58 protein-coding genes, 1 tRNA gene and 1 other RNA gene (1 of these 60 only partly in view) are annotated in these 57,671 nt (G+C 40.2%); 55 read left to right on the top strand and 5 right to left on the bottom strand.

Annotation, left to right across the window (positions count from 1 at the left end):
- Positions 1–76 precede the first annotated feature (76 nt).
- The 8 genes from BMX26_RS05930 to BMX26_RS05900 all read left to right on the top strand — a co-directional run bounded on the left by BMX26_RS05930 (position 77) and on the right by BMX26_RS05900 (position 6,633).
- Complete coding sequence (locus BMX26_RS05930) at positions 77–1,018, top strand: NAD(P)H-binding protein (protein ID WP_075530539.1); 942 nt, start codon at positions 77–79, stop codon at positions 1,016–1,018.
- 12 nt (positions 1,019–1,030) lie between these two features.
- A complete protein-coding gene (locus tag BMX26_RS05925; protein ID WP_075530538.1) occupies positions 1,031–1,969 on the top strand; it encodes an NAD(P)H-binding protein in 939 nt (312 codons plus the stop codon).
- A gap of 201 nt (positions 1,970–2,170) precedes the next feature.
- Positions 2,171–3,661: a glycerol kinase GlpK gene (gene glpK, locus BMX26_RS05920; RefSeq protein WP_075530537.1), complete on the top strand. Its 1,491-nt coding sequence runs from the start codon at positions 2,171–2,173 to the stop codon at positions 3,659–3,661.
- 107 nt (positions 3,662–3,768) lie between these two features.
- Positions 3,769–5,091 (top strand): MATE family efflux transporter, encoded by a 1,323-nt coding sequence (locus tag BMX26_RS05915; protein WP_075530536.1) that lies wholly within the window; start codon positions 3,769–3,771, stop codon positions 5,089–5,091.
- Positions 5,092–5,095: 4 nt separating this feature from the next.
- Complete coding sequence (locus BMX26_RS09755; protein WP_225355214.1) at positions 5,096–5,272, top strand: hypothetical protein; 177 nt, start codon at positions 5,096–5,098, stop codon at positions 5,270–5,272.
- 88 nt (positions 5,273–5,360) lie between these two features.
- A complete protein-coding gene (locus tag BMX26_RS09750; RefSeq protein ID WP_225355213.1) occupies positions 5,361–5,591 on the top strand; it encodes a hypothetical protein in 231 nt (76 codons plus the stop codon).
- A gap of 82 nt (positions 5,592–5,673) precedes the next feature.
- Positions 5,674–6,147, top strand: coding sequence for a glutathione peroxidase (locus BMX26_RS05905; protein ID WP_082272496.1), 474 nt, complete (start codon positions 5,674–5,676; stop codon positions 6,145–6,147).
- A gap of 135 nt (positions 6,148–6,282) precedes the next feature.
- Entirely contained in the window at positions 6,283–6,633 is a 351-nt protein-coding gene (locus tag BMX26_RS05900; protein ID WP_075530534.1) for an MmcQ/YjbR family DNA-binding protein, read from the top strand.
- Positions 6,634–6,668: 35 nt separating this feature from the next.
- Here BMX26_RS05900 and BMX26_RS05895 read toward each other — a convergent pair whose 3' ends face one another.
- On the bottom strand, positions 6,669–8,099 hold the full coding sequence (locus tag BMX26_RS05895; protein ID WP_082272495.1) for a DHA2 family efflux MFS transporter permease subunit: 1,431 nt from the start codon (positions 8,097–8,099) through the stop codon (positions 6,669–6,671).
- A 241-nt stretch (positions 8,100–8,340) separates the two neighbouring features.
- On the opposite strand from BMX26_RS05895, the gene BMX26_RS09890 reads away from it, so the two are divergent.
- The 3 genes from BMX26_RS09890 to BMX26_RS05880 all read left to right on the top strand — a co-directional run bounded on the left by BMX26_RS09890 (position 8,341) and on the right by BMX26_RS05880 (position 11,939).
- The gene (locus tag BMX26_RS09890; RefSeq protein ID WP_412771404.1) at positions 8,341–10,977 is read left to right on the top strand and encodes a macro domain-containing protein; all 2,637 of its coding nucleotides are present in this window, start codon (positions 8,341–8,343) and stop codon (positions 10,975–10,977) included.
- Between the two features lie 68 nt (positions 10,978–11,045).
- Positions 11,046–11,348: a CHY zinc finger protein gene (locus BMX26_RS05885; RefSeq protein WP_173647852.1), complete on the top strand. Its 303-nt coding sequence runs from the start codon at positions 11,046–11,048 to the stop codon at positions 11,346–11,348.
- Positions 11,349–11,414: 66 nt separating this feature from the next.
- Positions 11,415–11,939, top strand: a complete 525-nt coding sequence (locus tag BMX26_RS05880) for a biotin transporter BioY (protein ID WP_412771405.1) — start codon at positions 11,415–11,417, stop codon at positions 11,937–11,939.
- Positions 11,940–11,967: 28 nt separating this feature from the next.
- Here the strand turns inward: BMX26_RS05880 and BMX26_RS05875 are convergent, their stop codons facing one another.
- Positions 11,968–12,342 carry a DUF4828 domain-containing protein gene (locus BMX26_RS05875; protein ID WP_075530532.1) on the bottom strand — a complete coding sequence of 125 codons (375 nt, stop codon included), beginning with the start codon at positions 12,340–12,342 and terminating at the stop codon, positions 11,968–11,970.
- A gap of 215 nt (positions 12,343–12,557) precedes the next feature.
- Between BMX26_RS05875 and BMX26_RS05870 the strand changes: the two genes are divergently transcribed.
- From BMX26_RS05870 to tsaD, 19 genes are all read left to right on the top strand, one after another.
- On the top strand, positions 12,558–13,811 hold the full coding sequence (locus tag BMX26_RS05870) for a DEAD/DEAH box helicase (RefSeq protein WP_075530531.1): 1,254 nt from the start codon (positions 12,558–12,560) through the stop codon (positions 13,809–13,811).
- 91 nt (positions 13,812–13,902) lie between these two features.
- Entirely contained in the window at positions 13,903–14,316 is a 414-nt protein-coding gene (locus BMX26_RS05865) for a DUF3284 domain-containing protein (protein ID WP_075530530.1), read from the top strand.
- 71 nt (positions 14,317–14,387) lie between these two features.
- Positions 14,388–14,461, top strand: a tRNA-Arg gene (locus BMX26_RS05860).
- A 53-nt stretch (positions 14,462–14,514) separates the two neighbouring features.
- Entirely contained in the window at positions 14,515–15,117 is a 603-nt protein-coding gene (locus tag BMX26_RS05855) for a class I SAM-dependent methyltransferase (protein WP_075530529.1), read from the top strand.
- Positions 15,117–15,563 carry a tRNA adenosine(34) deaminase TadA gene (tadA, locus tag BMX26_RS05850; protein ID WP_075530528.1) on the top strand — a complete coding sequence of 149 codons (447 nt, stop codon included), beginning with the start codon at positions 15,117–15,119 and terminating at the stop codon, positions 15,561–15,563. The genes BMX26_RS05855 and tadA overlap by 1 nt, the downstream gene beginning before the upstream one ends.
- A gap of 77 nt (positions 15,564–15,640) precedes the next feature.
- Positions 15,641–15,723: signal recognition particle sRNA small type (gene ffs, locus BMX26_RS05845), an RNA gene on the top strand.
- A gap of 71 nt (positions 15,724–15,794) precedes the next feature.
- Complete coding sequence (dnaX, locus tag BMX26_RS05840; protein ID WP_075530527.1) at positions 15,795–17,540, top strand: DNA polymerase III subunit gamma/tau; 1,746 nt, start codon at positions 15,795–15,797, stop codon at positions 17,538–17,540.
- Between the two features lie 14 nt (positions 17,541–17,554).
- The gene (locus tag BMX26_RS05835; protein WP_075530526.1) at positions 17,555–17,866 is read left to right on the top strand and encodes a YbaB/EbfC family nucleoid-associated protein; all 312 of its coding nucleotides are present in this window, start codon (positions 17,555–17,557) and stop codon (positions 17,864–17,866) included.
- A gap of 13 nt (positions 17,867–17,879) precedes the next feature.
- Complete coding sequence (gene recR, locus BMX26_RS05830; protein ID WP_075530525.1) at positions 17,880–18,479, top strand: recombination mediator RecR; 600 nt, start codon at positions 17,880–17,882, stop codon at positions 18,477–18,479.
- A 12-nt stretch (positions 18,480–18,491) separates the two neighbouring features.
- Positions 18,492–18,731: a YaaL family protein gene (locus BMX26_RS05825; RefSeq protein ID WP_075530524.1), complete on the top strand. Its 240-nt coding sequence runs from the start codon at positions 18,492–18,494 to the stop codon at positions 18,729–18,731.
- 84 nt (positions 18,732–18,815) lie between these two features.
- Entirely contained in the window at positions 18,816–19,457 is a 642-nt protein-coding gene (gene tmk, locus BMX26_RS05820; RefSeq protein WP_143454868.1) for a dTMP kinase, read from the top strand.
- Between the two features lie 16 nt (positions 19,458–19,473).
- Entirely contained in the window at positions 19,474–19,803 is a 330-nt protein-coding gene (locus BMX26_RS05815) for a cyclic-di-AMP receptor (protein ID WP_075530523.1), read from the top strand.
- 9 nt (positions 19,804–19,812) lie between these two features.
- Positions 19,813–20,796, top strand: coding sequence for a DNA polymerase III subunit delta' (gene holB, locus BMX26_RS05810; protein ID WP_225355212.1), 984 nt, complete (start codon positions 19,813–19,815; stop codon positions 20,794–20,796).
- Positions 20,797–20,809: 13 nt separating this feature from the next.
- Positions 20,810–21,163 carry a DNA replication initiation control protein YabA gene (locus BMX26_RS05805; RefSeq protein ID WP_075530546.1) on the top strand — a complete coding sequence of 118 codons (354 nt, stop codon included), beginning with the start codon at positions 20,810–20,812 and terminating at the stop codon, positions 21,161–21,163.
- A complete protein-coding gene (rsmI, locus tag BMX26_RS05800) occupies positions 21,163–22,041 on the top strand; it encodes a 16S rRNA (cytidine(1402)-2'-O)-methyltransferase (protein ID WP_075530521.1) in 879 nt (292 codons plus the stop codon). Before BMX26_RS05805 ends, rsmI begins: the two co-directional genes overlap by 1 nt.
- Before the next feature lie 11 nt (positions 22,042–22,052).
- Complete coding sequence (locus tag BMX26_RS05795) at positions 22,053–22,817, top strand: acyl-[acyl-carrier-protein] thioesterase (protein ID WP_075530520.1); 765 nt, start codon at positions 22,053–22,055, stop codon at positions 22,815–22,817.
- A gap of 136 nt (positions 22,818–22,953) precedes the next feature.
- Positions 22,954–23,676, top strand: coding sequence for a tRNA (adenosine(37)-N6)-threonylcarbamoyltransferase complex dimerization subunit type 1 TsaB (gene tsaB, locus BMX26_RS05790; protein ID WP_075530519.1), 723 nt, complete (start codon positions 22,954–22,956; stop codon positions 23,674–23,676).
- Positions 23,651–24,253, top strand: a complete 603-nt coding sequence (rimI, locus tag BMX26_RS05785; RefSeq protein ID WP_225355211.1) for a ribosomal protein S18-alanine N-acetyltransferase — start codon at positions 23,651–23,653, stop codon at positions 24,251–24,253. Before tsaB ends, rimI begins: the two co-directional genes overlap by 26 nt.
- Positions 24,240–25,268 carry a tRNA (adenosine(37)-N6)-threonylcarbamoyltransferase complex transferase subunit TsaD gene (gene tsaD / locus BMX26_RS05780; protein ID WP_075530518.1) on the top strand — a complete coding sequence of 343 codons (1,029 nt, stop codon included), beginning with the start codon at positions 24,240–24,242 and terminating at the stop codon, positions 25,266–25,268. Before rimI ends, tsaD begins: the two co-directional genes overlap by 14 nt.
- A 38-nt stretch (positions 25,269–25,306) precedes the next feature.
- On the opposite strand, the gene BMX26_RS05775 is transcribed toward tsaD, so the two are convergent.
- Positions 25,307–27,247, bottom strand: coding sequence for an ABC-F family ATP-binding cassette domain-containing protein (locus BMX26_RS05775; RefSeq protein WP_075530517.1), 1,941 nt, complete (start codon positions 27,245–27,247; stop codon positions 25,307–25,309).
- Positions 27,248–27,428: 181 nt separating this feature from the next.
- On the opposite strand from BMX26_RS05775, the gene BMX26_RS05770 reads away from it, so the two are divergent.
- The gene (locus BMX26_RS05770; RefSeq protein WP_075530516.1) at positions 27,429–28,064 is read left to right on the top strand and encodes a redox-sensing transcriptional repressor Rex; all 636 of its coding nucleotides are present in this window, start codon (positions 27,429–27,431) and stop codon (positions 28,062–28,064) included.
- Between the two features lie 26 nt (positions 28,065–28,090).
- Here BMX26_RS05770 and BMX26_RS05765 read toward each other — a convergent pair whose 3' ends face one another.
- Complete coding sequence (locus tag BMX26_RS05765) at positions 28,091–28,726, bottom strand: CPBP family intramembrane glutamic endopeptidase (RefSeq protein WP_225355210.1); 636 nt, start codon at positions 28,724–28,726, stop codon at positions 28,091–28,093.
- Between the two features lie 254 nt (positions 28,727–28,980).
- Here BMX26_RS05765 and groES point away from each other — a divergent pair, with 254 nt between their 5' ends.
- The 4 genes from groES to BMX26_RS05745 all read left to right on the top strand — a co-directional run bounded on the left by groES (position 28,981) and on the right by BMX26_RS05745 (position 34,182).
- Positions 28,981–29,265, top strand: coding sequence for a co-chaperone GroES (gene groES / locus BMX26_RS05760; protein ID WP_075530515.1), 285 nt, complete (start codon positions 28,981–28,983; stop codon positions 29,263–29,265).
- Between the two features lie 42 nt (positions 29,266–29,307).
- The gene (gene groL / locus BMX26_RS05755; protein WP_075530514.1) at positions 29,308–30,918 is read left to right on the top strand and encodes a chaperonin GroEL; all 1,611 of its coding nucleotides are present in this window, start codon (positions 29,308–29,310) and stop codon (positions 30,916–30,918) included.
- Between the two features lie 189 nt (positions 30,919–31,107).
- On the top strand, positions 31,108–32,937 hold the full coding sequence (locus BMX26_RS05750) for an APC family permease (protein WP_075530513.1): 1,830 nt from the start codon (positions 31,108–31,110) through the stop codon (positions 32,935–32,937).
- A gap of 156 nt (positions 32,938–33,093) precedes the next feature.
- Positions 33,094–34,182 carry a glycosyltransferase family 4 protein gene (locus tag BMX26_RS05745; protein ID WP_075530512.1) on the top strand — a complete coding sequence of 363 codons (1,089 nt, stop codon included), beginning with the start codon at positions 33,094–33,096 and terminating at the stop codon, positions 34,180–34,182.
- Positions 34,183–34,207: 25 nt separating this feature from the next.
- Here the strand turns inward: BMX26_RS05745 and BMX26_RS05740 are convergent, their stop codons facing one another.
- Entirely contained in the window at positions 34,208–34,831 is a 624-nt protein-coding gene (locus BMX26_RS05740) for a YigZ family protein (RefSeq protein ID WP_075530511.1), read from the bottom strand.
- A 60-nt stretch (positions 34,832–34,891) separates the two neighbouring features.
- Between BMX26_RS05740 and BMX26_RS05735 the strand changes: the two genes are divergently transcribed.
- The 20 genes from BMX26_RS05735 to BMX26_RS05640 form a co-directional block, all read left to right on the top strand.
- A complete protein-coding gene (locus BMX26_RS05735) occupies positions 34,892–36,244 on the top strand; it encodes a DEAD/DEAH box helicase (protein ID WP_075530510.1) in 1,353 nt (450 codons plus the stop codon).
- Positions 36,237–36,923 (top strand): ComF family protein, encoded by a 687-nt coding sequence (locus BMX26_RS05730; protein WP_075530509.1) that lies wholly within the window; start codon positions 36,237–36,239, stop codon positions 36,921–36,923. The genes BMX26_RS05735 and BMX26_RS05730 overlap by 8 nt, the downstream gene beginning before the upstream one ends.
- Before the next feature lie 148 nt (positions 36,924–37,071).
- Positions 37,072–37,617 carry a ribosome hibernation-promoting factor, HPF/YfiA family gene (gene hpf / locus BMX26_RS05725; protein ID WP_075530508.1) on the top strand — a complete coding sequence of 182 codons (546 nt, stop codon included), beginning with the start codon at positions 37,072–37,074 and terminating at the stop codon, positions 37,615–37,617.
- Positions 37,618–37,785: 168 nt separating this feature from the next.
- Positions 37,786–40,149 (top strand): preprotein translocase subunit SecA, encoded by a 2,364-nt coding sequence (gene secA, locus BMX26_RS05720; RefSeq protein WP_075530507.1) that lies wholly within the window; start codon positions 37,786–37,788, stop codon positions 40,147–40,149.
- 74 nt (positions 40,150–40,223) lie between these two features.
- Positions 40,224–41,340 (top strand): peptide chain release factor 2 gene (gene prfB / locus BMX26_RS05715; protein ID WP_225355209.1). Its coding sequence is split into 2 segments (ribosomal slippage): positions 40,224–40,295 and positions 40,297–41,340, totalling 1,116 coding nucleotides; the frame shifts between segments, so codons are not numbered across the junction.
- 104 nt (positions 41,341–41,444) lie between these two features.
- A complete protein-coding gene (gene ftsE, locus BMX26_RS05710; protein ID WP_075530505.1) occupies positions 41,445–42,140 on the top strand; it encodes a cell division ATP-binding protein FtsE in 696 nt (231 codons plus the stop codon).
- Positions 42,121–43,008, top strand: coding sequence for a permease-like cell division protein FtsX (gene ftsX, locus BMX26_RS05705; RefSeq protein ID WP_075530504.1), 888 nt, complete (start codon positions 42,121–42,123; stop codon positions 43,006–43,008). Before ftsE ends, ftsX begins: the two co-directional genes overlap by 20 nt.
- A 114-nt stretch (positions 43,009–43,122) precedes the next feature.
- Positions 43,123–44,244: a PDZ domain-containing protein gene (locus BMX26_RS05700; RefSeq protein WP_075530503.1), complete on the top strand. Its 1,122-nt coding sequence runs from the start codon at positions 43,123–43,125 to the stop codon at positions 44,242–44,244.
- A gap of 11 nt (positions 44,245–44,255) precedes the next feature.
- A complete protein-coding gene (locus BMX26_RS05695) occupies positions 44,256–44,600 on the top strand; it encodes a PspC domain-containing protein (protein WP_075530502.1) in 345 nt (114 codons plus the stop codon).
- Positions 44,600–44,941, top strand: coding sequence for a phage holin family protein (locus BMX26_RS05690; protein ID WP_075530501.1), 342 nt, complete (start codon positions 44,600–44,602; stop codon positions 44,939–44,941). Before BMX26_RS05695 ends, BMX26_RS05690 begins: the two co-directional genes overlap by 1 nt.
- Positions 44,942–45,014: 73 nt before the next feature.
- Complete coding sequence (gene hprK, locus BMX26_RS05685; RefSeq protein WP_075530500.1) at positions 45,015–45,947, top strand: HPr(Ser) kinase/phosphatase; 933 nt, start codon at positions 45,015–45,017, stop codon at positions 45,945–45,947.
- 15 nt (positions 45,948–45,962) lie between these two features.
- On the top strand, positions 45,963–46,784 hold the full coding sequence (gene lgt, locus BMX26_RS05680) for a prolipoprotein diacylglyceryl transferase (protein ID WP_075530499.1): 822 nt from the start codon (positions 45,963–45,965) through the stop codon (positions 46,782–46,784).
- A gap of 110 nt (positions 46,785–46,894) precedes the next feature.
- Positions 46,895–48,619: a phospho-sugar mutase gene (locus BMX26_RS05675; RefSeq protein WP_075530498.1), complete on the top strand. Its 1,725-nt coding sequence runs from the start codon at positions 46,895–46,897 to the stop codon at positions 48,617–48,619.
- Between the two features lie 110 nt (positions 48,620–48,729).
- Positions 48,730–50,724, top strand: a complete 1,995-nt coding sequence (gene uvrB, locus BMX26_RS05670) for an excinuclease ABC subunit UvrB (protein WP_075530497.1) — start codon at positions 48,730–48,732, stop codon at positions 50,722–50,724.
- 15 nt (positions 50,725–50,739) lie between these two features.
- Positions 50,740–53,571: an excinuclease ABC subunit UvrA gene (gene uvrA / locus BMX26_RS05665; protein ID WP_075530496.1), complete on the top strand. Its 2,832-nt coding sequence runs from the start codon at positions 50,740–50,742 to the stop codon at positions 53,569–53,571.
- A 66-nt stretch (positions 53,572–53,637) separates the two neighbouring features.
- On the top strand, positions 53,638–54,111 hold the full coding sequence (locus BMX26_RS05660; protein WP_075530495.1) for an S-ribosylhomocysteine lyase: 474 nt from the start codon (positions 53,638–53,640) through the stop codon (positions 54,109–54,111).
- 144 nt (positions 54,112–54,255) lie between these two features.
- Positions 54,256–54,912, top strand: coding sequence for a serine dehydratase beta chain (locus tag BMX26_RS05655; protein ID WP_075530494.1), 657 nt, complete (start codon positions 54,256–54,258; stop codon positions 54,910–54,912).
- A 10-nt stretch (positions 54,913–54,922) separates the two neighbouring features.
- The gene (sdaAA, locus tag BMX26_RS05650) at positions 54,923–55,804 is read left to right on the top strand and encodes an L-serine ammonia-lyase, iron-sulfur-dependent, subunit alpha (RefSeq protein WP_075530493.1); all 882 of its coding nucleotides are present in this window, start codon (positions 54,923–54,925) and stop codon (positions 55,802–55,804) included.
- A 103-nt stretch (positions 55,805–55,907) separates the two neighbouring features.
- Positions 55,908–56,795 carry an RNase adapter RapZ gene (gene rapZ / locus BMX26_RS05645; protein WP_075530492.1) on the top strand — a complete coding sequence of 296 codons (888 nt, stop codon included), beginning with the start codon at positions 55,908–55,910 and terminating at the stop codon, positions 56,793–56,795.
- On the top strand, positions 56,792–57,671 hold the 5' portion of the coding sequence (locus BMX26_RS05640) for a gluconeogenesis factor YvcK family protein (RefSeq protein WP_075530491.1). 137 nt of this gene lie beyond the right edge of the window; 880 of the gene's 1,017 nt are visible here — the first part of the coding sequence; its start codon is at positions 56,792–56,794; the stop codon falls past the right edge of the window. Before rapZ ends, BMX26_RS05640 begins: the two co-directional genes overlap by 4 nt.

The following is a 57,671-nucleotide window of genomic DNA, read 5'->3' as shown; positions in this document are numbered from 1 at the left end:
ATATAAATTAACCGCTTGCATTTGTTAAAAAAATCACATATATTAAGGTTGTAAATAAAAAACGGAGGCGGTTTCAATGACAAAAATTATTTTAACTGGTGTTGATGGCAACTTAGGTGCTCAAGCAGCGAAATATTTAATGAAATTAACGGAACATAAAAACCTGGTCTTTTGTGGATACTCCAAGGAAGCTTTGCAAAAATATGCTGACTTGGGCATTGAAACAAAGCAGACAGACTTCAATCATAAGGAAGGGTTGGCAGAGGCCTTTGAAAATGGCAGTGTCTTGGCACTGATTTCCATGCCTTTTGTCGGTGAAAAACGGCAAAGAGCTCACCGAAATGTGGTGGATGCGGCTAAAGAGGCCGGCGTGCAAAAGATTGTCTATACTTCGCTTGTTAATGCCGGCGATCCCACCAACCCCAGCAAAGAAAAAATCGACCATGCCTACACGGAAAATTACATTATCAATAGCGGACTAGACTATATCTTTTTGCGCAATTCTCAATATGCTGAAGCAATGATTACCAGCTATTACAGTTTCGCCCAAAATGGCGGCGTGATGACTAGCAATCAAGGCGATGGATTGATGGCATATATTTCGCGCAAAGATTGTGCTAAAGCAGTGGCCTATGCTCTTTTAGCCTATGATTTGCATTACCGGGTAGTTAACTGCAACGGGCCTGAATTAATGACTTTGGGCCAATTTATCGAAATCGGCAACCAAGCCAGTGGCAATCATGTCGTTTATCAAAAAGTCAGCGATGAAGAAACCTATCAAGCTTTTGATGCAATGGGGGTTCCACGGACAACAGACGGCAAGTTTCAAGAACATTCAGCTGCTCCTTACAGTTCTGAAGGGATGGTTACCTTCGGCCAAGCTATCCGTGAAGGCAAGATGGATCTTAAAACAAATGAATTCAAAAAACTTACGGGTTCAGATCCTTTAACGGTAAAATATATGTTCGAACACAGTGCTGATTTCCAAATCGGCGATCGGCATTCATTGGATAATTAAGGGGGAGTTGGTATGCGAAAAATCGTCGTTAACGGGGTCGATGGCAATTTTGGCGCTTTAGTAGCTGAAGATGTTTTGCAGATGATTCCAAAAGAAGATTTGCTTTTTACCGCACCCAGGGCTGATAGGTTGGAAAAGTATGCTCAGATGGGCATCAAAACGGCTGTTGCTGATTTTAATAAACCGGATAAATTAGCTGATATTTATCAAAATGCTGATAAAGTTTTGCTGATTTCCATGCCTTTTGCAGGCGAAAAACGGCGCTTAGCGCATAAAAATGTCATTGATGCTTGTGTCAAAGGACATGTGGGTCAAATTATCTATACGTCTGTTTTATCCGCGGGCAATCCTTTTAATCCCAGCATTGAAAATAAAGATCACGGCTATACTGAAGCTTTAATTCAAAATACCTCTTTAGATTATATCTTTTTGCGCAATTCGCTATTTGCTGAAGCTTTTGTGACAGATTATTTCAGGGCTGTAGATAATCATGAAGATGCCATTGAGAAGAATATGGGTGATGGCCGAGTTTGGTTTATTTCCCGCAAAGATGCTGCTTTGAGTGCTGCTTGTGCTTTGAATAATGATTTGTTGCACCGGGCTGTACTCAATATCAATGGGGGCGAGCCTTTTGATTATACCCGTTTTTTATCTGTGGCTAACCAAGTGACACATAACCAGATTAAGTATATCAAAAAGACTGATGAAGAATTGTATGCCTATTTTGATGCGATTGGAGTTCCCCGCAATACAGACGGTGATTTTACGCATAGTCCGATTCAAGCAACATCTGAAGGAATGGTGACCTTTGGGACTACGGTTCGGGAAGGCTTTTTAGATGTTGCGGTGAGTGATTTCACCAAATTAACCGGCAAAAAGCCAATCACCGTTAAGTATATGTTTGAACACAGTGCTGATTTCCAGTTAGGCGAGCGGCATCCAACCGAATGAGTATAATTTTTGTTTATACTTCCTTGCGGAAAAACTAATATACAATCAGCTTAAGAAAAGGCATAATAATAGCTGAAAATACGATTAACCGGCAATCAACTAGTATCCTCAAAATATTATTGTACGTAACCGTAGAAAAGCACACTTTTTTAGTGTGCTTTTGTTGTATAATAAGATAAAACGCTTTCTTGAGGTGAGAAAATGAAATATATCATGGCCATTGATGAAGGTACGACGAGTACGAGGGCAATTTTATTTGATAAATTAGGACATAAAGTTGCTGAAAGCCAACAGGAATTTCCTCAATATTTTCCGGAACCAGGCTGGGTTGAACACGATGCAGATGAGATTTGGAATGCGGTGTTAGCCACCATTGCAGGTGTTTTTATCAAATCAGGCGTCAAACCTGATGAAATTAGCGGCATCGGGATTACCAACCAGCGGGAAACAACTGTTATTTGGGATAAAAAGACCGGTAAGCCGATTTATCATGCGATTGTTTGGCAATCACGGCAAACGGCGTCCATTGCGCAAAAACTTGAAAAAGCCGGGTTGAGCGCCAAACTTCACCAAAAAACCGGCTTAATCATTGATCCTTATTTTTCCGCTACCAAAATCCGCTGGATCTTAGATCATGTTGCAGGGGCCGATAAAAAAGCACAGCGTGGCGAACTGCTTTTTGGAACGATTGACAGCTGGCTTACCTGGAAGCTTACCGGCGGCAAGGTTCATGTTACCGACCAAACAAACGCGAGCCGTACAATGCTGTTTAACATTAATACTTTGACGTGGGACCAGGAAATTTTAGACTTATTAGATATTCCGGCAGCTATGTTACCTGAAATTAAGAGCAACGCCGAAATTTACGGGACGACTGCACCTTATTACTTCAATGGAGGCGAGGTTCCCATTGCCGGACTGGTGGGTGACCAGCAGTCAGCTTTATTTGGTCAATTGGCTTTGGAAAAAGGAATGGTTAAAAATACTTATGGGACAGGGGCCTTTATTGTGATGAATACTGGCAAAAAGCCGATCCTATCTGCAAATAACCTGCTGACGACAGTGGCTTACAATATCCAAGGTCAGGTTAACTATGCGCTGGAAGGATCCATTTTTGTAGCTGGTTCGGCCTTGCAATGGCTGCGCGACAGCATGGGACTTTTAAAAGATGCGAAGGATTCTGAAAAAGCTGCTTATCAGTCGCAAAACCATGATGAAGTCTATGTTGTTCCCGCTTTTACCGGCCTGGGGGCTCCTTATTGGGATAGTGATGCCAGAGGGGCCGTTTTTGGTTTGACTCGGGGGACGACCAAAGCCGATTTCATTAAGGCTGTCTTGCAGTCACTGGCTTATCAGACAAGAGATGTGGTAGATACGATGGTTGCGGACACCAAAATTTCAATTCCGGCTCTGCGGGTCGATGGTGGTGCAGCTAAAAATGATTATTTGATGCAATTTCAGGCTGATTTGCTGAATATTCCGGTACAAAGGGCCAAAAATGTTGAAACGACGGCTTTAGGGGCTGCTTTTTTAGCAGGATTAGCCACAGGTTTTTGGCAAGATTTAGAAGAATTAAAGCAAAGTGTTGCTATTGGTAAAACGTTTACGCCGCAGATGGATCAAGATTACCGCCAAAAGTTATATCAAGGCTGGTTAAAAGCTGTTGAGGCTACCCGTATTTTTAAAAACTAAGTGAAAAAGGTTCAAATAGTGCTTATTTGAGCCTTTTTTGCTTGCTTGCAATTTAAAAATTTTGCTAAACTAATCAAGTTGAATAATTTTATTATGGGGTGACTTGAATGGATGAATTTTTTGAAAAAGCACCTGTCAAAGAAGTTTATTTTAAATTAGCTTTGCCGGTTGTTTTCAGTATGATTATTGGGATGGTTTATAGTTTAGCAGATACTTATTTTGTTGCTAAGACTGGTAATACTAATTTAGTTGCAGGCATTACGGTGGGGGCGCCTTTATTTACCTTTATGATTGCAGTTGGCGATATTTTCGGCTTAGGCGGAAGTGCGCTCATTTCGCGGTTATTTGGGGCTAAAGAGTATGCCAAAAGTCGCCAGGTTAGTGCTTTTTCTTTTTATAGTGCCATTGTGGTATCTTTAGTTTTAACCGCGATTCTGCTGATGCTGCAAAATCCGATGCTGCAGCTATTGGGTGCTAAAAGCGATACGCTGCCTTATGCAAGAGCCTTTTATCAGATGTTAGTGTTGGGCTCGGTCTTTATTACAGTTTCCCTAGTTCCCAGCAATATGGTTCGTACAGAAGGTTTAGCCATGGAGTCGATGCTGGCTACCCTGGCAGGTACGATTTTAATGATTATTTTAGACCCGGTTTTTTTGTTTATCTTCAAATGGGGATCCTTTGGGGTCGCTTTGGCTAATGTTTTGGGATATGCTGTGAATACGGGGATTTTAGTCTATGTGACAGTTAAAAAAAGCCGGTATTTGACGCTTAATCCTAAAGAAGCCAAAGTTAAGCCGGATGAAATCAAAGCGATTTTAGCGATTGGGATTCCAGCTTCAGTGACGAATTTTATGCAGACATTTTCCATGGCTTTGTTGAATAATGCTTTGGTTATTTATGGTACAGATAAAGTAGCAGCGATGGGGATTACCCAAAAAGTTTACAGTATTGTGGTGCTTGTTTTGGTGGGCTTTGCTTTTGGTGCGCAACCTTTAATCGGATACAATTACGGGGCGAAAAATGCGCCCAGATTCCATGAAGTCTTGCGATATGACTTTAAAGTCGAAGTGGTCTATGCTTTAATTGCGTCGGTTATTTTAATGGCCTTAGCCAGTCCCGTTGTGAAATTATTTATGAATAATGCTCAAATTATTGCAGACGGGTCGTATATGCTTAGAGCTTGTTTGATCACTACCCCTTTTATTGGAGCTATTTTAGTCTTTACGACGGTCTTTCAATCTGCTGGGATGGGGCTGCCTGCTTTAGCCATGGCGCTTTTAAGACAGGGAGTTGCCTATTTGGCTGCGATGTTTGTGATGCAGCGTCTATTTGGTTATCATGGTGTCGTTTTAGCCCAGCCGGTCGCTGATTTTATAACTTTTATGCTAGGAATGCTGATTTATCGGCATAATTTTAAAGATTTCAGGTGAGTAAATGGAATTAACCTTATATGATTTATATCAAAAAATGCTGACTGAAATGGTTCCAACCAACTGGTGGCCAGCGCCCACCAAAGAGCAGGTGCTGGTGGAAGCTGTTTTGATTCAAAATACTACGCAAAATAACGCTGAAAAGGCTTCAAGCCTGCTTAAAGCTAAAACGAATTATTAAGTTGAAGACATTTTAAAGCAGACACCAAGCGAGTTAGAAGCGTTACTGTGGCCAGCTGTCTTTTATAAAAATAAAGCTAAAGCGCTTCATGGATTATTTGCATGGTATCAAAAATATGACTGTGATTCACAATAAATATGCCCGTATCCTGTTAGGCAAGTTAGGGCAGACTTTCAGCGATTATCAAACTTTGGCTAAGGTGTTAAATGTTTTAGAAGAGCCGTTTATGCCAGCTGATGCTAAGGAATTTCACGACTTGATTGATGAATTTGGCAAGCAGTATTTTCATCCTGAAAGTGCTTTTGCCCACAGTTTTTAAGCCCAAGATAAACTAAGGCCTTTTGTTTAGAAAAAGCTGTCTTTTATTGTTAAAATGAAAGAAAAGTAAAGCAGGTGATATGATGAGTATTTATGATTATACCGTCAAAGATTATCAAGGCCGAGACGTCTCTTTAGCTAAGTATCAAGGAAAAGTGCTGCTGGTGGTTAATACCGCCACTGGCTGCGGTTTTACGCCGCAATATGAAGGCCTAGAAAAGTTGTATCAAACTTACCGCCAGCAGGGTTTTGAAATTTTAGATTTTCCATGCAACCAATTTGGCCATCAAGCTCCGGGAACAGATAATGAAATTCATGATTTTTGTACCTTCAAATATGCTACAACTTTTCCTCAGTTTGCTAAAATTGATGTCAATGGTGACAAAGCCAGCCCGGTATATCAATTTTTAAAAGATGAGAAAACCGGTCTTTTAGGAGGAGCTATTAAATGGAATTTTACCAAATTTTTGCTTGATCGTTCGGGTCAGGTTGTTAAACGCTTTGCTCCAACAGTTGAACCCCAAAGAATTGCAGGCGATATTGAAAAGTTGCTCTAAAAAAAGCGCCCCGTTTCAAGTTCCAGTTGAAGCGGGGCGCTTAAGTTTGCCGGCCATCTTGCTGCCCGAACTGGCAGCTCGTCCGAAGATGCCGGCTGAGGTTGGCACCTAAATTATTATAATAGAGGAATTTCAATGGAACGTCAAGATTTATTTGCATATATCTCAGCCAGCTATGGCACAACTCCAGAATATTTATGGCAAAAATATCCTAACTATGCGGTTTTACGTCATCAAAAAAGTCGTAAATGGTATGGCATTGTGATGGATGTTGACGCCCAAGTGCTAGGCTTAACTACAGCCAAGCGGGTGGGTATTTTAGATGTGAAATTGCCTAAAGCAGAGGTTGCAGCTTTATTTACAGAGCCGGGGATTTATCCAGCTTATCATATGAATAAGCAAAAATGGATTACCCTTATTTTAAACGATGTTAAGCTGGATAAAATCCAAGGGTTGATTTCAAAAAGCTATGAATTGACCAAATAAAAAGCTTTCCAAAAAATTTGGAAAGCTTTTTTTGCTTACATTTTAACGTCTTCACTCTTATCGCGGTCGTGTAGGGTTAATGAAATTACAAAACCTAGCAAGGCTAAAAAGGCTGTGAAGTAAAAGCCGTAATGAACCCCATTGGTGAAGGAAGCAGCTTTATCAGCTGTATGAGCACTAGCTTCGCCCAAAGCTAAGAAGCTGGTAGCCAAGGCTGTTGCAATGGCGCCGACAATTTGCTGCAAGGTGTTCATAATGGTTGAACCATCAGCTGATTCAGGTCCGCGCAAGGCATTTAAACCATGTGTTTGGCTAGGTGACATTGCTAAAGGACAACCAATCATCATGATAACATGAGCTAAAATCACATAACCGATTGAAGCATTTTTAGCTGCAAAAGCAAACATGACAGCACCCACAAAAGCAATTAAAAAGCCTAAGCGAGCTGGCACTTTAGCTCCAAAGCTATCATATAAGCGACCAGCAAAAGCCGAAACAACGGCGTTGACAACCCCGCCGGGAAGCATCAGAATACCGGTCATTGCAACTGGCAAAAGCATAGCATTTTGGATGAATTGCGGCAATAAGAACATTGCTGACAAAATAATCCCAAAGTCAATCATGACCAAGATAGCACCAGTTCTAAAGGCCGGTTTTTGAAAGACGTGCAGGTTCAATACCGGTTGAGCTAAGCGCAATTGGCGCCGAGCATAAAAGGCTAAGACGATAATTCCGAAAGCTAAGAGGCCTAAAACTAACGGTGAAGTCCATCCTTGTGAGCTGGCAAAACTCGTGCCGGCTACTAAAGCTGAAAAACCAAGGGCAGAGCCTAAAACAGATAATAAATCAACTTTTGGTTTGGTGATTTGACTTACATTAGCCAAGCCAACGTAAGCTAAAACTAAACCAATAGCCAAAATAATAGCAAAACTAAAGAAAACAGCCTGCCAAGAAGCAGCACCAAGTAAAATACCGGTTAAAGTTGGTCCAATTGCCGGAGCAAACATAATAACCAAAGCATTAATCCCCATCGCAGTCCCAATTTTATTAGGCGGGAAGATGAGCATGGCGACCGTGAACATTAACGGTAAAATAAGTCCGGTACCAATTCCTTGCACCATGCGGCCGAATAAAAGCATGGCAAAACTATTGGCAAAGCCTGAAATCAAAGAACCAACAATAAAGTCAGCTAAAGCAAAAGTAATAATTTGCTTAGTCGTAAACCATTTTGAAATTAAACTTGAAAATGGCAAAACAATCCCAATCACCAGCATGTAGCCTGTAACCAGCCATTGTAATGTACCAGTTTCAACACCAAAGTATTTTCCAAGTGTTGGGAGGGCAATGTTTAATGAAGTTTCGCTCAACATCCCAACGAACGCACCAATCAGCATCGAAGACATGGCCAACCAAGGATGGTTAACTTCGACGACGGCTTTCATTGGTTTTACAGTTGCATTTTCCATTATCAAAATCTCTCCTCTCAGTATTTTACAGAAAATAAATGAATCAAAAGACTTTTTTTCTGCAAATTGATAACGTTGATTATCTTAGCAAAAAAAAACGCGGCACATAAGTTAAAAGTTGATTAAATTTTTTCTTAATTTTTTGTTAAAGCAAAAATCAAATGCAAATAAGGCAAAATGGGCGAGCCTGTCGGCAAGATATGCTATATTAAAGAAAGGATAAAATAAATGAGGTGAACTTATGGGAGCACAAACAATCCTGGAAAAGCTGTTGGCGCTAGTGCCTGATTTTGAAAAATGCCAGCAAACAGCAGATCTTGACTTTATCAAAAACGTTTATAGCAAACTTTTAAATATGTGGATTGATTTTGCCCATGAAAATCAAACGCTATTGTCAGCTGACTATCAAAAACAGCTAAAAATCCAGATGGTGGCAGGCAAAAAGCAATTTATAGTTGAAAATGAAACAGATTTGACTAATGTTTTGCGGTATTTATTAACTAAAAAAGATTTTGAAACAGTCAATTTATTGTTAAGCGATGGAACGATGCTTAAATGGATTTTAACTTTAGTAAATCAAAGCCAACTGATCCCACCAATAGACATGGGAAAATTAACGCAAAAACAGGCGCGAAATTTGAAATTGCAGGCTTTTGCCCGCCAAAATTTCAAATTGTTGGCTCAAAAGAAATTAACAGCTAAAGAATTATTAAAGCAGTGCTATTTGATGCAATTAAAATATGATAATGTTGATGAATTATTTTTAGTAGATGAGCAGCATACCAAACATCTGCTTAAAATTGACGACCCTGAATTATTGGGGGCGTCTTTATTTCATTTAGCCTTGCAAGCTGAAATTAAACAGACGCCTTTTGATGCTAACCTGGCCTTGCGAATTTTAGCGCGGCTGGTGACTGTAACCAATAGTTTACTTGTTAAAAACGGCTTTGGCCTGCCAATTGCTAGCTTTTGTCTTGATTCTTTCAAAAATGATTACTTGGGAAATGTGGCTGTCCACCAGCAGCTTATTTTACAAAAAGACGGCACTTTTAAATTAACGGTTTATGATGAACAAGGCTCGGTAAAAAGGCATCTTGAGCGGCAGTATCCTGAAAATGAACTCAATCAGCTGCTGAACCGCTTATTTGAAATGCTGACAAAAAAAGCGAAGACAGCTGATACTTACTATCTTAAGGGTGAATATATTGCCGTTTTTACTGATACAAAAGGGCAAAAGCTGCTTGATAGCGGTGCTTTTTTTGAAAAAGAAGCCGAAACTTTGTCTGATTTTTTGCGGGATTATTTTGATTTGCCGGAACTGGTTTTATTTGACGGCCGCGACCAGCAAAATCCATTAGAAAAAATCACGCTTTATTACCACCATACGTCACCGCAAGACCTTGATTACCAAGAAATTTTGGAATTAGATAAAGTCAATCAAACGGTGCGCTATTTGCGGACTTTAGGTACAGACGCTAAATGGGATTACCGGATATTTGATCCCCAAAACGTTACGGCTTTATTCGACCAGTTTCAAAATCAGAACTTTTTGACGCAAGTAGAGGGGGAAAATGAGTCACAACTCGCTGAAAAAGACCATTATCACTACCGGATGGAACTTAGTTACCGTTATGGCAAAGCTGAAACAATTACCGGTGTTTTTACCAAGGATGGTTTGCCAAAAGACTTTGGAGAATTCGCCAAGTATGTATTAGATTTCTTTGAAGACGGTAATTTCTTTGAAGCAGTCAATCCTGGTGTCTTTGGGAGACCAATTAAGCACAAAGGCGACCTGGGCTTTGTTAAAGTCAGCTTTAGTCCTGAGAGTAAGAAAAAATATACTTATTTATGTGATTTTGACGTTGATGTTGGTGATTTTGTAGTGGCACTGGCTAATGACTACTATACAATTGTGCGGGTTGAAGAGCTTTTGTATGCTCAGCCACAAAATGCGCCTTATGATTTGGCTAAAATCAAAAAGATTGTGCGCAAGGCAACGCCGCAAGATGTTGAGGCTTATGAAAATGATGGTGAAATTAAAGTTGAAAGCCCGCAAAAAGATAAAAAAGCTCAAATGGATGCTGAATTAGAGCTGGTGCGGGAGTTAAAAAATTACGAACTGACGAAAAATAAGCAGGCTGTTTGGCTAGCTTTAAAACATTGTGTGAAAGAAGACTTGCTGGTTGCTTTTGATGATGAAAACAAAATCATTTATACAGCTCAAGTTGAAAAGTTACTGCCGCAGGCACAAGACCTCAAGTTTGATTATTTAAAAAATTTATTAAAAGATGAGCCGCAACTTAAGTTTAATGCACCAACGTCGACTTTCAGCTGGCAAAACAATGATTTTGCTCAATTAGAAGCTTTACCCCAAGTCGGTATTCAAGCTGTTAATGCCAGCGTTTTAGATTTAAATGTGGGCGCATTGGTCAATGCGGCTAATGAAAGTCTTTTGGGAGGTGGCGGCGTGGATGGTGCGATTCATCAAGCGGCTGGGCCAGAACTTAAGGCTTATTGTAAAGCCTTATTGGGCTGCCCAACCGGTCAAGCTAAGGTTACCCCAAGTTTTAAGCTTAAAAATACTGATTACATCATTCATGCAGTGGGGCCTGTTTTTAAAGCACAACCCAAGGATTATGCTAATCTGGCTTCTTGTTATCAGGCTAGTTTAGATCTGGCTTTGCAAAAACACGTTTTAAGTATTGCTTTTCCTTGTATTGCGACGGGGGCTTATGGTTTTCCATTAGATGAGGCAGCCAAAATTGCGCTGGAAACAGTGGTTGCATGGGTTAGACAGCATCCGGATATTTACCTACAGATTTATTTTTGCTGCTACCGGCAAGAAGAGTTGCAGAGTTACCATAAAATTTTAAAATAACAACCTATTTCTACAGATAGGTTGACAAAAACCCTCTTTTGTTCAATAATATGACAGAAGGGGGTTTTATGATGCAGATTTATGGTGTGGATGTAGATGCTAAAGGACGCTGTGTCCACTACCATTTGCAAGTTGACATTGTGGCTTTAAAATGCGGCCAATGTCAAAAATATTATGCCTGTTACCAGTGTCATGATGCATTGGAGAAGCATCCGTTTGCCGCCGTTTCTAAAGATGATTCGGCACCGGTTTTGTGCGGTAATTGTCGCCAAACGTTAACCTTTGATCAATACCAAATGGGGCAGTGTCCTTTTTGCCGGCATGCCTTTAATCCGCGCTGTCGCCTGCATCAAACCATCTACTTCAAATAATGTTAACTATTTTTAAAAAAATGTTAACGAGGGGGAACAAATGTGAAAATCAAAGATATTACCCAAATGGCCTTGATGTTGGCCTTGCTGATTGTGCTTGGACTTTTTCCGGGCATTCCATTAGGCTTTATTCCGGTGCCGATTGTTTTACAAAATTTAGGCGTTATCTTAGCCGGACTTTTATTAGGACCTAAAAAAGGGACCTTAACCGTGGGTACTTTTTTGCTGCTGGTTGCTTGCGGCTTGCCTTTTTTGACGGGCGGATCAGGCGGCATAGCCCACTTTCTTTCGCCGACAGGGGGATACTTATTTGCTTGGCTGTTGACACCTTGGCTGATGGGAAGCTGCGAAAAAATTTTCAATCCTAAACACCAGGTGGTTAAAGAATTTATTTTTATTTGGCTGTTTGGCGTTTTATTTATTGATGGCTGTGGTGCTTTATGGCTTTCCGTTTATGAACATATGTCTTTAATCAAGGCTTTGGCAGCTAATATTGCCTTTATTCCAGGAGACAGCTTGAAGGCAGTGTTGGCTTTGCTGTTAGTGCAGGGCCTACTTAAAAACAAGCAGCTGGCTTCACAATTGCAGTAAAAAAAAGACCGCTTTTTTAGCGGTCTTTTTATATTTTTCCATTTTTATAATATTCGCTGAGATTATATGAACGGTTGTCGGCTTCATCAAACACAGTTACTGGGTGGTAATCTTGTGCCGTGACTTTTAAATGGTAGCCGTAGTTATCTAAAAAGATGAGGTTGTGTTCATCCAATTGTTCCACCTTGCCAGGCAGTTCATGCTTATCAATTAGGATACGCAAATCGACAGTAATTTCGAGCTTATGTTTTTTGCGACTTAAATCATCAATAAAAAGCCATGTTCCAGCATAAATCAAAGGTAGGGCAGTTTTTAGCTGCTTCATTTTTTGTTTATGAAACTTGTGAGAAATATTATTAATAATTGAACGGCCTAATTTATTGATTAAGCTCTTATCAGTCATCGAAGTGCTTCCTTTCCATGTTATCTTACTAATAATATAGCACTAAATGGTTATATAATATAGTGGTTTAACACGCTTGAAATGAAAATGATTTTTTGTAACATAATTGGAAAATTTGACTGTTTAAAAAGACATAGTAAGGATTAATTTTTTTGCAAGTCAGGCAGCTAAATGTTATCTTAAGAATATAAGTTTTACACGGAAGAGAGAACAATATGAACGAAAAATTTACGCAATATTTCCAAGAACAGGGCTTTAAAGAACCGACGCTCATTCAAAAGGAAGTTTACCCCCTTTTGCAGGCTGGTAAAAATGTCTTGGGCTTAGCTCCTACGGGTAGTGGTAAAACCCTGGCTTATGCTTTGCCGCTATTAGAAAAGCTTTTGCCAAAAGATGGTCCGCAGCTTTTAATTATCGCACCATCGCAAGAATTAGCAGCTCAAATTGCAGCAGTAATTCGGCCGTGGGGTAAATTGCTTGAATTAAATACGCAAGCTTTGATTGGCGGCGCTAATGTTAAAAGACAAATTGAAAAACTCAAGCAAAGACCGGAAGTCATTGTTGGCACTCCAGGTCGTTTATTAAACTTAGTTGAAACTAAAAAGCTTAAATTACACAACCTTGAAGCTATTGTGATTGATGAAGCCGATGAATTGCTTTCACAGGAAGAAACACGTGAAGATTGCCGCAAGTTAGTCAGTTGTGCTAAAGCGGATGTTAATTTGAGTTTCTTTTCGGCTACGAAGACCCAAGTTTTAGATGAATTGCACCGCTGGTTTGGTATCGAAGTAGCTGTGTGCGATGTACGGCAACAAGACCATACCAGAGGGGTTGTTGACCACTATCTCGTGGAAGTGCCGCAGCGAAAACGGGTGGAAGCTTTGCGCAAATTAGCCCAGGTTGACGGTTTTTATGCCTTAGTTTTCTTTAAGCAAAGTGCTGAATTAAAAGATACCTATGAAAAATTAGTGCACCATCAGGTTCCTGTTGCCCGGTTGGTCAGTGACCAAAGGCAGGTTGAACGGCAAAAAGCTTTGACAAGTCTGAAAAAAAGGACGGTACGTCTGGTTTTAACGACTGATGTAGCTTGCCGCGGATTAGATATTGAAAAATTGCCGGCGGTGGTTAACTTTGATTTGCCAAGGGATGTTAATACTTATATTCACCGAGTTGGCCGAACCGGCAGAATGGGTGAAAAAGGACTGGTGGTCAACCTTGGCAATGAGCATGACCTGCGCAAATTTAAACAGTTAGCAGCTGGCGAAAACTTCGACTTTAAGCCGGGCTTTATTTACAACAAGCAGCTGGTGGCTGACAAAGCGCAAGCCCAGATGGACCAGCCGGAAAGAAAAGTCAAAAAGCAGGCACCTAAAGTTCAAAATGAACCGGTACCTAAGGCTAAAAAGCATAAGAAGAAGCGCCAAAGAGATCAAAAAAACAAGGGTAAACGGAAAGTAAAGAAATCTTAATAAAAAAGTCGCTTTTTATTAAAGGACTGTTGTAATTTTCTCAAACAATCAACGTTACGATTAAATAAATTAATAGGAGGGCGATGATTTTATGAAAGTAACAACGAGATTACATGTTTCAGCCGACTACCTATTCGCACGTTTAATTGAAACGGCGCTTTATGATCTTAACAAAGAAACTGGTAAAAATTTAACTAGCGATGAACTTGAAAATCAAACTTATCTCTCTAAGATTAATGACGGTCAAACGGTTGAATTGACAATCGTTAAAGTAGTCAAAAATAAAGCTTTGCATATGATGGCTAAAAGTCAAGATGAAACCATGGAGATGGGATATGATTTAGTGGCTGTTGGACCTAATGAAGTTGATGTGACTTATTTTGAACAGCTTAAGCAGGCCAAATTATTGACAGTGGTGCAAGATCGCATCAAAAATATGAGTTTAGGCTGGCTTAAAAAGCACAACTTTGTCAAGGTTTTAAAGGAATTTGAAGCAGGCTATTAAAAGTTGACTTTGGGAAATGACTTATATTATACTAAAGAAGTTGCCATATGGCAGCTTTTTTAGTTGAGTTTGCGCTCGTAGCTCAGCAGGATAGAGCAACCGCCTCCTAAGCGGTAGGTCATCGGTTCAATTCCGATCGAGCGCATTGCGTGGAGCGTTAATTAGCGCTCCTTTTTTGATATTTAGGGGTAGGTAAAAATGACAGAAAATTATTATTATTCAGCAAACCCTGATGTTGTTCACGCACCAAAGCAGTTTACTTTTACTTTATTGGGAAATGACCTGCTTTTTACTACGGACAACGGGGTTTTTTCCAAAAAAACAATTGATTTTGGTTCCAGAGTTTTAATCGAAGCGGCTGGAAAAGAAAATTTAGGCTCAAAGATTTTGGATTTGGGTTGCGGCTATGGCCCAATCGGCTTAGCTTTAGCTAAAAAAAATCCGCAAGCTAACGTTGAAATGGTTGATGTCAACGAGTTAGCACTTGATTTAGCCAAGCAAAATGCAGCTTTAAACGGTTTGACGAATGTTAATATTCACCAGTCAAATATTTATGACAAGGTGCAAGCTGCCGACTTTACAGCGATTATTACCAATCCGCCGATTAGAGCAGGCAAGGATGTCGTTCATACTATGCTGACAGAAGCTAAAGAACATTTGGCAACAGGCGGAATGGTGTTAGCCGTCTTGCAAAAAAAACAAGGCGCGCCGTCAGCTAAGAAAAAAATGACGGAAGTTTATGGCAACTGTCAAATTATCGCTAAAGATAAAGGCTATTATATTTTGCAGAGTATTAAATAATGGATGAAAAATGGATGAAAGAAGCGCTCAACGAAGCTCAAAAAGCCTATGATTTGGGAGAAGTGCCCATTGGTTGTGTGATTGTGCATCAGGGGAAAATCGTTGGGCGCGGGCACAATCTTAGAGAAACAACGCATAATGCTTTAGCGCATGCTGAATGTCTAGCAATTAAACAGGCTAATATGACCCTTGACAGCTGGCGTTTGGATGAATGCGACCTATATGTTACTTTAGAGCCGTGTCCCATGTGCAGCGGCGCAATTATCAATGCTCGCATCAAAAATATTTATTATGGGGCTTCTGACCTCAAAGCTGGTGTTTGCGGAACTTTAATGAATTTAGTCACTGATCCGCGTTTCAACCACCAAGCGCATGTTAAAAAAGGTTTATGCGAAGCGAAGTGCCGCCAATTGCTGGAAAAATTTTTCAGCCAGTTGCGTGCTTAGGTAAAAATATTTATTTTTTTAAGCAAAGGACTGGAAATTTATTTGAATTTACGGTATGATAGTAGTTGCCGTAAGGCCTTGGGGCAATGTTGTCCTTACGAAGCGTGTCAGGTCCGGAAGGAAGCAGCACTAAGTTTGGTTTGGCATGTGCTCCTTGTTATGATGTAATTGAGCCTCGGTCCTTTTGGATCGAGTTTTTTTTTGAAATAAATTACGAAAGGAAGCAGTGCGATGAGTTATCAAGCCTTATATCGTGTTTGGCGGCCACAAACTTTTGATGATTTAGTCGGCCAGGATATGATTACCAAAACTTTAAAAAATGCTTTGGCAACTGGGCAAACAACCCATGCCTATCTGTTTGCAGGGCCGCGTGGAACGGGGAAAACATCTTGTGCAAAACTTTTTGCCAAAGCAATCAATTGTCCTAACCAAAAAGCAGGCGAACCTTGTAATCAATGTGATATTTGCCAAGATATCACCTTAGGCAGGTTAAATGATGTCATTGAAATCGACGCTGCTTCTAATAACGGCGTTGAAGAAATTCGCGATATCCGCGATAAGGTAAAATATCCGCCGACTAAGGCCAGCTACAAGGTTTATATCATTGATGAAGTACATATGCTGTCAACCAGCGCTTTTAATGCGCTGTTAAAAACCCTGGAAGAACCCCCGGCTAAGGTGGTCTTCATCCTAGCGACAACTGATCCGCATAAGATCCCGGCTACGATTATTTCACGAACGCAGCGGTTTGATTTTAAGCGGATTACGCCCCAGGCTATTTTAGCTAGGATGCAGTATATTTTGGATCAAAAACAGTTTAAATATGATTCTTCAGCCTTAAAGGTGATTGCTAAAGCAGCTGAAGGCGGGATGCGGGATGCATTGAGCATTTTGGATCAAGTGTTGTCTTTTGGTGATAATGAGGTTACTTTGGATAATGCGCTGTTGGTTACCGGTTCAGTTGCGCAGGCAAACTTGTCACAGTATGTCAAGCAAGTTCAAGCCGGCCAAACAGTTGATGCTTTAAAGACCATTCACGCCTTTATTCAAGACGGCAAAGATGCCAAACGCCTGCTGGAAGATTTGATTAATTATTGTCGTGATCTTTTGCTGTATAAGCAAGCGCCACAGATGGTGGAAGAAAGTGAATTGGGCTTAATGGATGATGAGTTTAAAACGCTAGCTAGCCAAAGCCAGCCTGATTTATTGTATCAGATGATTGATATTTTAAATGAGCAGCAGGAAAATATGCGCTATTCCAGCCATGAATCAGTTTATTTAGAAGTTTTGACCGTCAAATTAGCGCGGTTAAAGGCTGCTAAAAAGCTCCCAACGGCGGCTGATAGTCAAACAGAGGCGGAAATTGACGGTCTGCGGCAGCAGGTTGATACGTTGACCAAACAAGTCCACGATTTAATGCAGCATCCTGGTAACAGCACTAAAATCAGTGCACCGGTGCCCAAGGTATCCCCGCATAAAAAGCAGCCGGACGTTAAATTAAATCTCAAAGATATTGAAATTATTTTAAATGCGGCTACTAAAGGCGACCGCAATCGCTTATTGGCTGAATGGGCTGATATTTTAAATATCCTGCCGACACCAACGCAGGCGATGTTTAAACTTTGTAAACCGGCAGCTGCAGGGCCTGAAGGTATTTTATTGATTTGCAGTAATGCTTTTATCTGTAGCCGGATTTTAGCTAATCCAGACCTGCAGCAAAGTTTCACCAGCAGCTTAGAGCGGATTTATGGGCCAGTGAAAAAAGTTATCTATGCTCCCCAAGAGCAATGGAACGAAGCCAGAGATACTTTTGCAGCCAAATGGCGTGAACGTAAAAAGCAAAACGCTGCAGCTGAACCTGCTCCAACCGACCAAGCCGAGCCTGATCATGTTCCGGCTCAAAAAGCAGAAAATGCGCTGGTGGAACAGGCCGAAGCTCTTTTTGGAAAAAATTTAATTGAAATTAAAGAAGATTGAAAGGATTGATTGATATGATGCGTGGTATGAACATGCAAGGTATGATGAAACAAATGCAAAAATTGCAAAAAAATATGCAAAAGGATCAAGAAGAATTGAAGCAAACAATCTTTGAAGGTCATGCTTCTGATGACTTGGTGGTTGTTAAATTCAATGGTGACCACCAAATGGTTGATATCGCGATTAAAGAAGAAGCGGTTGATCCTGATGATGTTGATATGTTGCAAGATTTAACTATCATGGCAGTTAACGATGCTATGAAACAAATCGAAGCTAAAACCCAAGCAGTTATGGGCAAATATTCCCGCAACCTGCCCGGCTTCTAAAGAAGGGTGAAATATGCAATATCCTGAACCAATTGCTAAGCTGATTGACAGCTACTTGCGCTTGCCGGGCATTGGTGAAAAAACGGCGACGCGTTTGGCTTTTTTTACCATTGATATGCCTAAAGAAGACGTTGAAGCTTTTGCGAAAGCCTTGATTTCAGCCCAAAAAGATTTGCATTACTGCAGTATTTGCGGCAATATTACCCAAGAAGATCCTTGTCCCATCTGTGCCGATAAGAGCCGTGATCAAAGCCAGGTTATTGTGGTGGAACAAGTCAAAGATGTGATGGCTTTTGAAAAGTTACGGGAGTATCACGGGTTATATCATGTCTTGCATGGTGTTTTGTCGCCTACTGAAGGTATTGGGCCTAATGAAATTAATGTTCAGGGGCTGATTAAGCGGCTACAGCAAAATCCTGAAATTAAAGAAGTTATTTTAGCTACCAATGCCACACCCGAGGGTGAAGCTACGGCCATGTATATTTCACGGCTGATTAAGCCTGCTGGTCTGAAAACAACACGCTTAGCCCATGGATTGGCTGTCGGTAGTGATATTGAATATGCCGATGAGATGACTTTATTTAAAGCTGTTGAAGGCCGGCAGGAAATTTAGCTGGAGGATTTCATGTTTGGAAGAAAGAAGCATTTGCTTAGAAAAGCATACGATGGCTTTTTATTAAATGATATTGATGAAGCCAAGCAAAATTGGGATCACGCTAGTCAAACTGAAAAAGCGGTATATGATGCCGATAATGAGCTGACAGCTGAAACGCAATTAGCACGAGCTAAGTATGAGTTTTTATATCGCGAAGCTAAAAGACGCAAAGTACACGGACATATGCAGTCGTCTGTGTTTGGAAGATAAAAAGGGTAGAAGCTGATGGGTTTTACCCTTTTTTTATTGGCAGAATTAAAGTAAAATAAAATAAAATGAAGAGGGGCTAAACTTGTGAGTGGAATGTTTATTACTTTTGAAGGTACCGATGGATCGGGCAAGACTAGTGTTATTAAAGCCGTTATTGCCTATTTAGAGCAGCTTGGCCGCACGGATTACGTTTTAACGCGGGAACCAGGCGGTAACCGGATTTCGGAGGCTATTCGCGATATTATTTTAGACCAGCGTTTTACCGAGATGGATGGTCGCACTGAGGCTTTATTGTACGCGGCTGCCAGAAGACAGCATATTGTCGGAAAAATTTTGCCGGCTTTAAATGAAAATAAGCTGGTTTTGTGTGATCGTTTTGTGGATAGCTCTTTAGTTTACCAGGGAGTAGGCCGTAAGATTGGAATAGCTGAAGTTTTAGCTATGAATCAATTTGCCACGGATGGTTTAACACCTGATTTGACAATTTATTTTGAAATTGAACCTGAAATTGGTTTAGCGCGAATTCACAAAAATCGGCAAGATGAAGTCAATCGTTTGGATTTAGAAAAAATGTCATTTTACCATGAAGTCCATCAAGCCTATCAAAAGTTGGCCAAGGATTATCCTGACCGGATTAAGGTCATTGATGCCAAAAAGCCACTCGATGAGGTTGTCTTAGATGTACTTAAACTGTTAAAAAATGAAGCAGCGGCATATTTCGCATGAATTAAGGTGAGTTTTTATGAAAATGATTATCGCAATTGTGCAAGACAAGGATCGCAACCGGTTAGCGGAAGCTTTTGTTGAAAATAATATTCAAGCTACAAAACTTTCGTCAACGGGGGGCTTTTTAAAGGCGGGCAATACCACTTTTTTAATCGGAACGGCTGACGAACGAGTTGATGAGGTCATTCATATCATCAAACAATCCTGTAAGGAACGGACTGATTATGTGAAGCCTTCGTTGCATGTTGACAGTCCGCTGGAAGCTATGGTTGATTATCCGCTCGCAGTCAAAGTCGGTGGGGCAACCGTCTTTGTCATGCCAGTGGAGCAATTTATGAAATTTTAAATGGAACAGATGATTACAGAATTACAACCGCGTTTAACGAATCATTTTGCAGAGTTGATTAAAGCTAATAAATTAAGTCATGCCTATTTATTAGCGGGTCCAGCCGGCGTTGGCAAAAAAGAATTGGCCTTATGGGTTGCCCAAGGAATCTTTTGCCTGCATAGTCAAGATGGAGCTCCTTGTCGGCAGTGCAATAATTGCCAAAGAATTGCCCAGCATGAATTTAGCGATGTGGTCGAAATTGCCCCGGACGGTAACACTATCAAAGTTGACCAAATTCGTTTTTTAAAGGCAGAATTCACTAAAAGCGGTTTTGAAGGTCGCAAAAAAATCTTTATTATTGAAGATGCAGAAAAAATGACAGCTAATGCGGCTAATAGTTTATTGAAATTTTTAGAAGAACCTAGCGGCGATGTTTCAGCCTTTCTTTTAACGCAAAATGCCAACCTCATGCTGCCGACAATTATTTCTCGCTGCCAAGTATTTGAACTGACAGCTTTAGCTTTTGAAAGCCGCTTAGAAGCTTTAACGGCACAAAATGTTCCCACTGCTAGGGCGCATATCTTAGCTTCATTGACGGATAGTTTGGAGCAGGGGCTGGCTTTAGCTGAAGATGAAAGTTTTAATGAATTACTGGTGGATATTTGGGATTGGTTTAAATTTATTATGAATAACGACTTACGTGCTTTCGTTAATGTTTCAACTCAATTGAAACGGCATTTTACTGATAAAAAAAGGCAAGCTGAGATTTTAGATTTAATTGTTCTTTTGACCAGAGATGTGATGTTGTTAAAATTTGACGAACAAACGCAGGTCGCATTTATGGCTCACCAGGATGAATTAGTGGCATTTGCAAATAAATTGAATACAAAACGAGTTTGTCAGGCGGTTGAATTAGTTTTAGCAGCCCGCAAATTACAGGCGGTCAATGTCTCTTTTCAAAATATTTTAGAAACCTTGACCTTGGAACTTACGAGTTGTTATCATGAATGATGAGGGTGATTTTTTGGAAAAACGTGAACTTTTAGCTAGTTTTGAAGAGCTCGAACAAATGGCACTGCAGATGCAAAATACCATTGCCGCAGTAAAAGAAGAATTAGATGAGCTGGTAGAACAAAATGCTGAATTAGAAATTGAAAATGCACATTTGCGGGCACGTTTACAGGAATTAGACGCGCGCAAAAAGCCACGTGTTGATCGCACGACCAAAAACGGGCTGTCTAAATCGCGGCAAAACTTAGAAAAACTTTACGATGAAGGTTTTCATGTTTGCAATGTGGACAATATGTACGGATCAAGGCGAATCAATGATGAACCATGTGTCTTTTGTCAAGATGTAATTTATGGGGAGCGTCGCTAATGACAATTAATAAAATGAGCAGTTTCCAAGGGCAAAAGCTAGTGGGGACTTTATATTTGGTGCCGACTCCGATTGGAAACTTGGGTGATATGACGAGCCGGGCGGTTGAAACCTTGCAAAATGTTGATTTAATTTGTGCGGAAGATACCAGAAATACCCAAAAATTATTAAACCATTTTGAAATTAAAACCAGTCAAATTAGTTTTCATGAGCATAATACCAAGGAAAGAATTCCACTTTTGCTGGCTAAGTTAAAAGAAGGACTTAATTTAGCCCAAGTCAGTGACGCTGGGATGCCATCGATTAGTGATCCAGGGCATGAATTAGTTGAAGCCTGCATTGAAGCCGAAATTCCTGTCGTGCCTTTGCCGGGACCAAACGCAGCTTTAACAGCTTTGATAGCGTCGGGTTTAACGCCGCAGCCTTTTATGTTTTACGGTTTTTTGCCACGTAAGCATAAGGAATTAAATGAAGCTTTGGTTAAGTTAAACCAACAGGAAGTAACGATGATTTTTTATGAGGCACCGCACCGTTTGAAGAAGACCTTACAAGCAATGGGCGAGGTTTTTGGGATGGACCGTAAGATTGTTTTGTGCCGTGAATTAACAAAGCGTTACGAGGAATTTTTACGCGGCAGTTTGGCTGATGCGGTTGAATTTGCTAAAGATGATGAAGTTAGAGGCGAATTTGTCGTGATTGTGGATGGCAATCATGCTCCAAACCATGCTGAAGAAGTTTTAGATATTTCGCTAGAAGATGAAGTCAACCAAAAAATTGAGCAGGGGTTGAAGCCAAATGCTGCTATTAAAGAAGTGGCTAAAAGACGGCAAATGAAAAAGCAAGATGTCTATAATGCTTACCACCATCTAACTGATTAGGAGGTTTGGAGTTGGAAAATAAAGGCTTTAGTGAAAAACACCGAGTAACTTTTTATGAAACAGATGTCAATGGAACCGTCAGTTTGGGTAAGCTGGTTGATTTAATGATGCTGGCTTGTGAAGATCAAAGTGATACTTTAGGCGTTTCCAGTGATAAAGTCTTAAAAATGGGTTTAGGCTGGATTGTAACCCAGCATATGCTGGAAATTAAGCGGCTGCCCCGTAAAAACGAAACAATTTATATCACAACACATGCCAAAAGTTATAATAAATATTTTTGTTACCGCGACTTTTGGGTGCATGATATCAGAAAGATGGAATTAGCCCACATGCATACGGTTTTTGCGATGATTAATCAAAAAACACGCAAAATTGCAACCATTCCGGCTGCTGTGATTACACCTTTTCAGGCTGAAAAGACGGTTAAAATTGAGCGTCTGCCATTGCCTAAGGAAATTGAGCGGATTGACCGGCAAAAAGAATACGAAGTGCGTTTTTTTGACATTGATGTGAACCATCACGTCAATAATGTACATTATTTTGAGTGGATGCTGGATGCTTTAGATGAAGATTTTTTAACGAAGTATCAACCGGTTGAAATGAATATTGAATATAAAAAAGAAATCAATTATGGGCAAAAAGCTGTTAGTCAAGCTCAAATCAAGATGACGGGTGTCGAAACCGTCGAAACTATCCATGAGATTAAGGTGGGAACGGAACTTTCATGTCACGCTGTTTGTGAATGGGAAGTCCGCCATGAAGAATGGATTATGTAATGAAGCAGGATACTGTCAGTTTTGGCTGATGGTATCCTTTTTTTGGCTAAACATCTAATTGTTTTTAAACGTAATTTAATTGATTTGTGTTAAGATATCTTATTAGAAGATAAAACAAGATGAAGGATAGATATTGATGAAAATTTTAGCAATTGATACTTCAAATAAGCCTTTAAGTGTGGCTGTAATGGAAGATGAACACCTGCTTTGCCAAGCAACTTATGTTGTTGCGCGCAACCACAGCGATAAATTGTTACCGCTGATTGCCGAATTATTAAAACAAGCTCAAATAAAACCAAATGAATTAGACCGGATTGCGATTGCCAAAGGACCTGGCTCTTATACAGGTTTGAGAATCGGAGCCACGACGGCCAAAACTTTAGCCTATACCCTGAAAAAAGAATTAGTGGCAGTTTCTAGTTTGGAAGTTTTAGCCCAAGCTTACCCAGCTAATGAAGATCAAGTTTTAGTGCCGGTTTTTGATGCACGCCGGGAAAATGTTTTTGCCGGGGCTTATCAATATAATGAACAGCATGAATTAGTTAATGTTTTAGCCGACCAGCATATTTCCGTTAGTGATTTGTGTGCGCAATTAAAAGATAAAAAAGTTGTTTTAATGGGGGATGCTGCTGTTTATGCGGATAAATTTACACAATTGCTTACAAACTACAATTTTGCCCCGGTAAACTTCAATTACCCGCATGCTGATGTGTTGGCTTTGCTAGGAGAAAAAAAGGCGCCTGTTGATGTTAACGAATTTGTACCGGCTTATTTGCGCTTAACGCAAGCCGAAATGCAGTGGTTAGAAAAACACCCCGAAAGAAGAGATTATCATGAATCCTATGTTGAAAAAGTTTAAACAAGAATTAGCTAAACTGATTAAGGGCGATAATCAAGGACAGATAACATTTAAAAGTCGGACAGTACGGCTTAAAGGCTACGATTATTTAGTTGTCAGGGCAGTTGTGCCTGATATTCCCGAAATTTTAGATATTGAAAGGGCAGTTTATCAAGGGAAGACCCCCTGGAATTTTGCTAACTTTGAAGAACAGATTCGGGATAAGGAAAAGACGCTTTATTTAGTTGTGCGCTACAATGATGAAATGGTGGCTTTTGCCGGCTGTGATATGAAATACGCTAAAAACGAAGCCCATATTACAAATATTGCCGTTTTGCCGGCTTATCAAAAGTTAGGGTTAGGCCAAATGCTGCTGCGGATTTTAATTAATGAAGCTGATAATTTTGGCCTTCGAAAAGTTAGCCTCGAAGTTAGAGAAAGTAATATGCAAGCACGCGAAGCCTACGCTTTTGCCGGTTTTATCGATTGGATTATCAAAAAAGATTATTATTTTGATGATGGCGAAGATGCCATTGAAATGGTTTATAGTATTAGTGCTAATAAGAGAAGGGATATGATGGTCAATGGTTCAAAGTAGAAATTTGATACTTGCTTTTGAATCAAGCTGTGATGAAACAAGTGTAGCTGTAATTGAGGATGGACATAAAATCCTTTCAAATATTGTAGCCACACAAATTAAAAGCCATAAGCGTTTTGGCGGAGTTGTGCCGGAAGTTGCTAGCCGCCACCATATTGAACAAATTACCTATTGTATTGATGATGCTTTGGCAGAAGCTGGCGTGGATTATACTGATTTAACGGCAGTTGCTGTAACTTACGGACCTGGTTTGGTTGGATCTTTACTAGTCGGTGTTAATGCTGCTAAAACAGTAGCTTATGCACACAATCTGCCTTTAGTGCCCGTTAACCATATGGCAGGCCATATTTATGCGGCCCGTTTTGCGGGGAAATTGAAATTTCCAGCTTTAGCCCTGCTAGTGTCGGGCGGCCACACAGAACTCGTGTATTTGAAAGGACCTTACAACTTTGAAATCATCGGTGAAACCAGAGATGATGCCTGCGGTGAAGCCTATGACAAGGTTGGGCGTGTCTTAGGCTTAACTTATCCTGCCGGTAAAGAAATTGATGAAATGGCGCATCAAGGGCAAGATACCTTTCATTTTCCACGGGCGATGGAAAAAGAAGATAATTTTGATTTCAGCTTTAGCGGCTTGAAGAGTGCTTTTATCAACCGTGTTCACCATGCCGACCAAATTGGCGAAGTTTTGAATAAAAATGATTTAGCGGCTAGTTTCCAACAAAGTGTGGTAGATGTTTTGGCCGAAAAAACGGTTAAAGCGCTAAAAGAATTTCCTGTCAAACAGCTGCTTTTAGCAGGTGGGGTTGCGGCTAACCAGGGGTTAAGAGCGCGACTTGATCAGGAATTAACTAAGTTTGACGACGTAGAACTAATTAAAGCACCGCTTAAATTGTGTGGAGATAATGCGGCAATGATTGGGGCAGCAGGATATGAAGCTTATAAAGCAGGTATTTTTGCTGGGCTCGATTTAAATGCTGAACCTGGTTTGGAATTTGACTGGCTAGAAAAATAAGTTAAAAAAAGACTGAGGGTAACCTCAGTCTTTTTTTATTAACCTTCTTGAAATTCTTCTAATTGCAGACTTAATTCTTCCCAAGCCGTTTCAGCTTCCGTTAAGTCGGCCGTAACTTCTTCAAGCTGTTTTTGCAGGTCAGCCATTTTGGTTAAATCATTGAAGTTTTCCGGTAAAGCCATTTGATTTTCAAGGTCACTTTTTTGCTGATCCAAGTTTTCATACTTGCTTTCAGCTTCGGCAACTTGGCGGGTTAATTTTCGCTCTTGCTTTTGCCGTTCTTTTGACTGCTGATAGTTATTTTTGCCCTTCAAAGGTGCAGTACTAGGCACGGAGGGATTTTCTTTAGCTTTTTTAATTTCTTCTTGTTCTTCTTTTTTGGCGACGTAGTAGTCGTAGTCTCCTAAGTAAAGCGTGGAACCTTCAGGCGCAACTTCTAAGACACATGTCGCTACTTTATTGATGAAGTACCGGTCATGGGAGACGAATAAAACAGTGCCGTCAAAGTCATTGATGGCTTCTTCCAAGACTTCTTTACTGTCAATATCCAAGTGGTTGGTTGGTTCATCGAGGATTAAGAAATTATCCTGATTCATCGCTAACTTTGTTAAAAGTAGGCGGGCTTTTTCGCCCCCAGACAAATTATGTACAACTTTTAAAACATCATCGCCGATAAATAAGAAACTACCCAAAATGGAGCGGATATCTTTTTCGGGTGTAGTAGGATGATCATCCCAAAGTTCATTTAAAACAGTTTTTTTAGGGTTTAAGTTTTGCTGCTCTTGATCATAGTAACCGACTTCCACGTTGGTCCCAAAGTCAGCTTGGCCCTTGAGGAAAGGAATTTGGCCTAAAATACTTTTTAAAAGAGTAGATTTGCCAATGCCGTTGGGGCCGACAATGGCCATTACCTGGCGCTTTTTGAGTTCAATGTTAATTGGATAAGCAATCGGATGATCATAGCCGATGGCAGCATCTTTGACTGTTAAAACCACATTGCCGCTTTGCTTTTGGGCGGTAAAGCGGAAGCGGGGCCCTTTTTCATCACCTTCTGGCCGGTCTAAGCGATCCATCTTTTCCAACTGCTTACGCCGTGATTGTGCTCTTTTGGTAGTTGAAGCACGGACAATATTTTTATTGACAAAATCCTCTAATTTGGAAATTTCGGCCTGCTGCTTTTCGTAATTTTTCCAAGCCTGCTTTAAGCGTTCGGCTTTTTGGGTAATATAGCTGGAATAGTTGCCTTTATAATAGCTGCTTTTATTGTGGCTGATTTCATAAACTTCATTAACAATGCGGTCTAAAAAATACCGGTCGTGCGAGACAATCAGCAAAGCTCCCTTATAGGTTTGAATATAACTTTCCAACCACGTTAAGGTATCGATGTCCAAATGGTTGGTTGGTTCGTCTAAAATTAATAAGTCGCGTTTTTCCAGGAGCAGCTTGGCCAGCGCCAAACGTGTTTTTTGTCCCCCTGAAAGTGAAGCAACGCTGCGGTCATAGACATCGGGGTCAAAATGAAAGCCGTGCAGCACGGAGCGGATTTCTGCTTCATAGCCATAACCGTTTTGTTCTTTGAAGTCATGCAGCAATTGATCATAGGACGCTAACAGCTGGCTATAGGCTGGTGAAGTGTGGTCTTGGGATGAATCGGCGATTTGCGCCTCCAATTGGTGCAATCTTTGTTCCATTTGCCGCAATTTAGCAAAAACAGTGAGCATTTCGTCAAAGATTGTTCTTTGCGATTCAAGTCCTGTATTCTGGGCTAAGTAGCCGATGGTTAAATCCTTGCGTTTGGTAATTTGACCGGCATCTGGGGCTTGTTCGCCCATAATCATTTTAATTAAAGTTGATTTTCCGGCACCATTGCGCCCAACTAGCGCAATGCGTGAGTTATCGGAAATATCTAAGTTGACATTTTCAAACAAAGTATCCGCACCAAAGTAGCGTGCGACATGCTGAACTTGTAGTAAAATCATCTCATTCACCTTTCGTGTAAGCTGGATATTTATTCACAAACATTTAAATGATATGCAAAGTCGTTGCTATTAGCGGACTAAACAACATTAAAGTTTGTGAATGTTTTAACTTTCTTATTTAAATCAGACAAAGCATATGTTAAAATAAAAGCGGTAAGCTAGCTAGATTGGAGGAAGACGGATGGTATCGCATAATATTCCTAAAGCCACTGCCAAACGTTTGCCACTGTATTATCGTTATTTGAACATTTTAGCTGATTCAGGCAAAGCAAGGGTTAGTTCAAATGAATTGGCTGAAGCTGTCAAAGTTGATTCAGCTACAATCCGCCGTGATTTTTCATATTTTGGCGCTTTAGGCAAGCGTGGCTATGGCTATGATGTCGTTAACTTGTTGAATTTTTTCAAAAAGACACTTAACCAAGATGAATTAACGACAGTTGCCCTAGTAGGTGTCGGTAACCTGGGACACGCGCTCTTGCACTTTAATTTTCAAAAAACCAACAATATCCGCATTGGTGTGGCCTTTGATGTTGATGAAAAATTAGTCAACACCATTGAAGATAAGATTCCTATCTATCATATGGATAATATGAAAGAACAGCTCAGTTTGCAACAGATTGAAATTGCTATTTTAGCGGTTCCGGCAGATGCAGCTCAAGCTGTTGCGGATGATTTAGTTGATGTTGGCGTTAAGGGCATTTTGAATTTTACGCCAGTACGGATTTCCGTGCCTGATGAAGTTTTAGTCCAAAATGTTGATTTGGCTAATGAACTGCAAACCTTAATTTATTTTTTGAACCAATTTGGAAACAAATAACGAAGAGGACTGAAAAGTTCTCTTTTTTAGTTTAAATTGCTGCTAAACAAAATAAAAGCATTCAGCAAGATATGGACTGCCATGCTAGTCCTTAATTTCCCACCCTTGTAGTAGCAATAACAAAGCACAAGCCCCATCATGGCGTAGACGAGAAAATGGCCATCGCCATGAGCGATTGAAAATAAGGCGCTGGAAAGAAGGGCACTGATTAAAGGAGGGCAAAATTGGCAGAGGTTGCCAAAAATAGCCTTGCGAAAAACCAGCTCTTCCATAATAGGAGCGGCCAAAACAATGCTAAAAAGGTAGTAAGGATAGTGGTGGTAGATGGCAATTAAAGTATTCGTATTAGCTGAACCTAAAGGTTGTTTTAAAACTTTATACTCAAAAACCATTAAAAGATTTTGCAGTAAAATCAGCAAGATAAAACTGATTAAGATTAAACCCAGTTCTTTTATTGCGGGCAGACTTTCTTTTTGATCGATTGGATTTTTCCAAGAGAAAAAATGGTTGAGCAAAAGCATCCCCAAAGCACCTAAAACGGTCCATAAAGTAAGACCAATATAGAGTACATTGCCTTTTAAACTGGTATTCAAAAAAACTTCGCCGTACATAATGCCTAACCAGGCAATACTTAAGGCCAGGGTGTTTTGTTTAACTTTCACGTAATTACCTTCTTTATCAGACTTTTTCAATTATAACATATCTCCTGCAAAAGAACTTTACTAAAGCTTAAAAAAACGCGCAAAAAGCCTGATATAATAAGGCTTTTTCTGAGCGAATATTAGTAAAATTAGCACTCTTGACCCGAGAGTGATAAAAAAAACTTGCAATTATTTGTGAAAGTCGTTATAGTAATAACTGTAAAAAAATTAGCACTCAAAACATTAGAGTGCTAAAAAATTTGGAGGGATATAACGTGCTTAAACCATTAGGAGATCGTATTATTTTAGAAGTTCAAAAAGAAGAAGAACAAACTGTTGGCGGTATCGTATTAGCAAGCAACGCTAAAGAAAAGCCACAAACAGGCAAAGTTGTAGCTGTTGGTGCAGGACGTGTCCTCGATAACGGTGAAAAAGTTGCCCCAAGTGTTAAAGCAGGCGATACAGTCATTTTTGACAAATATGCTGGAACTGAAGTCAGCTATGAAAATCAAAAATACTTGGTTGTTCATGAAAACGACTTGGTAGCAGTTGTTGAATAATAAGATTATTGAAAATAAAAAATACATGAGGTGAATTGAAGAATGGCTAAAGAAATTAGATTTTCAGAAGATGCACGTTCAAAGATGTTAGCAGGTGTTGATAAGTTAGCTAACACAGTTAAATCAACAATTGGTCCTAAGGGCCGTAACGTAGTGTTGGAACAATCATACGGTGCCCCAACAATTACTAATGATGGTGTGACAATCGCTAAAGCCATCGAACTTGAAGATCATTTTGAAAATATGGGTGCTAAGTTGGTTGCCGAAGTTGCTTCTAAGACTAACGATATTGCCGGTGACGGTACAACTACTGCTACGGTATTGACTCAAGCAATTGTTAACGAAGGAATGAAGAACGTTACAGCCGGTGCAAACCCAGTGGGCATTCGTCACGGGATTGAACTTGCTACCAAGGCGGCTGTAGCTGCTTTGCAAAAGATGTCACACAAAGTTGAATCTAAGAGTGACATTGCACAAATCGCTGCTATTTCATCTGCCAGCGAAGAAACTGGTAAATTAATTGCTGATGCGATGGAAAAAGTCGGCAATGATGGTGTTATTACAATTGAAGAATCAAAAGGTATTGATACTTCTTTAGATGTTGTTGAAGGTATGCAATTTGATCGCGGCTATCTTTCACAATATATGGTAACTGATAATGATAAGATGGAAGCTTCTTTGGATAATCCATACATTTTGGTTACTGATAAGAAGATTTCCAATATTCAAGAAATTTTGCCATTGCTGCAATCAATTGTTGAACAAGGTCGTCCTTTGTTGATTATTGCTGATGATGTTGACGGTGAAGCTTTACCAACATTGGTTTTGAACAAGATTCGCGGAACTTTCAATGTTGTCGCTGTTAAGGCTCCAGGTTTTGGCGATCGTCGCAAAGAAATGTTGCAAGATATCGCTGTTTTAACTGGTGCAACGGTTATTACCGATGATTTGGGCTTGCAACTTAAGGATGCTACTTTGGCTCAATTAGGTACAGCTGGTCGTGTTACAGTTACTAAGGAAAATACAACTATTGTTGAAGGTTCCGGCAATAAAGAGGCTATTGCTGAACGTGTTGAACAATTGCGCAAGCAAATTTCTGAAACAACTTCTGATTTTGACCGTGAAAAATTGCAAGAACGTTTGGCAAAACTTGCTGGCGGTGTTGCCGTTATTAAAGTTGGTGCTGCTACTGAAACTGAACTTAAAGAACGCAAGTACCGCATTGAAGATGCTTTGAACGCTACTAGAGCTGCGGTTGAAGAAGGATTTGTTCCTGGTGGTGGTACAGCCCTAGTTAATGTCATTGGCGCTGTTGCAGCCTTAAAAGAAACAGGCGATGTTCAAACAGGTATCAACATTGTTAAGCGCGCCTTGGAAGAACCTGTACGTCAAATTGCTGTTAATGCTGGTAAAGAAGGTTCTGTCATTGTTGAACATCTTAAAGAACAAGAACCAGGCATCGGCTACAATGCTGCTAAAGACGAATGGGTTGACATGGTTAAAGAAGGTATCGTTGATCCAACTAAGGTTACCCGCTCTGCTTTGCAAAACGCTGCTTCCGTTTCAGCCTTATTGTTGACTACAGAAGCTGTTGTGGCTGAACTTCCTAAAGAAGAACCTGCTATGCCTCAAGCACCACAAGGCATGATGTAAGCATAATTTTAAAGCTTGTAAGAAGCCACTTGGAGCTTCTTGCAAGCTTTTTTTATTGCCAAGATGCGCAAGGATTTTTTTGTGTATTGACAAATAATGGTGTAAAATGGATAACATACAGCAAGTCTACATTAATATTTTTCAACTTTTGAGTGGGTTAAGTTGTTAGGATAAAGGAGAAATATCTTTATGTATCGATATATAAAAAGGCTGTTAATTGGGGAACCATTAAAAACAGCTGATGAGGGTGGCCAGTCCTTGACAAAATTCAAGGCTTTGGCTTTATTGTCGTCTGATGCTTTGTCATCTGTTGCATATGGTATTGAGCAAATTATTGCCGTATTGTTTGCTCTTTCAGCTGCAGCTACCTGGTATGCCTTGCCTGCAGTCGGAATTGTTTTAATCCTGTTATTTGCGATTACAATGTCTTATCGGCAGATTATTCATGCCTATCCTTCAGGGGGCGGCGCTTATGTGGTTGCTACTAAAAATTGGGGGCGTGGTGCCGGTTTGGTCGCCGGCGGCTCGCTACTAGTTGATTATATGCTGACGGTGGCCGTTTCTGTGACATCTGGGACGGAAGCCATTACTTCAGCAATACCGGTTTTAGGCCGTTACAGCATTGCCATCTCCGTTTTGATTGTGCTCTTTATTATGACTTTGAATTTACGGGGAATGCGGGATTCGGCTTCCTTTTTGACGGTTCCGGTCTACTTTTTTGTTATCATGATGGTTATCATGATTGTGTGGGGCTTTATTAATATCGCCACCGGCAACATTGAATATCATGCTGCCGCTCACCTTGGGCAAACTGTTCCTGGCATGACGATGATTTTATTCTTAAAGGCTTTTTCAGCCGGTTCTTCTTCATTGACAGGGGTGGAAGCAATCAGTAATGCTGTACCTAACTTTAAAGAACCCAAAAGTAAAAATGCCGCCAATACTTTAGGTATTATGGCTTTGATTTTAGGTTCTTTCTTGGCGGGGGTTGCTTACTTAAGTTATTACTTAGGCATTATGCCTAATCCAGAACAAACGGTCTTGTCACAAGTCGGTATTGCCATTTTTGGACATGGTATTTTCTTTTACCTGCTGCAATTAGCGACTGCCATGATTTTAGCTGTGGCGGCTAATACAGGTTTTTCAGCCTTTCCTATTTTGGCCTACAATTTGGCCAAGGATAAATATATGCCGCATATGTTTATGGATAAAGGTGACCGTTTAGGCTATTCCAATGGGATTATTGCTTTAGCAGTTGGCGCAATTGCTTTGATTTTTATCTTTCATGGGCAGACTAATTTGCTAGTTCCTTTGTATGCGGTAGGGGTTTTTGTACCTTTTATTCTTTCACAATCCGGGATGATTGTTCACTGGAACCGTGAGCGGGGCAAGAATTGGATTTTAAATTCCTTTTTCAACTTTTTAGGAGCCTTGATTTCTTTAGCGCTGGTAATTTTCTTATTCTTACTGCATTTCAATAATGTTTGGCCATATTTGATTATTATGCCGGTTTTGCTTTTTGGTTTCCATCAGATTCATGAGCATTATACAGCAGTGGCTACCCAGTTAAGATTAAGTGAAGAACAACAATTGCATGATTATGATGGGGCTACGGTGATTGTTTTGGTCAGCTCCGTTACCCACGTAACGACGGGGGCTATTAATTATGCCAGATCGATTAGTGATAATGTGATTGCTATGCACGTTTCTTTTGATACCAATCCTAAAAAGGAACATGAGACGGCTAATGAATTTAAGATTGCCTTTCCTGATGTCCGCTTTGTCGATTTGCATTCATCATACCGTTCAGTTGTGACACCAGTTGTGCGCTTTTGCGATGTTATTGCTAAAGATGCTTTAAAGCGCAACTATTCGGTCACCGTTTTGGTACCGCAGTTTGTACCGAAGAAGCCATGGCAAAATATTTTGCATAACCAAACAAGTCTGCGGTTAAGATCAGCTTTAGGTTCACGGGAAAATATTATTATCTCAACCTATAATTATCATTTGAAAAAATAATTTATAAAAATGCAGTATATTTTATACTGCATTTTTTATTGCAAAAAAATTTCAAATGTTGCACTGGGTTTTTTAAAAGCTTTTCTTATGTTAAAATAAAGAATGTAGCTACATTTGCGCACAGCAAGTGTATATTGAACAGAAAGAGGACGGCATATGTATAAAATACTTGCGTCTATGGCTGCAACGGTTGTTATGGCTGCAGTTCTGACTCCGCTGGTTAGGGGAATAGCATTGAAGCTTGGCGCAGTTGATAATCCTAATGCACGAAGGGTTAACAAGACTCCAATGCCGACAATGGGCGGGTTGGCGATTTTTATTGCCTTTAATATAGCGAATTTCTTTTTAATCAGAACACAATACCCAAGTGACCAGCTGCGGGTATTATTTATAGCTGAATGTATTATTCTTTTAACCGGTATTATTGATGATATTTATGAATTAAAACCGCGGGAAAAGATGTTTGGGGTGATTTTGGCTTCCCTAGTCGTCTATTTTGGAGCGGGAATTAAAATGACGACGATTACGATACCTTATGTCGGAATGGTTCATTTAGACTGGCTCAGCTTGCCTGTAACGCTGCTTTGGATTGCAGCGATTACTAATGCGGTCAACTTGATTGACGGCTTAGACGGGTTAGCCTGTGGGGTAGCTATTATTGCTTTATCTACCAGTGCTTTGACGGGATATTTATTCTTGAATGTCACCAATACCTTTGTCTCCATTATGATGTTTACGCTGGTTTCGTCGTTGCTTGGCTTTTTGCCTTACAATTTTCATCCGGCTAAAATTTATTTAGGGGACACAGGATCGTTGTTTATCGGTTTTATGATGGCTGTTTTTTCCTTGTATGGGTTGAAAAATGCGACTTTCATTACTTTGATTATCCCGGTGATGATTTTAGGGGTGCCTATTACTGATACCGTATATGCAATTTTACGGCGTAAATTGCATAACCGTCCCATTTCACAAGCTGATAAGCACCACTTGCACCACCGTTTGATGCAAATGGGCTTAAGCCATACCCAAACGGTTTTGGTGATTTATGGCATTGCTTTGATTTTTTCTTTTATTTCGCTGCTTTATTCTTTTTCCAGCATGCTGGGGGCAATTTTATTGACGGTTGCCACTTTAGTCGGTTTGGAAATTTTTGTCGAAGTGATCGGCTTGGTCGGGGATGATAAAAAACCCCTGCTTAATTTGATTCGTAAGTTAGTCTTTAAACTGTCTAATAATAAAAAATGACAAGCATTTTTTGCTTGTCATTTTTTTATATCGGAACTTCGGTTAAAACGTCACCTTGGTTTTTGATGGTTGCTTTAGCGCTTAAAAGATTATTAACGTTGGTGATAAACGCATCTGCCTTAGCTTGATCAACACAAACGGTCACACAGACGTTTTCAGTAAATTGTGTATCTAAAACCGCAATTTTTTGCCGGTTTAAAAAGTCTTGTAATTTACCTAATAAGGCGTAAGAAAGTGTTAAGGATAATTTATTTTGCACCACTCGTTTGACAATCGTGTTTTGAGCAATCGCTTTGGCACAGCTGGAACTGTAGGCCCGAATCAGTCCGCCGGCTCCGAGCTTGATACCGCCGAAATACCGTACAACCACGGCTAAAACGTCATGCAAGTGATTATTTTTTAAGACATCTAAAATGGGGACACCGGCTGTACCTTGAGGTTCGCCATTATCAGATTCACGCTGAATTTCATCTTTGGCGCCTAAAAGATAGGCAAAACAGACATGGGTGGCCTTTTTATGCTGGCTTTTGAGTTGCTCTAACTGCTTTTTGGCGTCATCTTCAGTTTGGATCCGAATCAGGTAACAGATGAATTGTGATTTTTTAATTGTTTGTTCAAAAGTTGAATTTGCTTGAATTGTTAAATACATTTTGACCTTTCCTAACAAAATATGGATTAAAATTGCGTCTTTATATAGTAGGGTGATTGCATGAATGAATTAGAACAGCTGCTTTTAGGACGACAAGTGACAGCCCAAGAGATTAACACACCGGCTGATGTTTTAGCAAAGATTCCAAAGATCATTAAGCGTCCAGCCATCATCAGGCAAGGTAATCATGTATTGTGCCAGCGGTGCGGTAGTAGGCTTATGCCAAAGCAAGTATTACTCCCAAATGGCAACTACTATTGTCCCAAGTGTCTTATGCTGGGCAGATTAACCTCTACTCAATCATTATACAGTATTAAAGAGGTAAATGCTTTTGGAAAATATCAGCAAAATCCGTTAACCTGGCAGGGGAAATTATCACCCTATCAGCAGCGGGTTGCCCAAAAATTGATTGTTTTTTCACAACAAAGCGGTGATCACTTATTGTGGGCCGTGACCGGCGCTGGCAAAACGGAAATGACTTTTTATATGCTAGCTGATGCTTTAAAAAAACAAAAAAGAGTTTGCTTTGCTGCGCCACGAATTGATGTCATCGGCGAATTATTACCACGAATGCAAGCCGCATTTGCGACAACGCCAATTGCCTGCTTAACAGGCAAAAGTCCGGAAAAGTACCGTTATACCCAGTTTGTCTTGTGTACAACCCACCAGCTGCTGCGTTTTTATCATGCTTTTGATTTGATGATTATTGATGAAGTTGATGCTTTTCCTTTTTTAGGTAATAAAATGTTAAGCTATGCAAGTTTAAAGGCGTTAAAGCAGGGGGGCAGCCGCTTACTTATGACGGCAACCCCTGATAGTACTTTACTTAAAGCGTTTAAAGCAAAGACAGATCGAAGCGAATACCTGCCTTTGCGTTTTCACCAACACCCTTTGCCTGTTCCTAAAATTATTTGTCGAAAACATTTAAGGGAGGATTTACGGCAAAACAAACTTTCGCCAGTCTTTAAAAATAAGCTGCAAGACTTTGTCAAGGAAGGTTATCCTTTTTTAATTTTTGTGCCGAAAATTGCGCTGCTTAAACCACTTGAAAAGTTAATAAAGCAAGTTATTCCAGCAAGTTGTGCAGGAACGACGGTGTATGCCAATGATGCTGAACGTTTAACCAAAGTTAAAGCCTTAAGAGAAGAGAAGCTAACTTTTTTAATTACGACTACTATTTTGGAAAGAGGAGTTACTTTTCCAAAATTAAATGTCCTGATTTTTTTAGCTGATGATGTTAATTTTAATATGCCGGCTTTAGTGCAGATTGCCGGTCGGGTTGGGCGCAGCAGTCAGCGACCTGATGGACAGGTGATCTTTTTGTGTGAACATTTAACCTGCAAAGTAAAAAAAGCTAAGCAGCAGATTATGTTATTGAATCGCAAAGCAAAGAAGATGAAAAAAGATGAATGAATGCTTATGGTGTCATCAAAAGCTGCCGCTGCGCTTAACGTGGGATTGGCTCTTCTCATTAAAACCGCTGCCTCAAAACTATATATGTGCTTCTTGTTTAAAGATGTTTGAAAAAACAGGTGATAAAGTGTGTCCAGGATGTGGCCGCAAACAAGATAATATGAATTTATGTCTTGATTGCAGCAAATGGCAGCACGACCATCATTTGCTGCACAATAAAGCCTTATTTGTTTATCAGCAGGCAGCCATGAAAGAATACATTGAACAATACAAATTTATGGGTAATTACCAATTGCGGCGGCTATTTCAAAAACAAATTCAAGCGGCTATCACACCTTATTTAAAAAAAGCTTTTACGGTGGTGGTCATTCCGGTTGATCAGGAAACTTTTGAAACACGTGGGTTTAATCAAGTGTGTGGTTGGCTGGAAGGAATTGAATATCAAAGTTATTTTGAAATGAAAAAAAAGTACGGTCGCCAAAAACAGTCCACTAAGACGCGCTGTCAACGCTTAGCCACTAAAAATCCTTTCAAATACACCGGACCTGAAACATTAAAAGAAAAAAAGATTTTATTAGTGGATGATATTTATACTACAGGTCGGACTTTGTATTATGCCCAAGAAATATTAGAAGAAAAAGGGGCTGATTTTGTTACATCTTTGACTCTAGCAAGATAAATTTATGAAGTTAAATTTATCTTTTTAAATATTTTGTGCTTTTGATTGTTATTTAAAGCGTTTTCCATTATAATGTAGGTGTAGAAAGTTATGAGGAGTCATAGCTTTAGCTAGGCGTTAGCGTCTAGCGTGAAAGGAGAGGTTTACTATGTTAAAGATTAATGTTCGTGGCGAAAATATCGAAGTTACCGGGGCAATTCGCGAATATGTTGAAAAGAAGTTAGCTAAACTCGAAAAGTATTTTGACGACACCTCCAGTTCAACTGCTCACGTTAACTTGAAAGTTTATTCGGACAAAAAGAGCAAGGTTGAAGTTACTATTCCTTTGCCATACCTTGTTTTAAGAGCTGAAGAAACCTCACCTGATATGTATGCAAGCATTGACTTGGTTACAGATAAACTCGAACGTCAAATCAGAAAGCACAAGACAAAGCTGAACCGCAAGTCACGTGAAAAGGGCATTAAGCATGTCGATTTCGTACCTGCTGAAGATGAAGCTGAAGAAAAATTTGAAGTTGTGCGGACAAAGAGTGTTTCTTTGAAACCAATGGACGTTGAAGAAGCCATCTTGCAAATGGACATGTTGGGACATGATTTCTTCATTTATGAAGATGCTGAAACATCTGAAATCAGTATCGTATATCGTCGTCGTGATGGCCGTTATGGTTTGATTGAAGCTAACGATGAAAATTAATTTTTAAGCAAGCAAAAGAAGCTATCAGATTAGCTTCTTTTTTTATTGCCCATTTGCTCGCTTAAATTCCTTTAATTAATTTGAAAATAATGATAAAATGAAAAATGGTATACTGAATAATCGCAAATGATTATTAAAAAGTAAGTTAAGAAAGGATTTATGAAGTAAATGGTAAATATCCTTAAAAAATGGGTTGAAAGTGATAATCGGGAGTTGAAACGATTAGACAAAATTGCTAACAAGGTAGAAGCTTTTGCCCAAGATATGGCGGAATTATCAGACGAAGCCTTACAACAAAAGACACCTGAATTAAAACAACGTTATCAAAATGGAGAAAGTTTAGACGACCTCTTGCCAGAAGCCTTTGCGGTGGCGCGTGAAGGGGCTAAGCGGGTTTTAGGCTTATATCCTTATCACGTACAAATTATCGGTGGGATTGTGCTTCATGAAGGCAATATTGCTGAAATGAAAACCGGTGAAGGTAAGACGTTGACAGCCACCATGCCGGTTTATTTGAATGCTTTAGCTGGTGAAGGGGTACATGTTGTTACAGTTAATGAATATTTGTCATCACGTGATGCTACGGAAATGGGTGAACTTTACAACTGGCTTGGCTTAAGTGTGGGGCTTAATATTTCCAGCAAAACACCTGAAGAGAAAAGAGAAGCTTACAACTGTGATATCACTTACTCGACGAACAGTGAATTAGGTTTTGACTATTTGAGAGATAATATGGTGCTTTACCGCGAAGATATGGTACAAAGACCACTTAACTTCTGTATTGTCGATGAAGTTGACTCCATCTTAATTGATGAAGCCAGAACGCCATTGATTATTTCAGGACAAGCTACAGGAACAACCATTTTATATACGCGGACAGACCGCTTTGCCAAAACTTTGGTCAAAGATGAAGATTATAAAGTTGACCTTGAATCCAAGACGGTTTCTTTGACAGAACAGGGAATTCGCAAGGGTGAAAAATACTTTGGCTTAAGTAATTTATTTGATCCCGATAATACAGCTTTGAACCACCATTTAGATAATGCTTTAAGAGCCAACTATATTATGATACGCGATAAAGATTATGTGGTGCAAGATGGTCAAGTTTTGATTGTTGACCAATTTACTGGACGTATCATGGATGGCCGGCGGTATTCAGATGGTTTGCATCAAGCTATCGAAGCTAAAGAACATGTTGAAATTGAAGAAGAAACTAAGACGATGGCTAACATCACTTACCAAAACTTCTTTAGAATGTACAAAAAATTGTCAGGTATGACAGGTACAGCCAAGACGGAAGATGAAGAATTCCGTGAAATTTACAACATGGAAGTTATCTCAATACCAACTAATAAGCCGGTTATTCGTGATGACCGTCCCGATATTTTATATCCTAACCTTAAGAGCAAATTTAAGGCAGTTGTTGAAGATATCAAGGAACGTCATGCTAAAGGCCAGCCAATCTTGGTTGGTACTGTGGCGGTTGAAACAAGTGAACTTTTGTCACAAATGTTAGACCAGGCCGGGATTCCGCATGCGGTGTTGAATGCGAAAAACCATGCCAAAGAAGCTGAAATCATCATGAATGCTGGTCAAAGAGGCGCGGTTACGATTGCCACCAACATGGCTGGTCGTGGGACTGATATTAAGCTGGGACCGGGCGTGCGTGAATTAGGTGGTTTAGCCGTTATCGGGACTGAACGCCACGAATCTCGCCGGATTGATAATCAGCTTAGAGGCCGTTCCGGTCGTCAGGGTGATCCTGGGGTTTCTCAATTCTATCTTTCGTTAGAAGATGATTTGATGTTACGTTTTGGCTCTGAACGGATTAAGCATTTCCTTGAAACAATGAATATGTCTGAAGAAGATTCTGTTATCCAATCAAGAATGATTACACGTCAAGTTGAATCAGCCCAAAAACGGGTTGAAGGCAATAACTATGATACGCGTAAGCAAGTTTTGCAATATGATGATGTTATGCGGGCACAACGTGAAGTTATCTATAAACAACGGCAACAAGTCATCATGGAAGAAAATTCCCTTAAACCTGTCATTATGCCAATGATTAAACGGACAGTTGAGCATACCGTACAAATGCATACGGTTGGCAAACCAGAAGAATGGAACCTGCAAGGTATTTTAGATTTTGCGGTTTCAGCTATGGTGCCAGAAGATAGTATTTCGCTTAATGATTTAGAAGGCAAGACAGCTGAAGAAATTGTTGCAGCTTTGATGGACCGTGCGGAAGCAAATTACAAGATGAAAGAAAAGCAACTTTATGATGCAAGTCAAATGCTTGAATTTGAAAAAGTTGTTATTTTGCGGGTGGTCGATTCTCATTGGACTGATCATATTGATGCTATGGACCAATTAAGACAATCAATCGGGCTGCGTGGTTATGGCCAGTTGAATCCATTGGTTGAATACCAATCAGACGGCTTTAAAATGTTTGAACAGATGATTGGCGATATTGAATACGAAGTTACGAGATTATTCTTGAAGGCTGAAATTAGACAAAATATTCGGCGTTAAGCAAAAAGGCGGTTAACTAGACCTCTAGTCAGCTGCCTTTTTTGCCGATAAGTTGAAGAAAGCAGGTAAAAATTTTGGAATTTAGTGAATATAAGAAAGAAATTGAGCAAATGGTAGCACAGATTTCGGACTTTAGGGGGTCTCTTTGACCTCGATGTCCTGAAAGAATCCATTGCCGACAATGAAGCACAGATGGCTGATCCAACTTTTTGGAATGATCAAGCCAAGGCACAAAAAATTATTAATGAAAACAATGTTTTAAAAAACAAGTATGATAACTTTAACCAGTTAAAAGAAGCTGTTGAAGAATTGGAAATTCTCTTGGAAATGTGTCAAGAAGATGGCGACAGTGACTTATGGTCTGAATTAGACGATAAATACCAATTAACAAAGCAAAAGTTACAAAGCTACCAATTGTCATTGCTGTTAAATGGTCCTTATGATAAGAATAATGCCATCTTAGAATTTCACCCCGGGGCGGGCGGAACTGAGTCGCAAGACTGGGGAGCAATGCTTTTAAGAATGTACACTCGCTGGGCTGAACAGCATGGATTTACAGTTGAAATTGAAGATTACCTCGCCGGCGATGAAGCAGGTATTAAGTCAGTGACGATGGTTATTTCAGGTACCAATGCTTACGGTTATTTGCGCAGCGAAAAAGGGGTGCACCGCTTGGTGAGAATCTCGCCTTTTGATTCAGCTGGTCGGCGGCATACTTCATTTTGTTCGGTGAATGTTATGCCGGAACTAGATGATGATGTTGAAGTTGATTTGCGTCCTGAAGATATCAAAATGGAAGTCTTTCGTTCCTCTGGTGCTGGGGGGCAGCACATCAACAAAACTAGTTCAGCGGTTCGATTGATTCACATTCCAACAGGAATTGTGGTTTCGAGTCAGGCACAACGGTCACAATTTCAAAATCGGGCAACCGCAGAAAGAATGTTGAAATCTAAACTGTATCAATTAGAGTTAGAAGAACAGGAAAAAAAGCGGGCACAAATTCAAGGTGAACAGTTGGATATCGGTTGGGGGTCACAAATCAGATCGTATGTTTTCCATCCATATTCAATGGTTAAAGATCACCGGACCGGTTTTGAAACAGGAAATATTTCAAATGTCATGGATGGTGATTTGGATGGCTTCATCAATGCCTATCTTCAATGGCATTTGAAGCAGGAAAATCCGCGTTAAAACCGAGAAAAAATTGATAAGTAATTGTAACAAGTATGCAAAGAAAGTCTAAATATTAATGTTATAATGGATACTGTTGTAAATAATAGGAAGGGAGCATAACATTGATTGAATATAAAGATGTTGTGAAAGAATACCCTAATGGTGTTGTAGCAACAAACCACATTTCGTTAAGAATTGATCAGGGTGAATTTGTTTACGTTATTGGACCTAGTGGGGCAGGTAAATCAACTTTTGTTAAAATGATGTACCATCAAGAAGTTCCAACTTCGGGACAAATTAAAGTTAATGAATATGAACTTGAAAGTATGAAAAATAGTGAAGTGCCATATTTGCGTCGCGAATTAGGCATTGTCTTCCAAGATTTCAAATTATTGCCGCGGTTAACTATTTTTGAAAATATCGCTTATGCTTTGCAAGTTATTGAAAAAGAACCAGCAGAAGTTCAAAAGCGGGTAACTAAGGTTTTAGACTTAGTTGGTTTGGCTGATAAGGCTGATAATTTTCCTAACGAATTATCCGGTGGTGAACAGCAAAGAATCGCGATTGCCAGAGCGATTGCCAATAAGCCAAGTATTTTGATTGCTGATGAACCAACGGGTAACTTGGATCCTGAAACCTCAGAAGGCATTATGGATATTTTGGAAAAAATCAATAAGGATGGGACAACCATTGTGATGGCGACCCACAACAGTTTATTGGTTGATGAATATAAGCATCGTGTCATTGAAATTGAGGATGGCAAGATTGTACGTGATCAAGAAGGAGGACAATACTTAAATGAAAGCAGTAACGATTAAGCGTCATTTACGCGAAAGCTTCAAAAGTTTAAAGCGTAATGGCTGGATGTCCATTGCCGCTGTCAGTGCGGTTACAGTTACGCTTTTGCTGGTGGGTATTTTACTTTCTATCTTGCTTAATATCAACAAAGTGGCAACGGATGTTGAAAATGATGTGCAGGTTCGGGTCATTATTGATCGTGGTACAACCAAGAAACAAGAAGCTAAGTTAAAGAAACAATTGCAGAAAATTTCTGGAGTTAAGAGCATTGAATTTTCAAGCAAGCAAAAGGAATTGAAGAATGTTGTCAGTGTCTATGGGAATGAATTCAAATTATTCCAAGGTGATGACAACCCCTTGTCTGATGTTTACGTTGTGAGTGCAACTTCACCGGAAAAGACCATTAAGGTGGCTAAAAAGGCTAAAAAATTAAAACATGTTTCTGATGCCAAATACGGTGGAGCTTCAGCTAAAAAACTTTTCAAAGTTGTGGCTAGCATCCAGCGTTGGGGTGTAACGATTAGCATTTTGCTGTTGTTTGTGGCCGTCTTTTTGATTTCCAATACAATCAGAATTACGATTATGTCGCGTAAAAATGAAATTGCCATTATGCGTTTAGTTGGTGCAACTAACAGTTATATTCGCTGGCCATTTATTTTAGAAGGCGCTTGGACCGGACTTTTGGGGGCTATTTTACCGCTTATTGTGGTTGATGCGTTATACATTTGGCTTTATGGTGTGTTGTCTGAATCCTTAGCCGGAACCAGTTATTCCCTGCTGACACCAGGCACATTCTTGTGGGAAATTGACCTGTTATTAGCTGCGATTGGGATTGTGATTGGCGCGATTGGCTCAGGTCTTTCAATGAGCCGTTTCCTTAAAATTTAAAGATGAACCTGATTTCTTAGTGAAATCAGGTTTTTTATTTAGATTAATTTAGCTGAATTTTTCCGCAGTGGATTGTAATTTGTTATAATGATGATAGTAAAAGGGGGCGTAGTCGTGGCTATTTTGGCGGTAATTAAAAATTATTTGTGTCAGCCACTGGTTTGGTTGAGTTTAATTTGGATTTTGGGGATGTATTTCATCCGGGTAAAAAAAGAACGCCAGCAATTTCGAATTGCCGTCAATAGTGATTGCTATGAAGGGCGGCACTTCTTAAAAGATAGTTTAGCTTTCTTCTTTACGGCGGGTATTTTTACGGTTCTGTGCGGAATCGGACTGCCAATGAAAGTTATCTATTTATATCAGATTTTGGCAGGTCTTTCCCTAATCTTTTTTGCTGCGTGCGATTTGAGCTTTTTGGCTTTAATCGGTACAGGGATTATTATGCTTTTGGCACCTAAAGGTTGGCTTTGGGCGGATAAATTGCCTGCCGGATTTACGACGATGATGTTGTTGTTGGCTAGTTTAACGGCCTTTTTACAGGCGGCGGTTGCTACAAAATCAAAGGCAATTTTTTTTACGCCCACAATTAAAGAAGGCAAAAGAGGCCGGCGAATTGTCAGTTACAGCTGGCGTAATTTAGCACTGATTCCCTTGATTTTGCTGGTGCCTACCGGTAAAAATGGGGGTATACCGCTGTTTTGGATTTTAAATGGTAGCTCGCAGCATTTTACGATTGTTTTAATGCCGCTTTTAATATTGACGTATTTGACTACGACGAAGTTAAAGCCTAAAGCACTTTTGGCTTATTATCAAAAGCGTAAAAACCAGCTGGCTTTTTTGGAAGCGGTGTTGGCATTTTTAGCACTGTTTATTCCGCAAAATTATGGTTTGGTTTTATTAGGACTTAGTTTTTTGGCGGAACTTTTACTTCAATACAGCTGTTATAACTATAACCGCAAAGGACATTTTTGGTATGTTGAAACGAGCCGAGGTGTACGGGTGGTAGCTGTTAAAGCCGATACGCCGGCAGCTAAAATGCAGCTTGAAGCAGGCGATATTATTTTAGAATGTAATAAAAAGCCCGTGGCTAATGCCAGCGAATTATACCAAGCTTTGCAGGAAAATGCTGCTTATTGCAAGTTATTAGTGCAAAATGTCGATGGTGAGTTAAAAATTTGCGAAAGTGCTATTTATGCGGATGCACCGCATGAAATAGGATTGATTTTATTTGATTGAGAGGAAGATAAATGAAAAAGAAACTGTATCGCTCAAATCATGGGCTGGTTTGCGGTGTTTGCACAGGTATTGCTGAATATTTCGGGATTCATCCTTATATTGTCAGAGGATTGTTTCTTTTGGCGGCTATGGTGGCCGAATTGTTCCCGCCAATGGTATATGTAGTCATTTTAGCCTATATTATCTTAGCTTTAGTAATGCCTAGGAAAAATGATACTTACAATGATGTTTTAACGATGTTGCATGGCATGTTTGCGGAAGCTTTGAAAAGAGATAAAAGCAGTTCTAATACGAAGCAATGCAAAAAAGTTACCGACGCAACAGAAAAAGATATTACTAAAGGAGGCAAAGATTAATGGGCTTTTGGCAGCGCTGTTTGGTTAATACGTTAGTTTTTTTAGCGACAGCAGGCTTTTTCCCAAATATTTTGCATGTCTCTAGCATTTTAGCAGCTTTTTTAGCGGCAGTGGTTTTGGGGCTGCTTAATATGTGGGTTAAACCATTTTTAGTTATTTTATCATTACCGATTACGGCCCTGACCTTAGGTTTTTTTTACCTGGTTATTAATGGGGTGATGCTGGAATTAACTGCTTATTTGATGGGAGATTTTTTCCAATTTTCCAGTTTCAGCTCAGCTTTTGTAGTGGCCATTATTATTAGTGTCGTGAACTTGATTATTACCGACCATATCGATTAAAGGTGTTGAAAGCGGTTAAAAAATGATACAATAGACTAATAATAATTTTGAAATTGAAATGTGAGGTAAAAAAATGAATGGGGTAACAGTAAAGGAACTGGTAGATGCGTTAGGTTTAACTGTATATACCGGGGCTGAAGATTTAGATAAAAGAGTAATTACAACTGAAGATATTTCGCGGCCGGGGCTGGAATTAGCCGGCTATCTGGATTACTATCCGCAAGAGCGGGTACAGTTATTTGGTATGACGGAAATATCATATGAACACACCATGGGATCGAAAAGAAGGCGCGAAATCATGGAAAAGCTTTGTGGTGATAAGACGCCTTGTTTTGTCGTTTCACGGGCTTTAGATGTGCCGATTGAGATGGAGAAGGCCGCTGTTAGCCACCATGTACCGATTTTACGGTCAAAATTGCCAACAACTAGATTATCTGCTAAAATGACAGATTTTCTCGGTGGTAAATTGGCTGAACGCAAGTCTTTACACGGTGTTTTAGTTGATATTTACAGTTTGGGTGTTTTGATTACCGGTGATTCAGGGGTTGGTAAATCAGAAACAGCGCTTGATTTGATTAAACGTGGTCATCGTTTGATTGCTGATGATCGCGTAGAAGTTTACCAGCAAGATGAACAAACAATTGTCGGTGAAGCACCAGCTATTTTACGCCACATGTTAGAAATTCGCGGAGTTGGAATCATTGACGTCATGAATCTGTTTGGGGCCGGTGCTGTGCGCGATAAGACCGATATTTCGCTCATTATTCATTTGGAAAATTGGGATAAGGAAAAGAAATTTGATCGTTTAGGCAATGGTGAACAAATGGTTCAAATTTTTGATGTCGGCATTCCGAAAATTACCATTCCGGTTAAAGTAGGTCGCAACTTGGCCATTATCATTGAAGCAGCTGCGATGAACTTTAGAGCTAAAACAATGGGATATGATGCAACAAAGGCTTTTGAAGATAATTTGAATGCCTTGATTAAGCAAAATTCTGTTGACTAAGGAGGGGCCAAAAGATTGTTAGGAGCGATAAATCCAATTGCCTTAAAACTTGGCCCTTTTACCGTGCACTGGTATGGGGCTATTATCGGGACGGCAGTACTGCTGGCGTTGTTTTTGTCAGTGCGTGAAGGTCAAAAAAGAGGCGTACATGAAGATAACTTTTATGACTATCTTTTATATGCTTTGCCGGTAGCGATTATTTGCGCCCGCATTTATTATGTGGTCTTTGAATGGTCTTATTATGCCGAACACCCAGCTGAGATTGTCCGCATTTGGGATGGTGGTATTGCCATTTACGGCGGATTAATTGGAGCAGTGCTGACCTTGGTCATTTTTTGTCGGGTTAAAGAATTGTCACCTTGGCTTTTTATGGATATTATGGCACCAACAGTCATCATGGCACAAGCAATGGGCCGGTGGGGCAATTTTATCAACCAAGAAGCACATGGCAGCGCAACGACTAGAGCTTTTTTGAAAGGCTTGATGCTGCCTAATTTTATCATTGAGCAGATGAAAATTAATGGTGTTTATTACCAGCCTACTTTTTTATATGAATCAGTGTGGGATTTTGCCGGTTTTATTTTGCTGATGTCTTTAAGGCATAAGGTGCATTTGTTTAAACGGGGTGAAGTAGTACTAACTTATGCTGGATGGTACTCATTTGGACGCTTTTTTGTTGAAGGATTGCGGACAGATAGTTTAATGCTGGGCTTTTTAAGAGTTTCTCAGTGGCTATCGGTGGTGATTTTTGCTGGCAGCATTTTTCTGATTTTATATCGGCGTTATTGGCAGCCACATAATCCATGGTATTTGGACGGCAACGTAAAATATGATTGAAATTTTACTTAATTTTAGTTAACATATAAATAGTTAACTAAAACAACCCGTTTTAAATAAAGCTGAAAATGTAGTATACTGTAATTTGAATAACATATAGGGGTGATTTTATGAGTTGGAAAGACACATATAACACATGGAAAAATTATCAAGATTTAACAGCCGATTTAAAGGCTGAATTGGCTTCGTTGGCTGATAATGAAGCAGCTTTAGAAGATGCTTTTTATGCACCGCTTGAATTTGGGACAGCTGGTATGCGTGGTGTTATTGGTGCCGGTATCAATCGAATGAATATTTACACCGTAAGGCAAGCCACTGAAGGTTTAGCTTCTTTCATGGATACTTTGGATGAAAAAGTTAAATTGCGCGGGGTGGCTATCAGTTATGATTCACGGCATAAGTCACAAGAATTTGCCTTTGAATCAGCACGTGTGTTAGGAGCTCATGGAATCCCAACGTTTGTTTTTGAAAGTTTGCGTCCAACACCGGAATTATCATTTACAGTGCGCCACTTGCACACTTATGCCGGGATTATGATTACAGCTAGCCATAATCCAAAGCAATACAATGGCTATAAAATTTACGGTGAAGATGGGGCTCAAATGCCACCTAAGGAATCAGATTTGATTACCAAATATATTCGTGAAGCAGATGATTTATTTAAGATTAAGGCTGCTGATAAAGATGCCTTGATTAATGACGGTACTTTAAAGATTATTGGAGCTGAAGTTGACCAAGCTTACTTAGCTGAAGTTAAAAAAGTTACCGTTGATCCTGATTTAGTTGCTCAAGAAGGCAAGACGATGAAGTTAATTTTCACACCGCTACATGGGACAGGGGCTATGTTGGGTGAAAAAGCTTTGCGTCAAGCAGGCTTTGAAGACTTCACGATGGTACCAGAACAAGCTAAGCCAGATCCAGACTTTTCAACAGTTGAACACCCTAACCCAGAATTTGCTGAAGCCTTTGATTTGGCTATTAAATTAGGCAAACGCGATAACGCTGACTTATTGGTAGCAGTTGACCCTGATGCTGACCGTTTGGGAGCTGCTGTACGTCAGCCAGATGGCGAATATAAGCTGTTAACAGGTAACCAAATTGCTGCTATTATGCTGAACTACATTTTGACAGCCCGTAAAAATGCAAATACGTTGCCTACAAATGGTGCTTTGGTCAAATCAATTGTTTCCAGTGAATTTGCAGCTAAAATTGCCGCTGACTTTGGCTGTGAAACAATCAATGTTTTGACTGGATTTAAGTTTATTGCTGAACAAATTCAACACTTTGAAGAAACGAAGGAACATACATTTATGATGGGCTTTGAAGAAAGCTACGGCTACTTGATTCGTCCATTTGTTCGTGACAAAGATGCAATTCAATCCCTGCTTTTATTGGCTGAAGTAGCTGCCTACTACCGTAAGCAAGGCAAGAACTTGTATGATGGTTTGCAGGAATTATTTGAAAAATACGGCTACTTTGCTGAAAAGACGACTGCTTTGACTTTTGATGGTATTGAAGGAGCTCAACAAATTAAAGATTTGATGGCTAAATTACGTCAAGAAGCACCAAAAGATTTTGCCGGTGTTAAGGTTGTTTGCTCCCAAGATTTTGCTAGCGATGAACAACGTGATGCTGATGGCAAGGTGGAAAAGATGGGAATGCCTTCATCAAACGTTTTGAAATATATTTTGGCTGATGAAACTTGGATTGCTGTACGTCCATCTGGTACAGAACCTAAGATTAAGTTCTACATTGGAACAAAGGGTCAAAACTTACAAGAAGCCCAAGCAAATGTGGCTAAATTTGAAAAGGGAATCAATGCTTACGTTGATTAGAGCATAAAAGAAGCCGGCTGAGCCGGCTTCTTTTTTTTAAGTTAATTTTTTGCGAATTTACGTTCGCTATGTTACAATACTTACGAATTATTTGCAAAGGTGGGAAAAACGTGATTGAACGTCAAGCAGATCGAGATTTTGAACTTGTAGCACCCTATCAGCCAACCGGTGATCAGCCGCAAGCTATTGCGGAATTGACGGCAGGCATTAATCAAGGGGAACATGCCCAAATATTGCTGGGGGCAACTGGGACCGGTAAGACCTTTACTATTTCAAATGTCATTCAAAATGTAAATAAACCCACTTTGGTTTTAGCGCACAATAAGACGTTAGCCGGCCAGTTATATGGAGAATTTAAAGAATTTTTCCCACATAATGCGGTTGAATATTTTGTATCATACTATGATTATTATCAGCCTGAAGCCTACGTTCCATCCAGTGATACCTACATTGAAAAAGACTCTAGTATTAATGATGAAATAGATAAATTACGCCACTCGGCTACCAGTTCTCTGCTGGAACGCAATGATGTAATTGTAGTGGCTTCGGTTTCATCCATTTTTGGTTTAGGTGATCCACGCGAATATCAAAGTCAGGCTTTATCCATCCATGTTGATCAGGAATATGGTCGCGACCGGCTTTTAAATGAACTGATTGATATTCAATTTGAAAGAAATGATATTGATTTTCAACGGGGACGTTTCAGGGTTAGGGGCGATATTGTTGATATTTTCCCGGCGTCAAGCGATGCTTCTGCCTTGCGAATTGAATTTTTTGGGGATGATGTTGACCGCATTTGCGAGTTTAATCCTTTAACCGGTGAAATATTAACCGATGTTGATAAAATTGTTATTTTCCCAGCAACCCACTTTTTGACAAATGATGAACGGATGCAAAAAGCGATTGCAGGAATTAAGCAAGAATTAGCGCAACGCTTGGATGAACTCAAAAAGCAAGGCAAGCTGCTGGAAGCTCAGCGTCTTGAACAACGAACGACTTACGATTTAGAAATGATGGCTGAAATGGGCTATTGTTCAGGCATTGAAAATTATTCGAAATATATGGATGGTCGAATTAGCGACCGTCCTTTCACTTTGCTGGATTTTTTCCCAAAGGACCACTTAACGATTGTCGATGAATCACACGTTACTATACCGCAAGTACGCGGAATGTATAATGGTGATCAGGCCCGCAAGCAGATGCTGGTTGATTACGGTTTTAGACTGCCCAGTGCTTTAGATAATCGTCCTTTAAAATTAGCTGAATTTGAAAAATTAACCGGACAAATTATCTATATGTCTGCCACACCCGGACCTTATGAAAAAGAACAAACCGACCATGTGGTTCAGCAAATTATCCGGCCAACGGGATTATTGGATCCGGAAATTGAAGTTCGGCCGATTATGGGTCAGATGGATGATTTAGTTAGTGAAATTAACCAGCGGGTTGAACGGAATGAGCGGGTTTTTGTAACAACCATGACTAAAAAGATGGCAGAAGATTTGTCGGATTATTTCAAGGAATTGGGTATCAAGGTCAAATATCTGCATTCAGACATTAAAACGCTGGAGCGGACGCAGATTGTGCGTGATTTGCGTTTGGGCAAATTTGACGTTTTAGTTGGGATTAACTTATTGCGGGAAGGAATTGATGTCCCCGAAGTGTCTTTAGTAGCTATTTTAGACGCGGATAAAGAAGGCTTCTTAAGAAATGAGCGTTCTTTGATTCAAACTATTGGGCGGGCTGCCCGCAACGAACATGGCCATGTCATCATGTATGCCGATGAAATCACGGAATCAATGCAAAAAGCTATCGATGAAACAAAGCGGCGGCGTAAAATTCAGATGGCATACAATGAAGGACACCATATCATCCCTAAAACCATCAAAAAAGAAATTAGAGCAGCGATTTCATTTGGCAATAAAAAGACTGCTAAAAAGCGCAAAATTGCTGATAATTTTGATTTCAATGATTTATCAGCTAAGGATCAAAAGGAAATGCTGGAGCAATTGACCGCTCAGATGCAAGCAGCCGCTAAAAAGCTTGATTTTGAAGAAGCGGCATCCTTGCGCGATACGATTTTAGAATTAAAAGCATCCCTTTAGAAGTGAGGTAAGAAGATGGCAGTAGATAAAATTGTAATTCATGGGGCAAGAGAGCATAACCTCAAGAATATTGATGTGGAGATTCCAAGGGATAAACTGGTTGTGATTACCGGTCTTTCCGGTTCGGGCAAAAGTTCTTTAGCATTTGATACTTTGTATGCTGAAGGACAAAGAAGGTATGTGGAAAGTTTATCTTCATATGCGAGGCAATTTTTAGGCCAAATGGATAAACCTGATGTGGATTCAATTGAAGGTTTATCACCGGCCATTTCGATTGATCAAAAAACGACATCCAAAAATCCGCGTTCAACGGTCGGAACTGTTACAGAAATTAATGACTACCTGCGACTTTTATGGGCTCGGGCAGGGGAACCAATTTGTCCTAACGATGGTGCCAGCATCACTAGCCAATCACCTGAACAGATGGTTAACAGGTTATTAGAACTGCCGTTGCGTTCAAGATTAGTGATTATGGCACCGGTTATTCGTAGTAAAAAAGGGCAGCATAAAAAATTATTAGCTAAAATTAAGCAAGAAGGCTTTGCCCGCCTGCTAATAGATGGCGAGCAAAGAGAAATCTATGATGAAATTGAATTAGACAAGAATAAAAAGCACGATATTTCCGTTGTGGTTGATCGGGTCGTCATCAAAGAAGGAATCAAAAGCCGGCTTTTTGATTCGCTGGAAGCGGCTTTAAGGCTGGCCGACGGTTATGTCAGTGTCGAAGTGGTTGGGCAAGAAACCCTGCAATTTTCCGAAAAATTTGCCTGCCCTTATTGCGGCTTTACCATTGGAGAATTAGAGCCAAGACTGTTTTCTTTTAATGCGCCTTTTGGTGCCTGTGGAGATTGTGACGGTTTGGGTGTTAAATTGGAAGTTGATCCTGATTTGGTGGTGCCAGACCGTAAGTTAACCTTAAATGAAGGTGCGATTGCCCCATGGAATCCTATCAGTTCTAAATACTATCCTAAAATGTTGGCAGCTTGCTGCGAAACTTTTAACATTGATATGGATGTACCGTTTGATGACTTGCCTATAGACCAGCAAGAGCTTATTTTATACGGTTCGGGGGATGAAGTATTCCATTTCCACTATGAAAGTGACTTTGGCGGAGTCAGGGATGTAGATGCCCCATTTGAAGGGGTAATTCCTAATATTTGGCGGCGATACAATGAGACTAACAGCGATTTCACCCGTGATGTTATGCGGAAATATTTAACCAGTTTAACGTGCAGTACGTGCCATGGTTACCGTTTGAATGCTAAAGCTTTAGCTGTTAAAATTGCCGGACATCATATAGGCGAAGTATCTGATTTAGCGATTGGCGAAGCCCTGACCTTCTTTAAGAATTTAAACTTCAGTGATGCTAAATTAAAAATCGCTCGCCCTATTTTAAAAGAAATTAACGACAGGTTAGACTTTTTGGTTAACGTGGGCTTAGATTATCTTACTTTGAGTCGCTCAGCCAGAACTTTGTCAGGCGGGGAGGCGCAGCGAATTCGTTTAGCCACACAGATTGGGTCCAACTTATCTGGGGTTTTATATATTTTGGATGAGCCTTCAATTGGCTTGCACCAACGGGATAATGACCGCTTGATTGCTTCGCTAAAGAAGATGCGCGACCTAGGCAATACTTTGATTGTCGTCGAACATGATGAAGATACGATGCGGGCCGCTGATTATTTAATCGATATCGGCCCTGGAGCTGGGCAAAATGGGGGCCAATTGATGGCAGCCGGAACACCAAAGCAAGTTGAAAAAAATCCGCACTCGTTGACAGGCCAATATTTAGCTGGAAAAAAAGCTATCGAAGTTCCACAAACAAGACGCCAAGGCAATGGTAAAGTCTTATCTTTGTATGGGGCTCAGGAAAATAATCTCAAAAAGATTGATGTCCGTTTTCCTTTAGGTGAGTTTATTGCGGTCACTGGGGTGTCAGGTTCAGGTAAATCAACTTTAGTCAATATGATTTTGAAAAAAGCGTTGGCCCAAAAATTAAATCATAGTACTGAAAAGCCTGGCAAATATACCAAACTTTTAGGAACGGAACATTTAGAAAAAGTTATTGCTATCGATCAAAGTCCGATTGGACGAACACCACGCAGTAATCCTGCCACTTATACCGGTGTTTTTGATGATATTCGCGACTTATTTGCCAAGACCAATCAAGCTAAGATGCGGGGATATGGCAAGGGACGCTTTAGTTTCAATGTTAAAGGCGGCCGCTGCGAGGCCTGCAAGGGTGATGGTATCTTAAAGATTGAAATGAACTTTTTACCGGATGTCTATGTACCTTGTGAACTTTGCCATGGAACGCGGTATAATTCAGAAACACTAGAAGTTGAATACAAGGGAAAAAACATCGCCGAAATTTTACAGTTAACAGTGGCAGAAGCGTTAGAATTTTTTGATGCTATTCCTAAAATTAAGCGCAAACTGCAAACGATTGCTGATGTAGGTTTAGGCTATGTCACCTTAGGCCAGCCGGCGACGACTTTATCCGGCGGAGAAGCACAGCGGATGAAATTGGCCAGTGAATTGCATCGTAAGACCAACGGTAAGAATTTTTATATCTTAGATGAACCAACGACTGGCCTGCATACCGATGATATTAAGCGTCTGCTGGATGTATTGCAGCGACTGGTTGATAAGGGTAATACGGTTTTAGTCATCGAACATAATCTTGATGTGATTAAGACTGCTGATTACCTGATTGACCTTGGACCCGAAGGCGGTCAAGCTGGAGGACAGGTTGTGGCTTGCGGCACGCCCGAAGAGTTGGTTAAAGTTAAAGAAAGCTATACTGGACGTTATTTAGCCAAAGTTTTGGCTCCTAAAGACCGCTAGTTTGCTTGCTTTTTACTTAAAAAATGGTATATTCGATATAGAGATAATTCGGGAAGGATGATTGTTATGGCAGAAGTTGAAAGTTTTACTCTGGATCATACCGCTGTTAAAGCACCATACGTGCGGCTAATTACTGTTGAAGAAGGGCCTAAGGGCGATAAGATTTCAAATTTTGATTTACGATTAGTCCAGCCAAACGAAAATGCTATTCCAACTGCTGGTCTGCATACCATTGAACATATGTTAGCCGGTTACTTGCGTGACTATTTGACGGGTGTCATTGACTGCTCACCTTTTGGCTGTCGGACTGGTTTCCATTTAATCATGTGGGGTGAACATGATACCGTTGAAGTAGCTAAAGCTTTGAAAAAAGCTTTGCAAGATATTGTGAATGCTACTTGGGATGATGTTCAAGGAACAGATATTAAGAGTTGCGGCAACTATCGCGACCACTCCCTCTTTTCAGCCCAAGAATGGTGCCAAAAGATTTTATCTGAGGGCATTTCATCTGATCCTTTTGAACGTAAGGTAGTTGATTAAAAGTGACAAAAAGGGGCTTTTTAAAAGCCTCTTTTTGATATTTAAAGGTTAATTAAAATGGATTAATTTTTTCAAATGCGTTGGCTTTTACGGCTAAGAAGTGTTACATTAAAATTATTTGAAAAAGTTGATAGAGGAAAAATTATGAGTGGAAATTATAAAAGTGTTTTTGATATTATTGGCCCTGTAATGGTGGGACCTTCCAGTTCCCATACTGCCGGGGCAGTTGCTATTGGGCACGTGGCTCACAAGCTTTTTTCTCAAAAAATAACCAAAATTACAGTTGATTATTATGAATCCTTTGCCCAAACGCATCGCGGACATGGAACTGATTTTGCGATTGTTGCCGGCATTTTAGGGATGGGTACCGCTGATTTAAGGGTTTCTCAGGCAGTTAAAATTGCTAGAGAAGGCGGGATTAAGGTTAAATTTATCGAACATCGGACCAAAAGTCCCATTCACCATCCCAACACGGCGATTATTACCTTGGAAAATGAAAACAAAAAGATTCAAATTGCCGGCTGCTCGATTGGGGGCGGCACGATTGAAATCAGAGGATTGAAGTTAGATGGGCATGAGCTTTCACCAAAAGGACCTTTGCCAATGGTTTTATGCTGGATTAAAGATGGTCAGCAGGAACTGATTGAACAACGCCTGCAAGCAGATGATGTGGTGATTAAGCGCACCAGTCAAAGTGTCAAGGCGGAGCATTGCTTGTTAGAAGTTGAATTAGATAAAAAGCCTAACCAAGATGCTTTAGCCGAAATTGCGCAATTGACGCATGAATTAGTATGTTTATAGAGGTGTGACCATGTATCAAACAGTAGCTTCACTTTTGAAAAAATGCGATGAATTAAACCTGCCTATTTGGGAACTCATGGTTCGTACTGAGATGAATTTTGAACGAGCTTCCCGCAAAGCAGTTTGGGACAAGATGAAACACCAATTGCACGTGATGCAAAAAGCAGCTAAGCGCGGCGCTAGTGGAGAAGGCGTGCATTCGCCCACGGGGTTGACCGGTGGTGATGCCGTTAAAATGCGCAAATATCGCGAACAAGGTTTGGGCTTGTCTGGTGATGATGTTTTATTAGCTGTGCAAAATGCGCTGGCGACCAATGAAGTCAATGCTGCCATGGGAGTTATTTGTGCAACACCTACAGCCGGATCATCCGGCACCATCCCTGGGGTTTTATTTTCAATCAAGGAAAAGCTTGATTTAACTGAAGAACAGATGATTCAATTTTTATTTACGGCCAGTGCTTTTGGATTGGTAACTGCAAATAGCGCTATGATTGCCGGTGCAGTGGGCGGATGTCAGGCCGAAGTCGGTAGTGCTTCGGCGATGGCCGCCGCCGCTGCGGTTGAAGTTTGTGGTGGTACGCCTAAGCAGGCCAGTGAAGCTTTTGCGATGGCTTTAAGCAACCTTCTAGGCTTGGTGTGCGATCCGGTAGCTGGTTTGGTAGAAATTCCTTGTGTGAAGCGCAATGTAGCCGGAGCAGTGAATGCTCTGGCTTGCAGTGACATGGCTTTAGCAGGGATTGAAAATAAGATTCCCGCTGATGAAGTTATTGGTGCGATGCGGCGCATTGGTGAAAAAATGCCAATGCAGTTGCGAGAAACCGGTCTAGGCGGTTTGGCAACCACACCGACAGGATTAAAAATGAAAATTAAAATTTTTGGTGAAGAGGTTTAAAATAGCTGGGTTTCCCAGCTATTTTTTTGTTAAGCGTATCTTTTTTAAGCGCCTAGAGGATATGCTATAATATAGTAAGTATGTTTTTTGAGAGGTGAAGATAATGCAAGATGCAATGCAATTAGTTATTGTAACTGGCATGAGCGGTGCCGGCAAGACTGTAGCCATGCAAAGTTTTGAAGATTTAGGTTATTTTTGTGTTGACAATATGCCGCCGGCTTTGATGGATAAATTTTGGGAACTTGTCAAGGAATCAGGCAAGATAAAAAAAGTTGCCTTAGTCATCGATTTAAGATCAAGAGCCTTTTATGAAGCTGTCGTTGAGATGATTCGCAATTTAGAAGATGAAAATGGTATCAGTGCTAAGATTCTTTTCTTGGATGCTTCTAACGAAGAATTAGTGGCACGCTACAAGGAAACACGGCGGTCCCACCCATTGGCGATGGATGGGCGTGTGTTAGACGGGATTAACCGCGAACGGGAATTGTTAGAAGAAATCAAATCCAAAGCTACCTTGGTGATTGATACGAGTAATTTAGCGCCGCGGCAATTACGGGAAGAAATTTTCCATAATTTTGAAGCAAGTGAAAATACAACTTTCCATATTAATGTGATGTCGTTTGGGTTTAAATATGGGATTCCAATTGATGCAGATGTGGTTATGGATGTGCGCTTCTTACCTAATCCATACTATGTGGCAGCTTTAAAGGAAAAGACAGGGCTTGATCAAGGTGTTTATGATTATGTTATGCAGTCAGAAAAAACGGCTCATTTTTATGAACAGTTTATTGCGATGCTGCGCTTTATTATTCCGGGCTACATTGACGAAGGCAAAAGCAGTTTAACAATTGCTATTGGCTGCACCGGTGGGCAGCATCGCTCAGTAGCAATTGCACAGCGAATTGGTCTGGATTTAAAAGCGGATGCTTATAATGTGAATATTTACCATCGTGATATGAAGAAGCGAAAGGAAACAGTGAATAGGTCATGATGAAATTAAAAAATAAGCGGCGCCCCAAAATCGTCGTTATCGGAGGCGGAACGGGGTTGCCGGTGATTTTAAAAAGTCTCAAAAAAAGAAATGCCGATATCACAGCGGTAGTGACTGTAGCTGATGATGGCGGATCTTCTGGCGTTATTCGCGACTATATCAATGTGGTGCCGCCTGGTGATATTCGCAATGTCTTAGTGGCTTTATCTGATATGCCTGAAATAGTTAAAGCGGTTTTTCAATATCGGTTTGCATCGGATGATCGTTTCTTTTCGGGGCACGCAATCGGCAATTTAATAATTGCTGCTTTAACTGAAATGGATAATCGCGGTATTTTTGATGCGGTGCAGATGTTAAGCCAGTTTATGCAAGTTGACGGCCATATCTACCCGGCATCGGATAAACCATTAACCTTAAATGCCGAATTCAGTGATGGTACTACACAAATGGGTGAAGCAGAAATTTCGGCAGCCAATAAAACCATCAAACGGGTTTGGGTCAGTTCAGCTAAGCACGAAAAACCTCGGGCTAAACAAGAAGTTGTTGATGCTATCATGCAGGCAGACCAAATTGTTTTAGGCCCAGGCAGTTTGTTTACCAGTATTTTGCCTAATTTAATGATTGAAAATGTTGGTCAAGCGGTGTGCCAAACCAAAGCCGAAGTAGTTTATATTTGCAACATTATGACGCAAAAAGGCGAGACGGAACATTTTAGTGATGCAGACCATATTAAAGTGCTGCATGAGCATTTAGGCCAGCCATTTATTGATACTGTGCTGGTAAATACAGAACCGGTGCCAAAAGACTATTTAGACCGCCAAAAATATGATGAATATTTATATCAAGTGCGTCACGACTTTAAAGCTTTACGTGAGC

The organism is Ligilactobacillus sp. WC1T17 (assembly GCA_900110005.1).
GTDB classification, from domain to species: Bacteria; Bacillota; Bacilli; order Lactobacillales; family Lactobacillaceae; genus Ligilactobacillus; species Ligilactobacillus ruminis_A.
The sequence above is the reverse complement of the archived record's forward strand: the minus strand, read 5'-3'. Positions and strand labels throughout refer to the sequence as shown.

Coding starts and splice junctions, on each gene's coding strand:
- holB (WP_225355212.1), top strand. CDS start 19,813: ATGATTACAGAATTACAACCGCGTTTAACGAATCATTTTGCAGAGTTG.
- BMX26_RS05750 (WP_075530513.1), top strand. CDS start 31,108: ATGTATCGATATATAAAAAGGCTGTTAATTGGGGAACCATTAAAAACA.
- BMX26_RS09755 (WP_225355214.1), top strand. CDS start 5,096: ATGGAATTAACCTTATATGATTTATATCAAAAAATGCTGACTGAAATG.
- tadA (WP_075530528.1), top strand. CDS start 15,117: ATGGATGAAAAATGGATGAAAGAAGCGCTCAACGAAGCTCAAAAAGCC.
- rapZ (WP_075530492.1), top strand. CDS start 55,908: ATGCAAGATGCAATGCAATTAGTTATTGTAACTGGCATGAGCGGTGCC.
- BMX26_RS05735 (WP_075530510.1), top strand. CDS start 34,892: ATGAATGAATTAGAACAGCTGCTTTTAGGACGACAAGTGACAGCCCAA.
- rimI (WP_225355211.1), top strand. CDS start 23,651: ATGAATCCTATGTTGAAAAAGTTTAAACAAGAATTAGCTAAACTGATT.
- BMX26_RS09750 (WP_225355213.1), top strand. CDS start 5,361: ATGGATTATTTGCATGGTATCAAAAATATGACTGTGATTCACAATAAA.
- BMX26_RS05660 (WP_075530495.1), top strand. CDS start 53,638: ATGGCAGAAGTTGAAAGTTTTACTCTGGATCATACCGCTGTTAAAGCA.
- dnaX (WP_075530527.1), top strand. CDS start 15,795: ATGAGTTATCAAGCCTTATATCGTGTTTGGCGGCCACAAACTTTTGAT.
- BMX26_RS05655 (WP_075530494.1), top strand. CDS start 54,256: ATGAGTGGAAATTATAAAAGTGTTTTTGATATTATTGGCCCTGTAATG.
- BMX26_RS05875 (WP_075530532.1), bottom strand. CDS start 12,342: ATGACTGATAAGAGCTTAATCAATAAATTAGGCCGTTCAATTATTAAT.
- rsmI (WP_075530521.1), top strand. CDS start 21,163: ATGACAATTAATAAAATGAGCAGTTTCCAAGGGCAAAAGCTAGTGGGG.
- BMX26_RS05695 (WP_075530502.1), top strand. CDS start 44,256: ATGAAAAAGAAACTGTATCGCTCAAATCATGGGCTGGTTTGCGGTGTT.
- BMX26_RS05675 (WP_075530498.1), top strand. CDS start 46,895: ATGAGTTGGAAAGACACATATAACACATGGAAAAATTATCAAGATTTA.
- BMX26_RS05925 (WP_075530538.1), top strand. CDS start 1,031: ATGCGAAAAATCGTCGTTAACGGGGTCGATGGCAATTTTGGCGCTTTA.
- BMX26_RS05865 (WP_075530530.1), top strand. CDS start 13,903: ATGAAAGTAACAACGAGATTACATGTTTCAGCCGACTACCTATTCGCA.
- tsaB (WP_075530519.1), top strand. CDS start 22,954: ATGAAAATTTTAGCAATTGATACTTCAAATAAGCCTTTAAGTGTGGCT.
- BMX26_RS05895 (WP_082272495.1), bottom strand. CDS start 8,099: ATGGAAAATGCAACTGTAAAACCAATGAAAGCCGTCGTCGAAGTTAAC.
- tsaD (WP_075530518.1), top strand. CDS start 24,240: ATGGTTCAAAGTAGAAATTTGATACTTGCTTTTGAATCAAGCTGTGAT.
- BMX26_RS05870 (WP_075530531.1), top strand. CDS start 12,558: ATGAACGAAAAATTTACGCAATATTTCCAAGAACAGGGCTTTAAAGAA.
- BMX26_RS05730 (WP_075530509.1), top strand. CDS start 36,237: ATGAATGAATGCTTATGGTGTCATCAAAAGCTGCCGCTGCGCTTAACG.
- BMX26_RS05835 (WP_075530526.1), top strand. CDS start 17,555: ATGATGCGTGGTATGAACATGCAAGGTATGATGAAACAAATGCAAAAA.
- BMX26_RS05745 (WP_075530512.1), top strand. CDS start 33,094: ATGTATAAAATACTTGCGTCTATGGCTGCAACGGTTGTTATGGCTGCA.
- BMX26_RS09890 (WP_412771404.1), top strand. CDS start 8,341: ATGGGAGCACAAACAATCCTGGAAAAGCTGTTGGCGCTAGTGCCTGAT.
- ftsX (WP_075530504.1), top strand. CDS start 42,121: ATGAAAGCAGTAACGATTAAGCGTCATTTACGCGAAAGCTTCAAAAGT.
- secA (WP_075530507.1), top strand. CDS start 37,786: ATGGTAAATATCCTTAAAAAATGGGTTGAAAGTGATAATCGGGAGTTG.
- groL (WP_075530514.1), top strand. CDS start 29,308: ATGGCTAAAGAAATTAGATTTTCAGAAGATGCACGTTCAAAGATGTTA.
- hpf (WP_075530508.1), top strand. CDS start 37,072: ATGTTAAAGATTAATGTTCGTGGCGAAAATATCGAAGTTACCGGGGCA.
- BMX26_RS05930 (WP_075530539.1), top strand. CDS start 77: ATGACAAAAATTATTTTAACTGGTGTTGATGGCAACTTAGGTGCTCAA.
- uvrA (WP_075530496.1), top strand. CDS start 50,740: ATGGCAGTAGATAAAATTGTAATTCATGGGGCAAGAGAGCATAACCTC.
- BMX26_RS05770 (WP_075530516.1), top strand. CDS start 27,429: ATGGTATCGCATAATATTCCTAAAGCCACTGCCAAACGTTTGCCACTG.
- BMX26_RS05855 (WP_075530529.1), top strand. CDS start 14,515: ATGACAGAAAATTATTATTATTCAGCAAACCCTGATGTTGTTCACGCA.
- BMX26_RS05885 (WP_173647852.1), top strand. CDS start 11,046: ATGATGCAGATTTATGGTGTGGATGTAGATGCTAAAGGACGCTGTGTC.
- BMX26_RS05900 (WP_075530534.1), top strand. CDS start 6,283: ATGGAACGTCAAGATTTATTTGCATATATCTCAGCCAGCTATGGCACA.
- hprK (WP_075530500.1), top strand. CDS start 45,015: ATGAATGGGGTAACAGTAAAGGAACTGGTAGATGCGTTAGGTTTAACT.
- BMX26_RS05880 (WP_412771405.1), top strand. CDS start 11,415: ATGGCCTTGATGTTGGCCTTGCTGATTGTGCTTGGACTTTTTCCGGGC.
- BMX26_RS05815 (WP_075530523.1), top strand. CDS start 19,474: ATGAAAATGATTATCGCAATTGTGCAAGACAAGGATCGCAACCGGTTA.
- BMX26_RS05905 (WP_082272496.1), top strand. CDS start 5,674: ATGAGTATTTATGATTATACCGTCAAAGATTATCAAGGCCGAGACGTC.
- BMX26_RS05825 (WP_075530524.1), top strand. CDS start 18,492: ATGTTTGGAAGAAAGAAGCATTTGCTTAGAAAAGCATACGATGGCTTT.
- sdaAA (WP_075530493.1), top strand. CDS start 54,923: ATGTATCAAACAGTAGCTTCACTTTTGAAAAAATGCGATGAATTAAAC.
- BMX26_RS05690 (WP_075530501.1), top strand. CDS start 44,600: ATGGGCTTTTGGCAGCGCTGTTTGGTTAATACGTTAGTTTTTTTAGCG.
- BMX26_RS05740 (WP_075530511.1), bottom strand. CDS start 34,831: ATGTATTTAACAATTCAAGCAAATTCAACTTTTGAACAAACAATTAAA.
- recR (WP_075530525.1), top strand. CDS start 17,880: ATGCAATATCCTGAACCAATTGCTAAGCTGATTGACAGCTACTTGCGC.
- glpK (WP_075530537.1), top strand. CDS start 2,171: ATGAAATATATCATGGCCATTGATGAAGGTACGACGAGTACGAGGGCA.
- BMX26_RS05775 (WP_075530517.1), bottom strand. CDS start 27,247: ATGATTTTACTACAAGTTCAGCATGTCGCACGCTACTTTGGTGCGGAT.
- BMX26_RS05915 (WP_075530536.1), top strand. CDS start 3,769: ATGGATGAATTTTTTGAAAAAGCACCTGTCAAAGAAGTTTATTTTAAA.